Origin of the sequence: Arthrobacter sp. zg-Y1110 (assembly GCF_025244865.1) — a bacterium.
Taxonomy (GTDB): domain Bacteria; phylum Actinomycetota; class Actinomycetes; order Actinomycetales; family Micrococcaceae; genus Arthrobacter_B.
The window spans coordinates 2336715-2393864 of sequence record NZ_CP104272.1 but is presented as its reverse complement, the minus strand read 5'-3'; the positions used below and the strand labels follow the sequence as shown (position 1 = coordinate 2393864).

Here is a 57150-nt window from a genome sequence, read left to right as displayed (position 1 = left end):
CACTTATCGCTGTAGCTTTTCTGGCGGTATTGGTACTGGCCTGGAAGGCCCTGCTGCTGCGGGCGCTGGTCAGCCCGCCGCAGTCTGCAGCCGGCCGGAAGAGCGCGGGGCTCGGGCTCTTCTCGCGTTTCCCGGCCACTCCCACCGGAGCGGTGGCCGCGCGGGCATTGATCTATTGGCTGCGCGACCCCCGCTACAGCGCTTCACTGCTTATCGTCCCGCTGCTCGTTGTGGTCCTGCTGTTCGCGGGAAACAACGCCGGCGCAGAGGCGGGGCTGATGGTACCGCTGATGCTGGGGCCGCTGGTGGCTTTTATGCTGGGCTTCTCCATCAGCGCGGACGTCTCCTATGACAACACGGCGTTCGCCCTGCATCTGGCCACCGGTGTGTCCGGGCGGGCCGACCGCGCCGGCCGGGCACTGGCCTGCGCGGTGGTAAGCGTGCCGGCCGTGCTTGCCGCAGCCGTCCTGCCGGCGGCCCTGACCGGGCACGCGGACCTCATAGCCCCCGTACTGGGGGTTTCCCTGGCCGCGCTGATGATCGGGCTGGGAGTCTCCAGCGCGGTGTCCGCGCGCTACACCTACAACGTGCCGCTGCCCGGGGAAAACGCCTTCAAGACCCCGCCCGGTTCCACCGGCCGGGCCCTGCTGGTGCAGGGCGCCTTCAGCCTGGTGACCTTCGCGCTGCTGGTGCCTGTGCTCATTCCGGGAGTGGCCGCCGTCGTTCTGGAAAGCACTCTCTGGGGTGTTGTGACTCTGCTCGCGGGACTGCTGCTGGGTGCGGCGGTGCTGATCCTCGGGATCCGGCTGGGCGGGCGGTGGGTGGACGCGCGCGGGCCGGAACTGCTGCAGCAGGTCTCCATCAACAAATAGTCGGCGGGTACTAAGATGGAACGCATGAGCCTGCCTCCCGATCCTTTCGAAAACGATCCCCGCCGCCTGGATGACAACGGTACGTCCACGGCCACCATCGAGCGCGAAGAACTGCGCGAAGAGCTGGAACCCGGCGACAGCGAGCGCTTTGCCCACTATGTGCGCAAGGAAAAGATCATGGAATCGGCGCTTTCGGGCGAGCCGGTGATTGCTCTCTGCGGCAAGGTCTGGACGCCCGGCCGGGATCCCCAGAAGTTCCCCGTCTGCCCCACCTGCAAGGAAATCTACGAGGGCCTGCGTCCCGAAGGCGACAACCCCAAGGGCAAGAAGTAGTTCGTCCTCTCCGGCCGATTTTCTGCTCGCTCCGTTTCCCAGCCTTCCTCCGCGAAGGCAGTTAGTCCTGATGCCTGCATGACCTATGTGTTTACGCCTGCGCCCGTGCGCAGTCGCTCAGCGCTGCGCCCGTCCGGTGCCCGCACGGCAACAACCAATCGAGCAATGAGAAAGGTTGCGTTTCCCGCGTGAGTTCCGAAACCCTGTTCGGCGCCGGTGCGTCCCTGCCGCCCGCCTACCCCGAACGCGCCGCCTGGGGCACCGCCCCGAAGCTGCGTCAGTGGCAGGCAGAGGCCCTGGAGAAGTACTTCGCATCCAATGCCAGCGATTTCCTCGCCGTCGCAACCCCGGGCGCTGGTAAAACCACCTTCGCCCTGCGCGTAGCCAACGAGCTGGTGGAGCGTGGAATCGTCAACCGCATCACCGTTGTCGCCCCCACGGACCACCTGAAACGGCAGTGGGCCGACGCCGCCGCGAAGGTGGGCCTGGCCATCGACCCGAACTTCAAGAACGCCGACGGACGGCACGGGCACGGGTTCATCGGCGTGGCCGTCACCTACGCGCAGGTCGCGTCCAAGCCGATGCTGCACCGTGCCAAGACCGAGGCCGCCCGCACCCTGGTGATCCTGGACGAGATCCACCACGGCGGTGACGCCCTGTCCTGGGGTGACGGCATCCGCGAAGCGTTTGAGCCGGCCGTCAAGCGGCTTTCCCTCACGGGTACGCCGTTCCGCTCGGACACCGCCGCCATCCCGTTCGTGGAGTACGTCGAGGACCGGGACGGCATCCGCCGTTCCAAGGCGGACTACACCTACGGCTACGGCCAGGCGCTGAAGGACCACGTGGTCCGCCCGGTGATGTTTATGGCCTATTCCGGGCAGATGCGCTGGCGGACCAGTGCCGGCGACGAGATGGCCGCATCGCTTGGTGAAGCCGCGGTGACCAAGGACATCACGGCGCAGGCCTGGCGCACCGCCCTGAATCCCACCGGCGAGTGGATTCCTGCCGTGCTGGCCGCAGCGGACCGCCGCCTCACGGAGGTCCGCCGGTCCGTGCCCGACGCCGGCGGGCTGGTGATCGCCACGGACCACGACGACGCCCGTGCCTACGCAGGCTGGCTGAAGAAGATCATGGGCGAATCACCCACGGTCATCCTGTCCGACGATGCCAAGGCCTCGGAAAAGATCGAGGAATTCTCCGCCGGCACCCAGCGCTGGATGGTGGCCGTGCGGATGGTGTCCGAAGGCGTGGACGTGCCGCGCCTCGCCGTCGGCGTGTATGCCACCTCCACCGCCACCCCGCTGTTCTTCGCACAGGCCGTGGGACGTTTTGTGCGTGCCCGCAAGCGCGGCGAGACGGCGTCGGTGTTCCTGCCCTCCGTGCCGAACCTGATGGCGCTGGCCAACCAGATGGAAGTCGAACGCGACCACGCACTGGACCGCCCGGACAACCATCTGGAGGAGGAAGGCTTCGGCCTCGAGGACAGCCTGATGGAGGCGGCCAACCGTGAGGAAAAGGCCTCCGGCGAGCTGACCAAGCAGAAGTTCGAAGCCCTGGAATCCCAGGCGTCCTTCGACCGCGTACTGTTCGACGGCGGCGAGTTCGGCACCGGCGGTGCGTTGGGCAGCGAGGAGGAACAGGATTTCATCGGCATCCCCGGCCTCCTGGACGCGGACCAGATGAGCACGTTGCTGCGCCAGCGCCAGCACGAGCAGCTTTCCCGCAGGGGCCGCCGTGCCGGTGCCGCAGCTGAGGAAGCCCCGGCGGAAGCCCCCGAAGTGGTGGACCACCGCCGGCTGACCGAACTGCGGGGCGAGCTGGCAAAGAACGTTTCCGCCTGGTCCGCCCGCTCCGGCATGCCCCACGGCGTGGTGCACAGCGAGCTGCGCCGGATCTGCGGCGGACCGCCCGTGGCCCAGGCCAACGAGGAACAGCTCAACAAGCGGCTGAAGAAGCTGCAGGACTGGTTCATCGGCCGCAAGTAGCGGCGTCCGCCGGGAGCAGTCCAAAGGAGTAGTCCGAGTGAACAGCAGAGGGCCGGCCGCAGCAGCGGCCGGCCCTCTGTTTTGCGCCTCTGCTAAAGGTCGATGATCTCCACGCCGGCGTCTTCGAGTTCGGCCCAGGCCGCGAGCGTGGTCTCGCGTTTGATGCCGCGGCAAAGTTCCGGGATCACCGCGGTGGTGTAGCCGGCAGCGATGGCGTCCAGGGCAGTGGCGCGTACGCAGTAGTCAGCGGCCAGGCCCAGCACCACCACCTCGTCCACGTCGTTGTCCCGCAGCCAGTCGTCAAGGCTCAACGTCTCGGCGTCGGTCTCCGGCTCGGTTTCCGGCTCCCCGAGGGGAACCTCAACGTCCGGGGCCAGGACGCCCTCAAAACCGGAATACGCTGCTTCGTACTGGCCCTTGCGGAAGAAGGCATCCACCAGTTCGGTGTCCAGATCCGGATGCGGCTGGGCGCCCGGGGTGCCGGCGACGCAGTGCGGAGGCCAGGAGTCCACGAAGTCCGGGGTATCCGAGAAATGCGCACCGGGATCGATGTGCCAGTCCTGGGTGGCGGCGACCAGATCGTACCGGCCGGCGGAAGTTTCCACGTAGTCGGTGATTTCCCCCGCGAGGTCGGCCCCGCCGGCCACAGCCAGCGAGCCGCCTTCACAGAAGTCGTTCTGCACGTCAACGATTATCAGGGCGCGGGCCATTGCTTACTCCTCGTATTCGGTGGGGATGACCGGCTCGCCGCGCTGCAGGCGGTTCACCGAGGTTGGCAGTTCGGCAAGGGACGCCTCGTGCTGCTTGGCAGCACGCGTCACGGCCTCCGGTCCCGTCCAGCCGGGCAGGACAACGCCGTCGGCCACGAACTGGTGCAGCAGGCTACGGTCGTTGCCGTCGTCCGCCGGCGCGTGGCCGATGCCGATGACCTCGGCGGTTGCCGTGCCGTGTTCGTCCAGCCGGCGCAGTGCGTACTTGCGCCCGCCGAGCGAGACCTTGTTCTTCGCGGCCTTGGCAACGGAAACGAACTCGTGGTCGTCTCCCTCACGGCTGACCAGTTTGTAGACCATGCCGGCGGTCGGAGCCCCGGAGCCGGTGACCAGGGAGGTGCCGACGCCGTAGGCATCCACGGGAGCCGATGCCAGCGCTGCAATCGCAAACTCGTCCAGGTCGGACGTGACCATGATGCGCGTCTTGGTGTTGCCCAGCTCGTTGAGCAGGTCCCGGACCCAGCGCGCCTGCGCTACGAGGTCGCCGGAATCCAGCCGCACGCCGCCCAGTGACGGTCCGGCAACTTCCACGGCGGTGCGGACCCCCCGCTCGACGTCGTACGTGTCCACCAGGAGGGAGGTGCCCAAACCCAGCGATGCTGTCTGTGCGGTGAAGGCTTCTTTTTCGGAATCGTGCAGCAGGGTGAAGGAATGCGCGGCGGTGCCCACGGTTTTCAGGCCGTAGCGCAGGCCCGCCTCGAGGTTGGAAGTGCTGTCGAAACCGGCGATCACTGCCGCGCGGGCAGCGGCAACGGCTGCTTCCTCATGTGTGCGCCGTGAACCCATTTCGATGCACGGACGTCCGTCGGCTGCGGAGGTCATGCGGGAAGCCGCGGAGGCAATGGCACTGTCATGGTTGAGCATGGACAGGATCATGGTTTCGAGGATGCAGGCTTCGCCGAAGGTGGATTCAACGATCAGCAGGGGGGACTGCGGGAAGTATGCCTCGCCCTCGGCGTAGCCGTAGATGTTGCCGGAGAAACGGAAGTCCGCGAGCCACGCCAGCGTGCGTTCGTCCACCACGTTGGTCCTGGCCAGGAAGTCCAGCTGCGTTTGTTCGAAGCGGAAGTTTTCCAGGGCTTCGAGAATGCGGCCCGTTCCCGCCGCGATGCCGTAGCGGCGGCCTTCAGGCAGCCGCCGGGCAAAGACTTCGAACACGGACCGGCGGGAAGCCGTACCCGAGTGGAGGGCGGCCTGGAGCATGGTGAGCTCGTAGTGGTCCGTATAGAGGGCTGAATTCGGGGTGTGCCGGACGGCGGGACTGTTCACAGGCAAAACTCTAACCCGCGGATACCCATTGAGTAGAAGGCTGCACTGCGGAGGTTCGCAACCGATTCCTCACTACAATTGGACCTATGGCTACCAGCACCGCGACCGGAACGGACACTTTGACACGTAAGGAGACGGATACCCTCACGTCTTCGGACGTTCCCTGGGTCGTGATTGTCTGGAACGACCCGGTGAACCTGATGAGCTATGTCAGTTACGTCTTCCAGAGCTATTTCGGCTATTCGGAGGCCAAGTCCCACCGCCTCATGCTGGAGGTCCACCAGGCCGGGAAGTCCGTAGTGGCCACCGGATCCCGGGAATCCGCAGAACGCGATACCCTCGCCATGCATTCCTACGGGCTGTGGGCCACCTTCCAGAAGGCGGACGCGGCCTAGGCCGCCCCAGCCGCAGAACCCAGTACACCGCAGAACCAGTACGCAGAACAGAAACGGATATTCGTGGCCACCGGCTTCAAGCTCACCCGTAAGGGCATTACCGCAAACCTGGAACCGGGGGAGCGGGACCTGCTGCGCAAGCTCTTTTCCGATGTGCAGGCTTTGCTGGAACCTGACACTGCAGCGGACACCGATCCCCTCGCGGCCATGGTCGGCATCGACCCGTCGGCGGCCGTTCCGGACGACTCCGCCCTGCTGCGGCTACTCCCCGCCGGCACCACGGGGAACGACGACGACGCGCTGGAGTTCCGGCGGTTTACCGAACGGACGCTGCGCGAATCAAAACAAGGCGCCCTGCGCGCCGCCGCGCTGCAGCTGGAAGCGGCACCGCTGCGCCTGGACACCGAGCAGGCGCAGCTCTTTGCCCGCGCCTTGAACGATGTCCGGCTGGTGCTGGCCGACCGCCTGGGACTGGAAGATGACGAAGACGCCGAGCGGCTGCATGACATCACCGACCCGTCCAAGGCCGAGGACTTGGACGGCTACCTTGCGCTGGTGTACAACTTCGTCACATGGCTGCAGGAGACACTGATGCAGGCGCTGCTCGACTCCCTGCCCTGATAGGGAATCGACTGCGTCCGCAGCCGACTTTGTGAGCAACGGCACGGCCCGGTGAATGTGCCCGTGCGCGGGGGAGGACTATGGTCGTTACATTATGAGTTCGAACCCGGCCAGCTCCTCCACCCATCCACTGGGCACGTCCGTGCACGAAGCAGTCCGGGTCAAGGACCCGGACGCCCCGATCGGCATCTTTGACTCCGGTGTCGGCGGCCTGACAGTGGCACGCGCGGTCCTGGACCAGCTGCCCAACGAAGCCGTTATGTACGTGGGGGATACCGCCAACGGACCCTACGGGCCCCTGCCGATCGCCGAAGTCCGGGCCAAAGCCCTGGGCGTGATGGACGAACTGGTGGATTCCGGCGTCAAGCTCCTGGTGATTGCGTGCAACTCCGCGTCCGCCGCCGTCCTGCGTGATGCCCGCGAGCGTTACACGCACCGGTACGGCATCCCCGTCATCGAGGTCATCCAGCCGGCGGTCCGCCGCGCAGTGGCTGCTACCCGGACCGGACGGATCGGTGTCATCGGAACGGCTGCCACTGTTGGTTCGCGGGCCTACGACGACACCTTTGCCGCGGCCCCGCACCTGCAGGTGTCTTCGGTGGCCTGCCCGGCGTTCGTGGAGTTCGTCGAAGCCGGCATCACGTCCGGCCCCGATGTGCTGGCCACGGCCGAGGAATACCTGGCTCCGCTGAAGGCCCGGGACGTGGACACGCTGGTCCTTGGCTGCACCCACTACCCGCTGCTCACCGGCGTCATCTCCTATGTGATGGGCGACGGCGTCACGCTCGTTTCCAGTGCCGAGGAGACCGCGAAGGATGTCTACCGCGCCCTGATCTCGCACGGGATCGAACGGCGCTCGCAGACCCCGCCGCAGCACACCTTCGTTGCCACCGGAGACTCGGCCTCCTTCGAGCTGCTTGCCCGGCGTTTCCTTGGCCCCGAGGTGCTCAGCGTCCAGCAGGTGGAACATGTGGCCGCGCATTACCCCACGGGCAGCATGGCGCGGGTGACCCCGCAGATGATTGCCGCAGCCCGGGCTGACGCCCCTGAACGCACGGAGGCGCACATCGGCGCCTCTTGGAACGGCAAGGTATGAAACTGACCATTGTGGGCTGCAGCGGATCCTTCCCCGGCCCGGCCTCGCCGGCGTCGTGCTACCTCGTGACCGCCAACGACGGCGTCCGCGACTGGCGGATCCTGCTGGATCTCGGCAACGGTTCGCTGGGTGCGCTGCAGCGCTACATGGACCTGCGGGACATAGACGCAGTCCTGCTGACCCATCTGCATCCGGACCACTGCATGGATCTGTGCGGCCTCCACGTAGCCGTGCACTGGGACCCCTCCGGCTGGAACCGGGACCGGATCAAGGTCTGGGGGCCGGCGGCAACGGCGGACCGGATGGCAACGGCCTACGGGCTGGAGCTGGACCCGGGCATGCACGAGGATTTCGAGTTCTCCAACTGGACCGCCGGCAGCGCAGTGCAGATCGGGCCGTTCACCGTGACCCCCTACCCGGTGCGGCACCCGGCCGATGAGGCCTACGCGCTGCGCGTGGAGGCCCGCACCCTGGACGCCGCCGGCGAACCCGTGCTCCGGACCCTGGCGTATTCCGGGGATACCGATTCCTGCCCCGGGCTGGAAGATGCTGCCCGGGACACCGATGTCTTCCTCTGCGAAGCTGCGTTCCATGAGGGCCGGGATGACGCCATCGAAGGGGTGCATCTGACCGGGCGCCGCGCGGGAGCGGCGGCCACCGCAGCGCAGGCCCGGCGCCTGCTGCTCACGCACCTGCCGGTTTGGAACGACGCCAGCGTCAGCGTCTCGGAAGCACGCGAAACCTACAGCGGGGACCTCGCCGTCGCCGTCGCCGGTGTCTCCTACGACGTCGGCAGCCCCTTCAGCGCACCGCTCGCCGTGCAGGGCGGGGCGCATCCGGCGGGATAAGCCCGCCGTCAGCGGCCCTTCCCGTGTCCGTGTCCGTGCCCGTGGCCGTGACCGGAGCCCGGATCCTGCGGGTAGTCCCGGTCGTTGACGAACTCCTCGGGGCGGTACCTGATGAAGTCCGCTTCCCCCAGTCCCAGTGATTCGGCTGCCCGGTCAAGCTTCCGGGGCTCGGCCAGGTTCCCCCAGCGGCCGGTGTCAAGGCGCTCGTCCATTGCCAGCACCGCGCCGACCCGCTCCGCGTCGGTGAAGGTGCAGTGCCCGGTCCGTTCGACGTAGGACTGGCGCAGCAGCGCACCGGCGCCGGCTTCCCGAACCGTCTCCGCGTACTCCTCCATGTACTCCACCGGCGCCAGGATGTCGGCCAGGGTATGCATGGTCAGCACCGGCATGAGGAGCTCCCCGTGCGGGGTCGAGGTGCGGTCCATCCACTCCAGGGCTTCCGGATCCGGTGCGGTGTCCGCGGTGGAGGTGAGGGTATGCAGGTCCCGGCGCAGATCCAGGCAGGCACTGCGGTACAGCGCCTTAACCTGCTGCCGCTGCGCCGAGTCCCGCAGCAGGGAGCGGTAATCCACCCCTTGGTTCCAGCCGCTGTCACCGTCCGCGGCGTTGACTATCGAGGCACGCGAACCGACCACAAACGGGATCGTCTGCAGCAGCCAGTTGTACTGCGCCTCCTGCTGCGCGGCGTAATCCTTCCGGTCCGGTTCCGTGTCCCCGCTGAACCAGGTCGGTGTGTTCATCAGGGCCGCCGCCAAGGCCAGCCGGGCCCGGCCCTCCGGCGTCGCCTGAGCCTGCTGTACCGCACCCATCAGGGCATTGATGGTGACGCCGGCTTCCTCGGCGGTGCGGAATCCCGTCAACTGCAGGTCCGCTCCGGGCAGGAGCAGCTCTGCGAGAGCATGGATGCCGTCGAGCTGGTAATTGTTCAGGTTGATTCCGCCGCCGAGCAGCCCGCAGGTGCTCACCGCTCCGTCCACGCCGCTGTCCGGGGTTTCGGCGATGAGGCTGCTGACCAGGCCGCCCATCGAGGTGCCGAAGGCGATGGTCCGGACAGGCTCGCCCGCCGCAGCCGAGAAGGCGGCCAAGGTGCCCAGCTGGTCCTCGACCGCTGTTCCAAGGGCCCAGCCGGTGGCTGCATAGGACGAGGATGCCACCGCGAATCCCCGGGCGGTCAGTGCCTGGGCGGTGGATTCGAAACCCGGGTCCCTGGCCGGATTGTCGGGTCCGGGCCGGAAGCCGTGACTGTAGAGCACCAGCTTGCCGTTCCAGGCCTGCGGCAGTTGAGCTGCCCACGTTGCTCCGCCCGGAAGCGTCCCCCCGAGCTCCGTGACGGCGGGTTCTGCCGCTGTTGCCGTTGCCGGGGCGGTTGCCAGGGCCAGCGAAACGGCAATTCCCAAAGATGAAAGTCTGCGCATGTGCGTGCCGATCCTTTCTGCGTCATTGCAGGAGTTCCGGGTCCGACGGTACGGCGCCACCCTAGGAGCGGGGCAGCGGGAGAGAAAGGGTAGGGGCGCATTATGGTCCGGCCCGACCGCCGGGCATGCCGGCGCCCGGCCGATAGACTGGGCCTATGACAACCGCCGCAAACAGCCCTGTTTCCACCTCTTCTTCCACCGTCGTCCGCTCCGATGGCCGTACTCCCGACCAGCTGCGGAGCATCACCATTACGCGTGGCTGGTCGAAGCAGGCCGAAGGTTCGGCGCTGATCGAGTTCGGCAATACCCGGGTGCTGTGCACCGCGTCGCTGACCCCCGGCGTTCCGCGCTGGCTCAAGGGTGAAGGCAAGGGCTGGGTCACCGCCGAATACGCCATGCTCCCGCGGGCCACCAACACCCGCAACGACCGCGAATCGGTCAAGGGGAAACTGGGCGGGCGCACGCACGAGATCTCCCGGCTGATCGGCCGCTCGCTGCGCTCCATCATCGACACCAAGGCCCTGGGCGAGAACACGATTGTCCTGGACTGCGACGTCCTGCAGGCAGACGGCGGCACCCGCACGGCCGCCATCACGGGCGCCTATGTGGCCCTCGCCGACGCCGTGGCCTGGGCCAAGGAAAACAAGCTCATTGCCCGCAACGCTTCACCGCTGCTGGACACCGTGGCGGCCATCAGCGTGGGTATCATCGACGGGGTCCCGATGCTGGACCTGCCGTACGTCGAAGATGTCCGTGCCGAAACCGATATGAACGTGGTGGTCACCGGCTCGGGCAAGTTTGTCGAGGTGCAGGGCACCGCGGAGGGTGCCCCGTTCGACCGTGCAGAGCTTGACGCCCTCCTCGACCTGGCCCTGGCAGGTACCGCAGAACTGGCCGTCATCCAGCGCCAGACACTGGGCCTGGCCTAAATGCCGCAGCCAACAGCGCGTCTGGTCCTGGCCACCCGCAACCCGGGCAAGCTGCGCGAGCTGCGGGAACTGCTCCGCGGGCAGGTGCCCGGCCTCGACGTCGACACGCAGGTGATCGATGCCGCCGCGGCCGGCGTCCCCGATGTCGCCGAAACCGGCGTGACCTTTGAACAGAACGCGCTGCTCAAGGCCCATGCAGTAGCCGCAGCCACCGGCCTGCCCGCCGTCGCCGACGATTCCGGGCTCGCCGTAGACGTCCTCGGGGGAGCGCCCGGGATCTTTTCGGCGCGCTGGTCCGGCCGGCACGGCGATGACGCGGCGAACCTCGAACTGCTCCTGGCCCAGCTGGGTGACATTTCCGCCGAGCACCGCGGGGCGGCGTTCGTCTGCGCTGCTGCCCTGGCACTGCCCGACGGCGGCGAGACCGTGGAACGCGGCGAGCTGCGCGGAACACTGCAGGACTCACCGCGGGGAGCGGGCGGGTTCGGCTACGATCCGATCCTGCAGCCGGCCGGAATGGACCGCACCTGTGCCGAACTGAGCAGTGCGGAAAAGAATGCCATCAGCCACCGCGGCCAGGCCTTCCGCGCCCTGCTGCCCGCCCTCGTGGCCGCCCTGGACGACGGGGCACCGGCGATTTCCTGACCTGCCTCCCGGGTGTGTGATGTGTCCCAAACACGCCCGGGAATGCGACCCGGATTCTTCCCTGTCAGGGAGCCTAGGGCAGAATTGAGCGCGAGATGACTATTACACAAGCCGTTACCCCAGCCACCTCCGTCCTCGCCGAAGCCTCAGGCGACCCCTCAGCCCTCGGGGGTGTGGCGGACTGGGCGGTCGGCATGATGGAAACCATCGGCGCTCCCGGCGCCGGGCTGGCCATCGCCCTGGAAAACCTCTTCCCCCCGCTGCCGAGCGAAATCATCCTGCCGCTGGCCGGCTTCACCGCCAGCCAGGGCAACTTCTCCATTGCCGCCGCGCTGTTCTGGACCACGCTGGGGTCCGTCGTCGGGGCCCTGGCGCTCTACGGCCTCGGCGCGTGGCTGGGCCGGAACCGGATGCGCAGGCTGGTGGCGAAGGTGCCGCTGGTGGACCTGGAGGATGTGGACAAAGTCGAGGCCTGGTTCGGGCGGCACGGGAACAAGGCCGTGTTCTTCGGCCGGATGATTCCGCTGTTCCGCAGCCTCATTTCGATACCTGCCGGCATCGAACGGATGCACCTGCTGACCTTCACGGCCCTGACCACTGCAGGCAGCCTGATCTGGAACGCAATCTTCATCGCGGCCGGTTACTACTTGGGTGAAAGCTGGCACATCGTCGAAGAGTACGCCGGCGTTTTCCAGAAGATCGTCATCGTGGCGGTAATTGCCGCGGCGGTATGGTTCGTGGTTTCCAAGGTGCGTAGCTCCCGGCGGAAGCAGGCGGCCCGCGGCAATGCCTGAGGCAGGGCTCAGTTTTACCGCAATAGATTTTGAAACAGCCAACGGCTTCCGCGGCTCGCCGTGTTCGGTGGGCCTCGTCCGGGTCCGCGGGGGAGAGGTAGTCGAGGAAGCGTCCTGGCTGATGCGGCCTCCGGAGGGGCACGACTACTTTGATCCGCGTAACGTGCGGATCCACGGCATTGAACCCGGGATGGTGGCAGGAGCCCCCCGGTTCGGTGAACTCTTTCCGGAGATCGGCGCCTTCATCGGTGATGACCTGCTGGTGGCGCACAATGCCGCCTTTGACCTGGGCGTTATCCGTTCCGCGCTGGAGGTCTCCGAGCTGGCCGGACCGGCGTATGACTACACCTGCACAGTCGTCCATTCGCGGCGCACCTACCAGTTGCCTTCGCATTCACTGCCCTTTGCCGCCGAAGCGGCCGGAGTGCCCCTGCTGAACCACCACGACGCCACCGAGGACGCCCGCGCCTGCGCCGGGATCATGGTGGATATTGCCCGCCGCAGCGGCGCCCGGTCCATGCCGGAGTTTTTCCTGCGCGACGGCCGGCCTGCGTCCCACCTGCCGGCCTACGTGCCGGGGCAGCACCCGCTCTCCAAGGCCACGAGGGATGCCCTGGCCCGGGGAACCGGTACTCCGGCTGCGGCCGCGGCCGGCGGCGGGTGGCAGGGCTGGCCGTCGGAGGGCGAGAATCCGCCGCCTAATCCGCTGGCGGACCCGGCGCATCCGCTGTTCGGCCAGACTGTTGTGTTCACCGGCAACCTGGGCATGGCCCGGCAGGCCGCCAAGGACCGGGCGGCGGAGGTGGGTGCCCGTACGGCCAGCAACGTCACCCGCGCCACCAGTGTGCTGGTGGTCGGGGACGGCTTTGAGCCCGGGGACCTGCGCAGCGGGCGGCTGACCGGCAAGGCACGGCGGGTGCTGGACCTGCACGAGCGCGGCCAGCGCATCGAAGTCCTGTCGGAAGCCGAATTCCTGCAGACCCTCGGCGGCATTTGGCCGCGGACATCGCAGTAGCGGGACCAGGCGCAGGGAGAATTTCCTAGGGTGCGACCGTGGCCGCAATGAACCCCGCGGCCAGGTTCTCAATAACGCCGCGCTCCCGCAGCGCGTCGAGGCCGGTTTCCGGAAGGGTGCCGTACCGGGTCCCCAGCAGGCTTCCCGTTACGACGGCGGCCGGCGCGCCGCCTGCCGTCGCCGCGTCCCGGATGGCATCTGCTGTTGCGGCACCGGGGTCCCCGTCCCCCACGGCGGCGTCCGCTGCGTCTTCCACGGCCTGGGCGGCATGCAGTCCGATCGCCAGTGCTTCTTCCGATGTGGGCGTCCCGCCCGAGGTGCCGGCGCCTGCTGCGCCCGCACCGCCGTCGTCGGCCAGTACCGCCTGCAGCCGGTCCGCGAGCTCCGGAACTCCGTTGGCGCGGGCCTGCGCCAACGCCTCCTTTGCCGCGCTGCGGAGCGTTGCCCCCGGCGCCAGCAGGCCGTGCACCATCGACGCGAAGACTGCTGCGCTGTGCCGGGCCGAAGGATGTCCGTGCGTCAGCGAGGCAGCGTCAAGGGCCAGCTTGTAGACCGTTTCGGTCCCGACATAGGGGAGCAGCCCGAACGGAGCCGAGCGCACCAGCGCGGCAGGAGTGTCGACGCCGGTGTTGAGCGGGCGCTGCCGGGTACCCATTTCCCCGGTGGAGAGCGCCTGCAGGACGTTGGGATCCAGGTCTGCGGACTGCTCGGTTCCGGCCGGCGGCAGCAGCGGCTCCGCATCGATGGGGCGGGGCAGCGGCGACGGGCCGTTCTCGGGAAGCGGCAGGCCCCGGCCGCGCATCCAGCGGAGATAGGCCAGCCAGATGCACGCCGTCTCGTCCGCTCCCACTCCCTGATTTGCCCATTCGATCGCCTCAAGCAGCCCGTCGAGGGAATACAGGGCCAGCTCAGTATCCGCGGTGATCGAGGTGCCGGAGACGGCGGGCTCTCCGGAGGCATGGCCGGCGGCATCGCCCAATGCGCCGCCGAGCAGGCAGCCTCGGATCTTCGGCGACAGGGCAGCGGAGGAAAGGAAAACAGGAGCGGAAGCGGGTTCGGGGATCACTCTTCCAGCATAATGCCGGCTCCGGAGGGGGATGTCGGCGCCGGGTTGCGGGGGCAGGGGGTCTGTGTCGCTAAGGAGCCGGGCCGACCTGGCCCTGGCAGCACAGCGTCCAGCGTGTGGGGCTGGAGCGCCCTCCTGTAGTCCCACCGGCAGTGCGCGGATCAGCAGGGCGCATCGGTCGGGAAAAGCCCTTCGGTTTGTCGCGATCCCCGCGGTTTGTGACAATTCCTGCGCCGCGCGGTGCGGGGATCCGGACATACTGCGGGGATTCGGACACCTTGCGGGGACAATCGGCGGGAATCCGTACATACAGCAGCACCACCGGGTGGGATCCTGTGTTCGGGGCCGGGTTCGGGGCCGGGCCCGGGCTCTGCCGGGTCCTGGCAGCACAGCGTCCCAGCGTGTGGGGCGGGTGTGCGCTGGTGTGGTCCCACTGGCAACAGCAGCACCACCGGGTGGGATCCTGTGTCCGATAGGAGCGCAGGGCCGGGGTCCAGGAAGCACAGCGTCCCAGTGGCGTACAGGGCAAATTCAGGAAGTTAACAGGCTGCGCTGACACGGTGGGGTAGTTTGTAGTGAGTCCGCGCATGTCCCGCTTCCGTACCGTTTGGTGCAGGCCATGCCGAGTACCGCTTCTGTTTTATACCGGCAGCCGTGAATCCGGTGCCGCCACCCACACGTTAGGAATCCTTCTTCCATGTCATCTGAGTCCTTACCACTCAGCGGAGCCCGGGCCGCAGTGCCCGCCCGCGATGCAGCGCCTGCGAACGGTGGCTACAACTACGGGTTTGTCGGACGGACGGTAGCCGAGGCCATCGGTTCGTTCCTGCTTCTCTTCGTCGGCATCGGGATTGCCATCTTCGGCAACACCGCCGGTGGCGGCATCGGCTCGCCGCTGGCCTTCGGCCTGGCCCTTGCCGGTGCGATGGTGGCTTTGGGTTACATTTCCGGCGGCCACTTCAACCCCGCAATCACGCTCGGCAGCGCAGTGGCCGGACGCACGGCCTGGAAGTTCGTCCTGCCGTACATCCTGGCCCAGCTGGTCGGCGCCATCCTCGGTGTTGCGATCCTGTGGGTGGTTATCACCGGCCATGACCAGATCGGTGAGCAGGCCCGTCAGTTCCTGAGCGGTACGGCCAACGGTTACGGCGAGCACTCGACGAACCTCTTCCCGCTTCCCAGCGCGCTGCTGATGGAGGTTGTTGCCGGTGCCCTGCTGACCGCCGTCTTCCTCGGCGCAGCGTCCCGCAAGGCAGGCACGGGCTCCCGCAAGTCCCTCGCCGTGTCAGGCGCCTTCGCCGTCGGCGTGACCTATGCCGTCCTGCTCACCGTTCTTGTTCCCGTCACCAACGGCGGCATCAACCCCGCCCGTTCCACCGCCGTCGCCATCTTCTCCGAAGGCTGGGCGCTGGAACAGGTATGGCTCTTCTGGGTTGCACCCTTGCTCGGCGCAGTGATTGCCGGCCTGATTTTCCGCAGCGTGGACATGACCATCGACGCACACAGCAACAACGCCGCCGCCGCCGAGCTGGGCGAGGATACGGACGACGCCGATACCGTGAAGCCCGTTGTCACCAAGCCGGCAGTAACCAAGCCGGCAACCGGCAGCACGAAGCCGGTTGTTGACGAGGAAGCACGCGGCTTCTTTGACAAGCCTGCCGACGGCACCGCCCGTCCGGAGGACGGTACGCCGGGCAACCGCGCCTAGGACCTAAGGCACTTAACAGCAGGACACCCCCGGGGGCAGCGGCACACGCCGCTGCCCCCGATCCGTTAACTGTCGGAGCCGGGCTGTAGTTTTTAAGACATGCGTTTACTGCACACTTCAGACTGGCACCTGGGCCGATCCTTCCACGGCGTGGGCATGCTCGATGCCCAGGCGGACTTCATCGACCGCCTGGTGGACACTGTCCGGGAACAGCGGGTGGATGCCGTGCTGATCGCGGGAGACGTATATGACCGGGCGCTTCCGGCGGTGGACACTGTGCGCCTGCTGGATTCGGCACTGGAACGCATCACGGGTGCCGGCGCGGTGGTGGTGCTGTCCAGCGGCAACCACGATTCCGCCGCCCGGCTGGGTTTTGGCAGCGCACTCTTCGAGCGGGCCGGCGTGCACCTGCGCACCCGGTATGAGGACATTGCCCGGCCCGTGATCCTGCCCGCCGAGGGCCGTCCGGTGGCCGTCTACGGCATCCCGTACCTGGAGCCCCGCCTCGCCGCCGGGGAGCTGGGGGTTGAGGTCCCGAACCATTTCTCCGTCACCGCGGCAGCAGTACGGCGGATCCGCGAAGACGTTCTTGCCCGCGAAGAGGCCGGGGCGCCCGTCGCATCCGTAGTGATGGCCCATACGTTCGCCAGCGGCGGCATCAGCAGCGACAGCGAACGCGACCTCGCGGTGGGCGGTCTTGGTGCCGTCCCCCTGGACCTCTTCGAAGAGTTCTCCTACACAGCCCTGGGACACCTGCACGGCCGCCAGCAGTTGAGCCCCACGGTCCGTTACAGCGGCTCCCCGCTCCCGTATTCCTTCTCCGAGGCGCGGCAGGCCAAGGGCGGATGGCTGTTGGAGTTCGACGGCGGCGGCCTCGCTTCCGTAGAGGCGGTCACCTGGCCGGCCCGGCGCCGGCTGGCGGTGCTGCGCGGCAAGCTCGACGATCTCCTGGCGGACCCGGATCTTGCCGAGGCCCAGGATGCCTACTGCCAGGTCACCCTGACAGACAGCCAGCGGCCTGCCAGAGCCATGGAACTGCTCCGCAGCCGCTTCCCGGACACCCTCGTACTGGCTTTCGACCCGGAGGGCGGTGCCCGGGGACCGGACCAGACTTACAGCCAGCGGCTGGCGAAGGCGACTGACGATCTCGACATCTGCTGCGGCTTCCTTGAACACGTCCGCTCGCGCAGTGCAGCGGATGAGGAAAAGGACCTCTTCATCGAAATCCTGGGCAAGGTCCGCGAAGCAGAGGCAGCCCAGTGAGAATCCACCGCTTGGAAATGCAGGCCTTCGGCCCGTTCGCGGACCGGCAGGTTATCGACTTCGACGAGCTGGGCGCCCACGGGCTCTTCCTGTTGAACGGACCCACGGGTGCGGGGAAGACCAGCGTGCTCGACGCCATCTGCTTCGCCCTCTACGGCACCGTCCCCGGGGCCCGCCAGCAGGGACGCCGGCTGCGCAGCGACCACGCCGCCCAGGACACGGCACCCGAAGTGGTCTGCGAGTTCAGTTCCGGGGTCCGTCGCTTCGAAGTTGTCCGGAGCCCGCAGTGGGAGCGTCCGGCCAAGCGCGCGGGCGGGAAAAGCACCGTTACCGAGCAGGCCAAAACGCTGCTGAGTGAATTCGTTGACGGCGCGTGGGTCCAGAAGTCGTCCCGCAACGACGAAGCTTCAGCGGAAATCACCGAGCTGCTCGGGATGAACAGGGACCAGTTCACCCGCGTCGTGATGCTGCCCCAGGGGGATTTCGCGGCGTTCCTGCGCGCCGATGCTGCCTCGCGGGAGCAGCTGCTGCAGCAGCTCTTCGGCACCTCCCGGTTTGAAGACATTGAACGCCGCCTCAAGGCAGAGCTTGTCGAGGCCACCGACCGCTTCGACACGGCGCAGGAGCAGTCCGAGCACGTGCTGCGTCGTGCACGTGACGAAATCCGGCGCTACCGCGGCGAACTGGCAGACGGCGGCGTCGAGGCCGAGGGCGGGGAAACGGAGCTCGAACAGTTCCAGGCGGAGCTCGACTCCCGGACTGCTGCGGCCCGCAAGGAACTCGCGGAGCTGATGACGGCGCGGGAAAGCGCTGAGAAGCACCTGCAGGAATTCGAGCACCGGCGTGCCCGCGGCGTGGCCCTGCAGCAGCTGATCCGGGATGAAGCAGAACATGCCCGGTCCGAAGCGGAGATTGAGCCGCAGCGGACCGCGCTGGCGACCCACGCTGCCGCTTCCCTGCTGGCAGGCAGCGTACGGGCCGCGGAAGCCGCCGCCCGGCGTGCGGAAAACCGCCGCACCGAGGCTTCCGGCACCCTGGCGACGCTGGCCGACCATGTGCTGGCCCCTGTCTACGCTGTGGCGTCTTACACTGTGTCGTCGGCCGCCGGGACACCGCTGCCGGACGGTTTGGAGGCACGCGTCGGTGCGGACCTCGCAGCCGTACGCGCGGCGTTGGAAGACGAAGAACGCAACGTGGCCCTGCTCGCCCGCGCCGGAGCGGAGCAGGACGCTGCGGAAGCGTACCGGGTGCAGGCCGCCGACGCCGACGCATCGCTGGACTCCCTGCGGGCGGAAGAGGCGGAACTGGCCGCTGAAGCCGCGGCGCTGGGACGGCTGGCGGAAGGGGAACCGCGGGCAGAAACCGCCCTGGCTGCCGCCGAAGAACTGGTCGCGACCATCAGCGGCTATGCCGCTGCCAACGAGCGCGCGGCAGTGACCGCGACGGCGGCTGCCGATGCCCGGCAGGAGTATCAGGATCTGCGGCAGCACTGGCAGGATCTGCTGCAGGCACGCCTGGACCAGGCAGCTGCGGAGCTGGCACAGGAACTCGCAGACGGCGCGCCGTGCCCGGTTTGCGGGGGACTCGAGCACCCGCGTCCGGCGGCCCTGCCGGACGGCGAGGCCCCGGTCACCCGCGAAGCCGAGCAGGCAGCCAAGGCACGCGCGGGCAAGGCCGAAGCGGCCTACGAAGAAGCCCGGCGTTTGGCCGGTACCGCTGCCGAGGAAACCGCAGCCCTCCGCGCCCGCGGCGGTGCAGGGGATGCCGCCGCCGCACAGGAGCAGCTCGATGCGGCCCGCGCGGAGTTGGAGAACGCCCGCGGTGCCGTCCGGTCGCTGGCCGAGGCGGACCGCCGCCTTACGGCAATCGCTGCGGAACTGGCGACCGCCGAGGCCGCCCGTTCCGAGGCCCTCATCGCTGCTGCGCAGGCGGATTCGCGTGCCGCCGCCGCCCGCGAACAGGCGGCGGAACTGTCCGGGCGCATACGGGAGGCGCTCCAGGGCTTCCCGAGCATCAGCGACCGGGTCCAGTCCCTGACGCTGTTTGCGGAGCTTGCCGCCGCCGCCCGCGAGGCAGCAGGCGCGGCTGCCGCTGCCGAAGACGAGTCGGACCGCGCCAGCGCTGAACTGGAAGCAGCCCTGGCCGGAACAGCCTTCGCCTCGGCCGCGGAGGTTGAGGCTGCATTGCTCGACGCCGCCACCGCAGACGCCTATGCCTTGGCTGTTTCGAACTGGGAAGAGCAGGGCCGCAGGCTGCTGCTGCGGCGGGAATCCCAGGCAGCGGCCGGACCGGACGACGCCGCGGGGGAGCCACTGGCCGTGCCGGACGAGGAAGACGTGGCAGAGGCGGCAGAGGCGGCCGCGGCTGCACGGAAGGAACAGGAAGAGGCCGCCCTGCTCGTCCGCCTGCTGGAAGGCTCGGCCGTGCGGCTCGCGGAATACTCCGCCGAGCTGGAGGCGGCGCTTAAACGCACTGCGCCGCTTCGCGCCCGACGGGACCTGCTGCAGTCGGTGGCGGACACTGCCCGGGGCGGCGGCGAAAACCAATACAAGATGACGCTGAGTACCTACGTCCTGGCAGCCCGGCTGGAGCAGGTGGCAGCGGCCGCCACGGAACGGCTGGCGGCCATGACCGGCGGCCGGTACGCGCTGGTGCACAGCGACTCCAAGTCCGGGAACCGCAAGGCCGGCCTGGGCCTGCACGTCACCGACGAATGGACCGGCCAGCACCGGGATACTTCCACCCTTTCCGGCGGCGAAAGCTTCATGGCCTCCCTGGCCCTTGCCCTGGGGCTGGCTGACGTGGTCCAGCAGGAAGCAGGGGGCGTGAACATTGAAACCCTGTTCGTGGATGAAGGGTTCGGCAGCCTCGATGAGCAGTCCCTGGAGCAGGTCATGGACGCGCTGGAAGGGCTGCGCGACGGCGGTCGGGTGGTTGGGCTTGTCAGCCACGTGGCGGAAATGAAACAACGGATCCCGGCGCAGCTCCAGATTCTCAAGGGCCGCAACGGTTCCTCGGTCCGGTACAGCGCCGGTGAGGCCCTGATCCACTGATGTTCCCGTCGGTGGGGGTCTCCGGTTAGGTCCACCGGCTCGGGATGGGTAAAATTGACCCGTTACACGGGTCGTGCGCACCGGGAGGGGGGACGGTGCGCGGTTCGACGTATCTGGATACCGCACCATGACCCAAGACACCTCCACCCCCGTTCAGGCACCAAGTCCTGACTCCACCCCTGCCGACCCGGCGAAAACCCCGTCCGCAGGCGGCCGCTACCAGGCCATCTTTGCCCTGGCGGGAAAGTCGTTCTTCCCCATCGCCTTCCTCGCACGGCTTCCCTTGGCCATGCTCACTGTCGGTGCCCTGACCCTGATCACCGAGGTTTCCGACTCCTACGCGCTCGGCGGCCTCGCCGCGGGCGGCGTCGGCGTCGGATCCGCGGTGGGTGCACCGCTGCTGGGGTACCTGGCGGACAGGATCGGACAGCGTCCCGTCCTCCTGGGCACCGCGGTCCTGAACCCCGTGGCCATCGGCTTGTTCCTGCTGTCCGCTGCACTCCTGGACCCGGCCGACGCGCCGTACTGGATGCTTGCGGCCGCGTTGTTTATGGGTGCTTCCTGCCCCCAGGTCGGGCCCATGGCACGCGTCCGCTGGATGGCCATGACCGCCCGCCGTCCGCAGGGCCGCGAGATGGACACCGCCCTCGCCTACGAAGGAACCGCGGACGAACTGACCTTCGTGCTCGGCCCGGCCCTCGTGGGCCTGCTGGCCGCCGCCGTCGCTCCTTGGCTGCCGCTTGTGCTGGCGGCGGTGCTGACGGCCACCATGGTGACCGCCTTTGCCGTGCACCACACGGTGGAACACGTTGTCCCCACCTCGCGCCGCCCGAAGATTTCCCGCAAGGGAGCGACACAGGCAGGTGACGGACTGGATCCGGAAACCCCGGCGCCGCGGGAACGTCCGCAGTGGCTGCTCATCATGGTTCCGGTGCTCGGCATGGTCGCCATGGGCTCGTTCTTCGGTTCCACCCAGACCAGCCTCACGGCGTTTGCCGGCAGCTTCGACATGGCCACGTCCGCCGGCCTCATCTACGCGGCCATGGCGTTGAGTTCCGCCGTCGCCGCCCTGTCCGTGGCCTTCTGGCCCGAGCGCTTCGGCACCGCCGGCCGCTGGGTCCTGTGCGCCGCGGCGATGCTGGCGTTTACCCTGCTCCTGTTCCTGCCCTCGAGCATCGGCATGATGGTGGTTGTGCTGCTGATCCTGGGTCTTCCCGTGGGACCGACCATGGTCAGCATTTTCGGCATCGGTGCCATCGTGGCCCCGCGCGAACTGATGGGCACCGTGATGACCCTGCTGGCCAGCGGCATCGTCACCGGCACGGCGCTGGGTTCATCTGTGGCCGGAGGGCTGGCAGATTCCTTCGGTTACAGCCACGCCTTTATTGTTCCGACCGCTTCGGCGGCAGCGCTCCTGCTGCTGAGCCTGGTCGCTGTCCGCGCAGCCCGCAAACGCCCTGCAGCCTGAACAGGGCAGCTGCCGGATCCGTCCGCAGGTGTTGGCCGGGCCACGGTTGGCCTAGTATCGAATAAGTAGGCCAGCGAGCACCACAAAGGAGAAACACCATGGGAAATACCGAAAAGGAAGCCGGCCAGGGGGATCAGTCGAAGACGGGTTCGCAGGGCGGTCCCGAAGGCACCATCCCCCAGAGCGAGGACGGTATTTCGGCTGCGAGCACCGAGGAAGCCTCGAATTTCGAGCCCGAAGAGGATGAAGCGGCCGGCGACGGCAAATAGCCTCTTCCGCCCCTCGACGAAAAACGGATCGGTCCAGCAGGACCGATCCGTTTTTTATGTCTTCTCCGGCCCGTCCGGCCTAGCCCAGACTGGGGGCGTGCTGCGGCGGCGCCGGAATATAGATGTTCCCCGTGGTGACGCCGCCCGTTGCGGATTCCCCGGTGTCCGGATCGCTGAACGCGGAGTCCGGCGAAGGAACAGCCGAAGGTCCGTCCAGCACCATGGCTTCAGAAGCCAGGGAACGAAGCGCCACTGCCACTTCATGTGCCTCGGGGCGTGCGTCCACCAGGCGGGACGTCATGGCCCGCAGGATGCCCGTCCACTCCGGTCCCACCCACTCGGGGATCTCGGGGTCACGGAGCAGACGTGCCACGGCTGCTTCCACAATCGGACCGGGGAAGGCCTTTTCTCCGGTAAGGCATTCCAGGAGCACCAGGCCCAGCGAGTAGACGTCGGTCCGCGGATCCACGGCAGCCCCCTGCGCCTGTTCCGGGCTCAGGTAGTTCGCTGTTCCGATGGTTGCGCCGTTGGCGGTGGCAACGGTGGCTTCGACCATCCGGGCAATCCCGAAGTCAGTGAGCCTCGGGTAGAGGCGGGTGTCCATGTCTTCCTGGGGGAAAAGCAGGATGTTCGCAGGCTTTACGTCGCGGTGGATCACTCCGTTGCTATGCACGTAGTTCAGTGCATCGGCCAGATCAGCACCCAGCGCCGCCGTTGCGGAGGAGGAGAGGGGACCTTCCTTGAGCAGGCCGCGCAGGTCCGGTCCGTCCACCAGCTCCATCACGAGGAAGCTGGAGCTGCGGCCCTCGTCGTCAACGTTGACGCCGGCGTCCAGCAGGGTGACCAAGCCAGGGTGGTTCAGGGTCGCCAGCAGCTGCATCTCGATCTGCTGGCGGCGGGTTTCGTCATCCTCGCGGAACCCGGCGTTGAAAAGCTTGACGGCCACTTCCCGCCCAAGGTTCTCGTCGACCCCGCGGTAGACGGCGGCAGCACCGCCGGACCCGATGAGTTCGGTGGTGCGGTAACGATGCCCCAGGAGTACATCCACGGGTGTCCTCCCTTGAGGGTCAAAGATGAAAGCAGGGAATCTCCCCTGACATTAATCAGTAGGCTGATTAATGTCAGGGGAGTCCACTAGCCTTCTCATCTTAGCGTGCACCCGGAAATGTTGACGGGATAACCGGCCGTCGTGACCAAGCTGTTATTAGCCCGCCAGGAATTCCACCGCAGCGTTTTTGAATGCCCGCGAGGTCACGGCGTTGGTGTGGGTGCGGGCGGGAAGCGATAGCATCTCGGCCTGCCCGCTCAGGGCGGCCAGCTCGGGCGCCGTCACCGCAAGGTCATCCCGTTCCCCGGCGACAAGGAGCAGCGGCATGGACGGAACCGCCGCTGCGGGGGAGAAGGGCTCCTCCTTGATGGCCTCGATCATCCGGAACAGGGCGGCCAGGCGGTTCTGCGGAACCAGCTGGGCCATGCGCAGCAGTTCGGCGGTGCGGGGATCCGCCACCGGTGCCCCGCCCGCTGCTGCTTCACGGGCGGCATCGAGGTCGAAGTCCGCCAGCGGGTCACCGCTTCCCGGCCCTCCGAGCACCATGCGGTGCACGAGTTCGGGCTGGGTCGCGCCGAATTCCCAGGCGAGGCGGGAACCGAGGGAGTACCCCACCACGTCCAGGCCGCTGGCAGGGTCGCCGTCGGCCAGCGGAGAAACGCCGGCGTCCTGGAGTACCTGCAACAGGTCCGCGCGGATGCGGCTGGGGCGGTAGGAATCCAGGTCCTCCGGTGCTGCGCTGCCGCCGTGGCCGGGCAGGTCCACGGTGATGACCCGGCGTCCGGCGGCGGTCAGTGCGGTGATCCATCCAGAGTCATGCCAGTTCAGCTGCGCATTGGAGGCAAAGCCGTGCAGCAGGAGTACGGGACGCAGCGCCGTCGTGCCCGCAGCACCGCCTGCAGGGTCGATACTCTCCACCGAAAGGCGGGGGTCGGTGCCTTCCACCAGGGAGCCGTAATCCGCCACTGCCTAGTCCTCGTCCAGCGCGGCGGTCAGTCGGACCCGGCGGCGTGCCGGTGCTTCCTGCGGCACCGTGCCCACGATGCCGGCGGTGTTGTCCGGAACCTCGAAGACAATAAGCGGCTCGCCGACGTTGATCGTTTCACCCGGCTCGCCGTAGGTGCGGGCAACGCGTCCGGCCTGCGGGGAAGGCAGCTCCACCGCGGATTTGGTGGTTTCCACCTCGACCAGCGGCTGGTTGCGTTCCACCTGGTCGCCCACGGACACCAGCCACTCCAGCACGGTGGCCTCGATCAGGCCTTCGCCGAGGTCGGGAAGGGGGAAGGGGATTTCAGCCACGCCGGTACTCCAATACTCGCTGGATCCCGAACAGGATGCGGTCGATGTTCGGGATGTATTCATCTTCTAGGTCGCCTGAGGGATACGGTACGTCGAATCCCGTGACCCGCCCAACCGGAGCGCGCAGGGTATCGAAGCAGCGCTCGGTGATCAGGGCGGCCACTTCGGCGCCGAGGCCGGAGGTCAGCGGCGCTTCGTGAACGACGACGGCGCGCCGGGTCCGGGCGACGGAGGCGGCCAGCCCCTCGGCGTCGATCGGCTTCAGCCACCGCAGGTCCAGGACCTCCACCTCGATGCCGTCCTCGGCTGCCAGCTCGGCCACGGAGAGGCAGCGGGCCACCATGGCGCCCCACGCCACCAGCGTGACGTGCTTGCCCGGACGGACCACCTTGGCACCCTCGAGGGGTCCGGCGTCGTCCAGGAACACGTCGCCCTTCTGCCAGTAGCGGGACTTCGGTTCCATGAAGATCACCGGGTCCGGAACGGCTACGGCATGCTTCAGCAGGTGGTAGGCCTCGTGCGGGCTGGAAGGGGAAACCACCTTCAATCCCGGCACATGGGCGAAGAGCGCCTCCAGAGACTCGCCGTGGTGCTCGGGGGCGCGGATGCCGCCGAAACTGGGGACCCGCAGGGTCACCGGCATGGGCATCGTGCCCCGGCTGCGGTAGTTCATCCGGGCCAGCTGGGTGACGATCTGATTCACCGCCGGATACGCGAAGCCGTCGAACTGCACCTCGGGAATCGGGTGGAACCCGGCCATGGCCAGCCCCACCGACATGCCCAGGATGCCCGATTCCGCCAGCGGGGTATCGAAAACGCGGTCCTCCCCGAAGCGCTTCTGCAGGCCGTCGGTGATGCGGAAGACCCCGCCCAGCCGTCCCACGTCCTCGCCCAGGACCACGGCTTTGGGATCCTCCGCCAGGGTTTCGGCCAGTGCCCGGTTCAGCGCCGCCTGCATCGAGAGGTTTTCCACCCGGCCGTCGCCGTCCGCGGGGGACGGGGCGAGGGGAGACTGCTCCTGCGCGGCGGTCTGCTCCGTGTTCCGGGCAGCGGCTTCCAGGTCGGAGGACGCCACGGCGTCGCTGAGCTGCTCAGACATGTTCGGATTCCTCCCGCCAGGCGCGGGCCTGGGCTTTGAGTGCTTCGGTGGGCTCGGCAAAAACGAAGTCGAACATTTCCCGTCCGGGGCGGGGGCCGAGCGCCATGACTCCCTCGCGGACGGCGTCAGCATTGGTCTTGGCGTCCTGCAGCGCGGCGTCCAGGAAGTCGGCGTCCGCCAGTCCTTCCGACAGGAGCCGGTCCGCCAGCAGCTGGACCGGATCCACGCCTTCGTCGCGCCGTTCCTCCGCCAGGCTGCGGTACCTGCCGGGATCGTCGCTGGTGGAGTGAGGGCCGCGGCGGTAGGTCATGGCCTCGATCAGTACCGGTCCGTGTCCGGCCCTGGCATGAGCGACGGCCTCGCGCGTGGCGAGGACGACGGCGGCGGCGTCGTTGCCGTCCACGGCGATGGCCTTCATTCCGTACCCGGCGGCACGGGCGGCGACGGTTCCGCCGGCCACCTGGGCCTCGGTGGGCAGCGAAATGGCCCAGCCGTTGTTCTGGACGAAGAAAATGACCGGAGCCTTAAGGACCCCTGCGAAGTTCATTGCTTCATGGACGTCGCCCTGGGAGCTGGCGCCGTCGCCGAAGTAGGTCAGTGCCACGCCGGGGTCGCCGGCGAGGGTCTGGCCGTGCGCCCAGCCCACGGCGTGCAGCACGGATCCGCCCACCACTGCCTGGATCGGGGCGAGCCGGGTCTGCACCGGGTTGTAGAGGCCGCCGTGCCAGCTGGCCTTGTGGGTGGACATATAGGCGGTCATGTCCACGCCCATGGTGAGCGCCACGCCCATTTCCCGGTACGTGGGGAAAACGAAGTCATGCTTGGGATCCATGGCGAAGGCGCTGCCCACCTGGGCGGCTTCCTGGCCCAGTTCCGGGGCGTATCCGGGGATGATGCCCTGGCGCTGCCAGGCGATCGCGGCGAGGTCCAGCTGCCGGACGGCGGTGACCAGGCGGTACAGCTCCCGGAGTTCCTCCGCCGGCAGGGCCGCTGGTTGCAGATTATTGTCCATAGTCCGCAATTTAGTGGTTCACGCCACAGTGAGCAAACAGCGTGCGGAACATGACGCAGTCTGTACAAATGTGGCGTTCAGTCGCCGGATGTGCTTGGCAGTTTGCCTATCAGGCCTTGGCGGCTCGGTCCTCGGCTGCTGTGCGGGCCTTGGCGGCGCTGCGCCGCTCGAAGGACCAGGCGAGCAGTACCAGCACGGTGCTGAGGGCCGCCGTCGCCAGCAGCTGGATCCGTACATCGGGGTCGAAGAAGCCCAGGACCACGATTCCCGCGAGCAGGGCCAGCGCGAAGTAGGAGAGCCAGGGGAAGGCCCACATCTTGAAGCTGAGTTCGACGCCGGCCGCTTCCGCCCGACGCCGCAGGATGATCTGGGAAACAATGGAGATGCCCCAGACCACCAGGCAGGTGGAACCGACGGTGTTGAGCAGGATCATCAGCACCGTGTCGGGGTAGAGGTAGTTCAGCGCCACGGCAATGAAGCCGAAGACCACGGACGCCAGCACGGCCCGGCGGGGCACTCCGCCGGAGCCGAGGCGGCCCAGTGCTGCCGGAGCCCGGCCGCGCTCGCCCAGGGAGTAGATCATCCGGGACGCGCCGTACAGGTTCGCATTCATGGCGGACAGCAGCGCGATGACGATTACGACCGCCATGACCGTGTCCGCGCCGGGTACCTTCGCTGCATGCAGGACGGCCACGAACGGGCCGGTGCTCAGCGCTTCACTGTCCCAGGGCAGTACGGTGACCATCACCAGCACCGAGCCGATGTAGAAGACCAGGATCCGCCAGATCACCGAGTTGATCGCTCCGGCAATGTTCTTGGACGGTTCCTCCGTGTCGGCCGCGGCGATGGTGATGATCTCGGTGCCGCCGAACGCGAAGACCACCAGCAGCAGTCCCGAGGCCACCCCGGTCAGGCCGTTGGGCATGAAGCCGCCGTTGTCGAAGAGGTTGGAGGTGCCCGGCGACGGGACGCCGGGAAGCAGTCCGGCCACGAAGGCGACGCCGACCGCCAGGAAGATGATGATGGCCGCAACCTTCAGGATGGCAAACCAGTACTCGAATTCGCCCAGGCTGGCAGCCCCGGCCAGGTTGACTGCGGTAAACACGATGATGAAGGCCAGGGCCAGCATCCACTGCTCGACGCCGGGGACCAGGGAGGCGACGATGGCCGCAGCGGCCGTGGCCTCCGCGGCTATGACGATCACGATCTGGAACCACCACATCCACCCGACCGTGGTGCCCGCCGTGCGGCCCAGGGCTTTCTCGGCGTACACGGAGAACGCACCGCTGCTGGGGTCGGCCGCGGCCATCTCGCCCATCATGCGCATGATCAGAATCACCATGGTTCCGGCGATCAGGAAGGAGATCAGCACTGCCGGACCGGCCGCTGCGATGCCTTCGCCGGACCCTACGAAGAGGCCGGTGCCGATGGCACTGCCGAGGCTCATCAGGACAAGGTGCCTCGGCTGCATCTTCCGCGGTCCGGACGGTTCCCCGGCCGGAAGTGCAGTATCAGTGCTGGACGGGCGGGCAGAACTGGGCATAACGGGAGAGGCCTTAGAACGAACGGATTGGCTGCCGGTGCGCACCGCCCGCGGGCGCGAATGCCGCCGCAGGACTGTACACCGGATTCCATCTTAAGGCCGGTTTGTGTGTCCTCGGTTCCGGCGGTGGGCCGTGCTGCCTCTACAATTTGTACACTGCCTGTGCTTAGTCCCGGAAAGGACCCCATGCCCACCGACGCGCTGGACGCCCGTATCGTCACCCTGTTTACCGACAACCCGCGGATGTCGGTGCTTGAGGCCTCGCGCCGGCTCGCCGTTGCCCGGGCCACGGTCCAGGCCCGCCTGGACCGGATGCAGGAGACGGGTGTGATTGCCGGGTGGGGTCCGCGGATCGACGCCGAGGCCCTCGGGTACGACGTCGTGGCCTACTGCTCGCTCACCATCCGCCAGGACACCGGCCACGATGCTGTGGTTGCGGCGCTGTCCCGGATTCCGGAAATCCAGGAGGTGCATACCGTCTCGGGGGAGAGCGACCTGCTGGCACGGGTGGCCGCGCGGTCCAATTCTGATCTGCAGCGGGTGATCGACGCGATAGTCGCCACCAACACCGTGCTGCGGACTTCCTCGGTGATTGTGCTGAACACGCACTTCGAAGGGCGGATGCTGCCACTGCTGAATGCCGCAGCAACCCTGGAGGCCTAACCCGCCCACATATGGTTACCACTCGGTAACTTAATCTTGAGCCGCGGCGGACAGTGACGCACCGCACAGCCGCTACACTCGCTCCATGCCCAGCTCTCCCTCGGCGCTATCCGCCGCTGCACTCGGCCGCGCGGCCGCCCCGAAGCTCGCCCGGCTCCTCACGTACCGCACCGTTTCCTCACGGGTGCCCGAGGAAGTGGAGCCGGACCAGTTCGAGGCCTTTATCGCAGCGCTGCCGGAACTCTTTCCCCTCGTTTCCGCTGCCCTGAAGCTGGAACGGGTCAACGGGTTCGGGCTCCTCTACCGCTGGCCCGGGACGGCCTCGGCGGCCTCGGCGGACGCCGCGGCCGGCGATACGGCGACCGGCGATACGCCGGACGGCAAGGGTCCCGCGGTGCTGATGGCCCACTATGACGTGGTGCCTGTGGAGGACCCGTCGCGGTGGGACTACCCGCCGTTTGCCGGCACCATCACGGAAACCTCCATCGAAGGCCGCGGCGCCCTCGATGACAAGGGGGCGCTGGCTGCCGTGCTGGAAGCTGCTGAACAGCTTCTCGCCGAGGGGTTCGCGCCTGCAGGGGACATCTACTTTTCCTTCGGCAACAACGAGGAAACCGCCGGTGACACGGCTGCTGCCGCGGCGGCGCTGCTCGAGGAACGCGGTATCCGCCCCTGGCTGGTGCTGGATGAAGGGGGAGCGGTGGCCTCGGGCGCGTTCCCGTTCGTGTCTGTGCCGCTCGCCGTCGTCGGCGTCTCCGAAAAGGGGATCCTCGACGTCGAGCTGGCGGTGGACGACGCCGGCGGGCATGCGTCCACGCCGAACCGGATGGGTGCAACGGCGCGCCTGGCCCGCGCCGTCGTCCGCCTGGACCGCCGTCCTTTCCCGGCGTCGCTTCCGGATGTAAGCGTGGAAATGATCCAGCGGATCTCCGGCTCGGCGCCGCTGCCGCTGCGTCCGGTGCTGGGCAATGCCAAGCACCTGCGCGGGGCGCTGACCCGGGTGTTCGGCCTGCTCGGCGGGGAGCCCAACGCCATGACCCGCACCACCGTGGCCGTGACCCAGCTGCGGGGAAGCAAGGGATCCAATGTCCTGGCCACGCGCGCCACGGCCAATGCCAATATCCGGGTGGCCGTGGGCGAGACGGTGGCGTCCACGGTGTCGCGGCTGCGGTCGATCATCCGGGACCCCAAGGTGAGCCTGCGCGTGGTGGAGGGCAATGAGCCCTCGCCGGTCTCCGCGACGGACAACGCCCAGTTCGCCCTGCTGGAGGAAACCATCCGGACCTGCTTCCCGGATGCCGTCCCGGTGCCGTACATCATGCTTGGCGGAACCGATGCGCGGCGCTTCACCTCCATCTGCGATGCGGTGTACCGCTTTGCCCCCTTCCGGATGAGTGCCGCTGACCGGGCCAGCATCCACGCCGACAACGAACGGCTGGGCATCGAAACGTTCGGCGAGGGCATCGCGTTCTACAAGGCCCTGATGGGTGCGCTCTGATGTCCGCGCCGTCCCTGCCCGGGCTGCGCATGATCGGCCCCCTCGTGGGGTTCCTGGTGCTGGTGGAAATCACCAGCGGCATCCTGCAGGGCTACTACACGCCGCTGCTCACCGACATTGCCCGCCACCTGGGGATCGACGACGGCGACGTCAACTGGTTTGAATCCGCCCAGCTGATGCTCAGCGCCCTGGCCGTGCCGATCCTGGCCAAACTGGGGGACATCTACGGGCACAAACGCATCCTGCTAGTCTCCACCGTCCTGACGGCGGCGGCTTCCTGGGGAGTCGCCGTGGCACCGGATTTCTGGACGTTCCTGGCCGCGTGGTCGCTCCAGGGGTTCTACGTGGTCTGGCTGCCGATGGAGATCGCGCTGATCTTCAGCCGGGTGCGCCACACCCCCAACCGTGCCGTGCTTACCCGCAAGGCGGCAGGCCTGCTGGTCGGCGCACTCGAGCTGGGAGTGATCGGCGGAGCCCTGCTGGGCGGGGTCCTCGTGGAGCACCTCCCGCTCGGGCTCACGCTGTGCGTGCCCGCCGCCGCAGTGACGCTGTGTATCTTTGCCGTGCACTTCGGGGTACCGGAATCCAGCTCCCTGGACGGCGGCACCGTGGACCGCACCGGCTTCGTGCTGCTGGCGGTCGGGCTGCTGCTGCTTACCTCCGGGCTGACCTTCCTGCGGATCAACGGTCCGGATACCTGGTGGGTGTGGGCCGTCCTTGCCGCCGGTGCCGCCGCGTTCATTCCCTTTGTCCGGTACGAGCTCGGGCAGAAGGATCCGCTCGTGGACTTCCGGATGCTGCGCAGCCCGTCCATGTGGCCGGTCCAGCTGACCGCGGGGCTGTTCGGTATTTCGGTGCTCGGCGCCCAGGCGCCCATGTCCACCTTCGCCCGCACCGATCCCGCCCTGTACGGCTACGGCCTGGGGCTGGCGGCCTCGCAGGTGTCCATCATTATCGGCACCTACGTCTTCGCCCTGCTCGCCGGCGCCCTGCTCTTCCCCTTGGCCGCCCGGCGGACCACACCGAGGAACACCTTGGTGGGTGCCTCGCTTCTGGTCGGTGTCGGTTACGGGCTCTTCCTGCCTTTCCATGACACCCTGGCGCAGGCCCTGATGAACATGGTGATCGCCGGGCTGGGTTCCGGGGCGTTGGTGGCCGCGCTTCCCTCGGCTGCAGCCGCGGCGGCACCGCTGAACCGAACCGGCATGGCAACAGGACTGACCAACACCACCAAGACCATCGGCGGGTCCTTCGCCTCGGCTGTCTTCGGAATTGCATTGGCCGGCGCAGCTGCGGACGCCCTTTCAAGTGGAGCGGCCGACGCCGGGACGGTGGCACCGCTGCAGGGCTACCTGACGGTCTGGGCAGTGTGTTCGGTGACTGCGTTTATCGCAGCGGCCCTCCTGCTGCTGGTGCCCCGGCTGGCGTTTGCCGATCCGCCGTTGACTGAGGCGGCCGCCTAGTCCTCCAGGCTGGCCAGGACCTTGTCCGTCAGTTCCTTCAGCCGCGCCAGCTCGGTGTTGTCCAAGGCCGGCGTCAGGAGTTCGTGGATTCCACGTACGTGGATGCGGCCCAGACGCCGTTGGACTGCCCGCCCCTCTTCAGTAAGCGAGAGCTCGACGCCGCGCTGGTCCTGTTCGGCCGGCCGGCGCTGCACCAGGCCCCGGGCTTCAAGCCGGTCCACCATCCGGCTCAGGCTGGGCTGGCTGATGAGCAGGTGCTCGTTGAGCTCGTTCAGCCGTATCCAGCCGCCGGGGCAACGCGTCAGGTTGAACAGGACGTCGTACTCCCGCATGGTGAGCTCCCGGAATTCCGGATCCCGCTGCAGGCGCCGCATAACGCCGACCTGGACACGGAACAAGGATTCCCACGCTTCGGCGGCCTGTTTCGCCGTGACGTCGTTTGTTGAATGCATTGTCCCAGCCTACTGAACCGCAGGGGACGTCGATGCAGATGACGAGGCAGGCTTCGGGTCCGCCTTCCGGGCGGCAACCCGTGCGGCGTGGGTGGGTCCTTCGGGGACGTCGTCCGGACGGCGGGAATCGAATTCCCTGCGCAGTTCCGGCAGCACGTATTCGCCGAAGAGGTCCAGCTGCTCCAGCACGGTCTTGAGTGGCAGTCCTGCATGGTCGATCAGGAACAGCTGGCGCTGGTAATCGCCGAAGTACTCCTGGAAGCTCAATGTCTTCTCCAGCACCTCCTGCGGGCTGCCCACCGTAAGCGGGGTCTGTGCGGTGAAGTCCTCCATGGACGGCCCATGGCCGTATACCGGGGCGTTGTCGAAGTACGGGCGGAACTCGTTGACGGCGTCCTGGGAGTTCTTCCGCATGAAGAACTGTCCTCCGAGTCCCACAATGGCCTGGTCGGCGCGGCCGTGGCCGTAGTGTTCGTAGCGCTCGCGGTACAGGCCGATCAGCTGCATGTAGTGCTCCTTCGGCCAGAAGATGTTGTTGGCGAAGAATCCGTCTCCGAAGTAGGCGGCAATTTCTGCCACCTGCGGCGTACGGATGGAGCCGTGCCAGACGAAGGGGGCGACGTCGTCGAGCGGGCGTGGCGTGGCCGTGAAGTTGTGCAGCGGGGTGCGGAACTTACCCTGCCAGTTCACGGTTTCGTTGTCCCACAGCTGGCGCAGCAGGTTGTAGTTCTCTACGGTCAGTTCCACCGAGTCCTGCGGGTCCTTGCCGAACCACGGATAGACAGGCGCGGTGTTGCCGCGGCCAAGGACCAGGTCCACTCGGCCGTCCGCGAGGTGCTGGAGCATCGCGAAGTCTTCTGCGATCTTCACCGGGTCATTGGTGGTGATCAGCGTGGTGGTGGTGGAGAGGATGATCCGCTCAGTCTGTGCGGCAATGTAGCCCAGCAGAGTGGTGGGCGAGCTGGCATAGAACGGCGGATTGTGGTGCTCGCCGGTGGCGTAGACATCCATGCCGATTTCTTCGACCTTGCGGGCAATGGCCACTGCGGCTTTGATGCGCTCCGCCTCGGTGGGGATTCGTCCGGTGACGGGATCCCGGGTGATGTCGCTGACGCTGAAGACGCCGATCTGCATGGTTGCCTCCGGAAGTTCGTGTGTTCCTAAAGTATATGCATATGCATACATCTCTCCCCAACCGTTACCCGCTCCGGTTCATTCCCGGGTCCGGTTTCGGTGCGGGCGGAGGGGGTGCGGGCGGGAGGTGGTGCCGGGGGCTGGGCTGGTGCGGGGGTGTGCCGCGGCGTGTGCGGTTGGGGCGGGTGCCGGCGGCGAGTGCGGTTGGGGCGGGTGCCGGCGGCGAGTGCGGTTGGGGCGGGTGCCGCTGGCGTGTGCGGTTGGGGCGGGCGGGTGCCGCTGGGCGCAGTCGGCGAAGCCGGTCGTCACGTTGAGGAGGAGGGACGCGTTGTGGACGAGGGGTGCGTTGCGCGGAGGGCCATGCCGGTAGGAACGATGCCTGCGTGGCGGTTCGATTCGTGCCGTTTCGACTCGGAAATCGTGTTTGGCCAGCTCCTCGACGGACCCGGTTTTCGGGTAGGTAGTCGGGGTGAAAAGACGGGTATTCGGGTTTCCAGTAGGGGCTGTTTTAGGCCTGTTTTCGACCTCGGAATGTCAGTGCGGGATGAAATCCTGAGGTATGGATCAGCTCGGAAACACCGAACCGACAACTGAAGAACCAGGCATAGGCCAGCAGCCGCAAGAGCAGGCTGGCGACGCCGAGGCACCCTGCTCTCCGGTCAGTTTGTCTGTATACCGGGCGCAACTTGCGGCCCGAGCGTCTGCCGGGGTCGCTGGTGAGGATACCTTCGGCTCCGCGGGTTCCGGTGCCGATCCTGTTGAGGCCTACCCGGACGGTTTCACCGGAACCCTTGCCTTGCAGAACCTTGAAGCCTTCGACGAAGCCACGGTCGGTGAGGCCTTGGTCCGGATGGAACATCTGATTTCCTGGGGGCAGGCGCAACGGGCCCACCTATTGAACCGGATGGAGCAAATCTTCCGACACAACTTCTTCGACCCGTCGGAGCGCGATAAACCCGGGATCGCTTTCAGCCTCGCAGCGGCCGAATGCGCCGCCATCCTGAATGTTCCGCAGGTGACCGGCCAGCGGCTGCTGAGCGAGGCCGGGCAGCTGTGCGGCCCCCATACCGCCACCCTGGCCGGGCTGGAAGAGGGCCGCTTCTCGTACCAGCATGCGCAGGTGGTCCTGGAACAGTGCCAGAACGTTCCTGCGGAGAAACTCCCCGGGTTCGAAGCGGACCTGCTGAAGGCTGCGGAGGGTCAGACGCGGACGCAGTTCTCCGCCAAGGCCCGGCGGCTGCGCGAAAAGACGTTCCCGGAAACCATAAGCAAACGGCACCTGACTGCTTTCGAGCAGCGCAAAGTCACCCTGGACCGGGAAGAGGACGGTATGTCATGTCTGTCGGCCTATCTGCGTGCTGCGGAAGCGCAGCAGATCTATACCGCTCTCAGCACTGCGGCGCGGGGTGAGCAGTCGGGAGGGGATTCCCGGACCACGGACCAGCTGCGTGCGGATATTCTGGCGCAGCTGTTGATGGGTGGTAGTCGGGGACTTTTCGTGACGGCCGGAACCGGAGGCGAGGCCGGAACCCGAGACGCAACCGGGGTCCGGCCCGGAGCTGGAACCGGAGGCGAGGCCGAAAGTCGAGGCGCGACCGGCAACAACAGCAGGGCCGGAGCTGGAACCGGAGGCGAGGCCGGAACCCGAGACGCGACCGGAAACAACAGCAGAGCCGGGCATACCGGCGACGACACTGACGGAACCAGACAGAACGAGGGAAGCATCGGTGTTGACGGCGGCCCGGAGAACAACGGCGGCCTGGAAGACAGCCCCGATACGAAGGCCAGACCGGACGTGGGGTCCGGACCGGATGAGGGAATCGTCCCTCGTACGGAGATCATGGTCCTGATCAGCGCGGAAACCCTCTTCGGAGCCGACGACCAGCCCGCAGAGCTGCACGGCTACGGCCCCATCAGCGCCGAAGAAGCCCGGCGGTTGGCCAGGAATGCAGCTGGATGGACAGGGCTGGCTCAGGACCCAAAGACAGAGGAGATCCTGGGCGTCGGGAGACGCCGAAAGGTCCCGGCGGGGCTCCGCCGCTGGCTCCGGGCACGGGACGGAACCTGCAGGTTCCCCGGTTGCCGGGTCAACACCGCAAACGCGGACATCGACCACACCATCGACTGGGCGCGAGGCGGACCCACAGACCACGGAAACCTGGAACACCTCTGCCGACGGCACCACCGGTTCAAGACCCTCGGTTATTGGAAGGCCTGCCAGCCAACACCCGGGGTGATCGAATGGACTTCACCTACCGGCCGTGTCTACCGAACCGAGCCCTTCCTGGAACTAGGCCCACCGGGCACTGCACCTGATCCGCGGAAGGACCACAGGCGAACGAACCCTGAGCAGAAGGAACCGGAACAGGTGCCGCCGTTCTGAACCTGCGCCCGTTCTGAGCGTGCCCACCAGTACCGCCGGCGTGCCGACGTGCCTGCGCCGCTAGGCGTGAGCCCCGGCCTCGCTCACCGGCTTCTGTTCCTTCCGCTGCTGCCGCTTCTCCCGGGATCCTTCCACCAAGCGGTAGAGCACGGGGACCAGGATCAGCGTCAGGGCAGTGGAGGAAATCAGTCCACCGATCACCACAATGGCCAGCGGGCGGGAAATGAAGCCGCCTTCGCCTGTAACTCCCAGAGCCATCGGAGTGAGTGCAAAGACGGTGGCCAGAGCGGTCATAAGGATCGGGCGGAGGCGCTGGCGGGCACCGCGGAAGATGGCATCCTCCACGTTCATACCCGGTTCATTGCCCCGAGGCTGCCGGTACTGGTTAATCAGGTCCATCAGCACAATCGCGTTGGTGACCACAATGCCCACCAGCATCAACATGCCCACCAGAGACGGAAGTCCCAGCGGAACGCCGGTCAAGAGCAGCAGCAGAACGGCACCGGTGGCCGCGAAGGGAATGGAGACCAGCAGGATCAGCGGCTGCAGCAGGGATTTGAAGGTCGCCACCATGATCACGTAGACAATGGCAATGGCTGCAAGCAGGGCCAGGCCCAGCTGCGTAAACGATTCGTTCTGCTGGGTGGCAGCACCGCTGAGCTCGGCGGTGACGCTGGTCGGAAGGTCGACCTCGGCAAGCCGTGACTGGACTTCGGTGATGGTGGCACCAAGGTTGTCGCCGTCGGGAGAGACAGAGACAACGGCGGTGCGTTCGCCGCCGGAGGAGGAGACCGACGTCGGCACCTCCACCTCTTCCACCGTGGCCAGGGCGCTCAACGGCACGGAGCCGGAACCGGCCGGCACGGAAATGCCGTTCAACTGCTCCAACGAGGTGATGGGGGTGCCTTCACCGATGAGCACCGGCAGGTCATCGGTACCCAGCCGGACCGTACCGGCCGGCAGCGGGCTGATGGTGGAGGCAACCAGCCCGGCGATCTGCTGCTCATTCAGGCCGGCAGCAACAGCCTTGCCCCGGTCGATGCTGACCTGCACCACCGGCTGGGACGAAGAGAGGTTGCTGCTGGCCTCGGCGACGCCGGGCAGGTCGGACATCGCCTCAACAATGGCGTCGCTGGCCGGCTGCAGTTCCGACGGGTCACCGGCGGACAGGGAAATATCCACTGTGTTGGACGTGCCGAAACCGCCGCCGGTACTGCCCAGGGTGACCTCGCCGGCGTCGTCGGCGTCCTCAAGGGCGGACCGCACGGTATCCCGCAGGGCCACCTGGTCCACCCCTTCCTCGGTGATGACGGTGAAGTTCGCAACCGAGGAACCTCCGCCGGTAAACGCCGCCAGCCCGGAGGTGGAGGTGCCCATGGTGACCTGGACGTCCTTGATGCCCTCGATGTCACCCAGGATCTGTTCGACGTCCCCGGCAACCTCGGAAGTGCGTTCCAATGAGGTGCCCGCGGGCAGCTCCTGCCGCACGCTGAAGGTGTTCTGTCCCGTATCGCCCAGGAGGTTGGTGGGCAGCAGCGGGGTCAGGGCCGCCGTCGCGACCAGGATGATCAGCCCGGCGGTAACCGTGTAGACCGGATGGCGCTGGGTGGTACGCAGGATCGGCAGATAACCGCGCTGCAGGAAGGTCCGGGACTCCCGTTCCTCCGCTTCGGCACGGTAGGCGGCCGGATCGGCCACCGGAGGGGTGGACTTGAGGAACCAGTACGCCAGCACCGGCACAATCGTCAGGGAGACCAACAGGGAGGCCAGCAGCGCCAGGGACGTGGTGACCGCGAAGGGGCGGAACAGTTCGCCGGCGAGGCCGCCGACAAAGGCGATGGGCGCAAATACCGCCACCGTGGTGAGGGTCGACGCCGTGACGGCGCCGGCAACCTCGCGGACGGCAGTGAGGATGGCGGAACGTTTATCCTCGCCGTAGCCCAGATGGCGCTTGATGTTTTCGATCACCACGATGGAGTCATCCACCACCCGGCCGATCGCGATGGTCAGGGCGCCGAGAGTGAGGATGTTCAGGGAGTAGCCGAAGGCCAGCAGACCGATGAAGGTCACCAGCAGGGACAGCGGAATGGAAACCGCGGTGACCAGCGTGGAGCGGACCGAAAGCAGGAAGACCAGGATCACCAGCACGGCAAAGCCAAGGCCCAGCAGGCCCTCGGTGGTGAGGTCGGAGATGGATGTTTCGATGAACGGTGCCTGGTCGAAAATCACCGTAAAGACAGCACCGTTGCCCAGTTCGTCCTGAAGGGAAGGCAGCAGGTCCATGACCTCGTGGGAGATGCCCACGGTGTCCCCGGCCGGCGTCTTGGTGATGGATACGGCCAAGGTGGCCTCGCCGTTGGTGCGCGTGATCGAGCTGGCCTCGTCCTCGGTGATGTCCACCGAGGCCACGTCGCCAATGGTGACCGGCGTGCTGCCGGGTGACGATTCGGTGGACTCGACCGGCAATGCGGAAATCTTCTCGAGGCTGTCCAGCGGAGCGCCGACCTGGATGGACAGTGTCCGGCCGTCTTCCTGGACCGTTCCGGCCGGCAGGAGAGCACCGCTGTTTTCCAGTGCATCGACGATGGCTGCCGGGGTGACCCCGGAGGCGGCCAGCGCGGCGTTGTCCGGCAGGATGGCTACGTGGCGGGTGGCGCCGCCGGTGACCTCCGCGGTGCGCACGCCCTCGATCTTCTGCAGGCGGGGAACGGTCAGGCGCTGCAGGTCGGCGTTGAGCTCGGCGAGCGGCTCGTCGGAGGACACGGCAAGGTAGACAATCGGGAAGTCGCTGATGCTGCCGGCCAGCGACTGCGGATTCACGTCTTCGGGAAGCAGCTGCCGGGAGTTCGAAATGGCCCGGTCCACCTGCCCGCGTGCACGGTCCAGATCGGTGCCGTAGGCAAAGGTAAGGCTGATGGTGGAGATGCCGGAGCGGGAAGTGGCCGTGGACGACTCAAGCCCCTCCACAGCGGTGAGCGCACCTTCCAGCGGCTCGCTGACCTGGGCATCAACCACGTCGGGTGAGGCCCCCGGCAAAGCGGTGATCACGCTGATCTGCGGGAACTCCAGTGACGGGATCAGTTCCTGTTTCAGGGAGGTCATGGAGATGACTCCGAAAACAGCCACGAAAACCGTTATCAGGGCAATAAGCGCCCGGTTGGAGAGGGACAGCTTGGCCAAACGGTCCATGATCCTGCCTTAGGAAGGGCGAACTGGAGTTGGGCGACGCGGCCGTGCCGGCGTCGTAAATCGCTGTGCGGCGCAGGTCCGCCCGGAAGGGGACCTGCGCCGCGGATACGACAGGTGCTAGGAAAGTCCCAGGACCTTGTTGGTGTCGGCTTCAATCTCTGCCGCCAACTGCTCGTTCTCGTTGAGCTTGACGCCGTAGCCCGGGATCATTTCCTTGATCTTCGGCTCCCAGCCGTCGAACTGGCGGGGGAAGGCGCGCTTCAGCAGGTTGATCATGATGGGCGGTGCCGTGGAAGCGCCGGGGGAGGCACCCAGCAGGGCACCGATGGAGCCATCGGCGGCGGTGATGAGTTCGGTGCCGAACTGCAGCACACCGCCCTTCTTCGGATCCTTCTTGATCACCTGCACGCGCTGGCCTGCGGTGATGAGGTCCCAGCCCTCGGTCTTCGCCGAAGGCATGAATTCCTGCAGTGCCTGTGTCTTGCCTTCGCGGGTCTTCATCACCTCGGTGACGAGGTACTTGACCAGGCTCATGTTGTCCTTGGCCACGCCCAACATGGGCACCAGGTTGGACGGCCGGACCGAAAGGGGCAGGTCCAGGTAGGAGCCGGTCTTCAGGAACTTGGGGGAGAAGCCGCCGTACGGGCCGAACAGCAGCGAACGCTTCCCGTTCACGAAGCGGGTGTCCAGGTGGGGCACGGACATGGGCGGGGCGCCGACCGAAGCCTGGCCGTACACCTTGGCGTTGTGCCGGGAAATGATCGAATCGTCCGTGGAGCGCAGGAACTGGCCGGAGACCGGGAAGCCGCCAAAGCCCTTGCCCTCGGGGATGCCGGATGCCTGGAGCAGGTGCAGGGCTCCGCCGCCGCCGCCGATGAAGACGAAGCGGGCGGAGACGGTACGGGTGGTGCCGCTGGCACGGTCCTTGACCTTGACATCCCAGCCGCCGGTGGAAGAACGGGACACGTTGCCGACCTCGTGGCCGAAGTGCAGGTTCACGCCGTTGGCGCCCAGGTAGTTGGTCAGTTCGCGGGTCAGGGCACCGAAGTCGACGTCGGTGCCTCCGGCGACGCGCGAGGCGGCGACGCGCTGTGACGGGTCGCGGCCTTCCATGATCAGGGGTGCCCATTCAGCCAGCTTGGCCGGGTCCTCGGAGAACTCCATGGTCTTGAACAGGGGCTGTGCGCTCAGCGACTCGTAGCGGCGGCGCAGGTACTCGGAATGCGCGTCACCCCACACGAAGCTCATGTGCGGCAGCGGATTGATGAAGTTGTTGGAGATGTGGCCTGCAGACACCAGATGCGACCAGAACTGCCGGGAAACCTGGAACTGCTCGTTGATGCCCACCGCCTTCGCCGGATCAACGGAGCCGTCGGCCGCGGCCGGGCTGTAGTTCAGTTCGCAGAGCGCGGCATGGCCGGTTCCCGCGTTGTTCCAGGGATCGGAGCTTTCCAGCCCCGCCCGGTCAAGGCGCTCGTAGAGGGAAATGTCCCAATCGGGCTGGAGTTGCTTCAGGAACGCACCAAGGGTGGCGCTCATGATGCCGCCGCCGATCAGCAGTACATCAGTTTTCGTTGCGGAATTATCCGCCGGGCTATTAGCAGTCAACTTGTTCTCCAGTCGCGTGGGCGCTAGCCCTAGAAGCGTATCCCCGACCACATGTCTTCCTAAAATTATCGCTGCACGTAGCCCCTCCGCGGGAGGGGGCGGACTCAGCGTTCGGCCAGCGTTATCCGGTTGAACACTTCGTGCAGGACGGGGCTGGTGGGATAGCCGGCCACGCGGGGGGACAAAGCGAGGGCGGAAATGGGGAAGGCGAGGGGCACCGCCGGTACGCGTTCGGAAATCCGGTCGGTAATGGCCCGGTAGGCGTCGGTCTGTTCCTGGCCTTCCACGAGGCTGCGCGCTTTTTCGATGCCGCTGAAAACCTCGGGATCGTTATAGGAAAATTCGTCGGTATACCGGCCAAACAGGGTTCCGACAAAGTTGTCCCCGGCCTCGTAGGTCCCGGCAAGCCCCAGCAGATGGAAGGCCCGGTCCTCCTTGCCCTGGACCTTTTCGAGGTAGCCCTCGGACCAGTCCACGGGGACCGGACGGATGTTGAAGCCGGCTGCGGTGAGCTGGCTGCTAAGCCTGGCGTAGACCCGTTCCGGGGCGGGCAGGTAGCTGCGGGTGACGCGGCGGGGGTAGTAGAAGGGCAGCTCGCGCCCGTCATAGCCGGCTTCCGTGAGCAGCTCACGGGCCTTGTCCACGTCGTACCCGTAGCTGGCAACGGTGTCCGAGGTCAGGCCGAGTTTCTGCGGAAGGAACTGGTTGGCGGTCTTGGTGCCGTTGAGGAACAGGCCGTCCAATACGGCGGGCTTGTCGATGGCATGGGCCACTGCCCGGCGGATCAGTACATTGTCCATCCCGGGGAAATTGGAGTTGATGCCCAGATAGAGGATGGAATACGGATCCCGCTGCTGGATCTGCAGGCCGTTGCGGGCCAGGTCGCCGACGTCGTTGACGGTCACCAGGTCATAGCCGTCCACCTCGCCCTTCTTCAGCGCCCGCAGCCGGCCCTCCGGGCTGGAAAGAGTCTTGAACACAACCGTGCCGACCTGTCCGACTTCGCCCCAATAGTCCGGGTACGCTGCCAGCTCCACGGTGTCGTCGTTCCAGCTGACGAACTGGAACGGCCCGGTGCCCACCGGATGTGCACCGTAGGCCGAGATGTTCCGGCCATTGCGTTCCTGGGTGAGGGCATCGGCCGTGGCATCAGCCAGGGCCTTCGGAGATGACATGGCGAACGCCGGAGCGGCCAGGGCGGGAATGAAGCTGTCGAGCGGCTCGGTAAGCTCCACCCGCACCGTGTACTCGTCCTCCACTACGCATTCGCGGTAAACCGCGGTCTTCGGGGAGTCCGAGAATCCCCGGAAGACTGATCTGTACATGAGGGAATCGTTACGCACGGATTCCGGCAGGGTGTACCAGCGCTCGAAGTTCCGGCGCACGGCTTCTGCGTTGAAGGGCTCGCCGTCGTGGAACGTGACATCGCGCCGCAGGTCAAACGTGTACGTCCTGCGGTCCTCGGACTTGGTCCAGCTCTTCGCCAGCAGGGGTATCGGTGCCGAGGTCAGGGCGTCAACTCCAACCAGGCCTTCCAAAACCTGCCGGGTCACCCGGTAGGACTCGGTGTCCACAGCAAGCGCGGGGTCCAACGTGACCGGGCGGGCCGCCGTCGCAAAGGTGAACCGCTCCTTGGGGCCGGCCGGACCGGTTGCCGTGGGTGTGGGAGTGGGGGAGGGGGAGTCCGCTTCGGCGGTGCAGCCGGCGAGCATAAACGCCGCAGCCACCGCGCCTGCACGGATGACGGAGCGTCGGGAAAGGGCGGGAGCGCCGGATCCGGTGGCTGGATCTTTGGCAGGGCCGGATTTAACGGTGCCGGATTTGGCGGTGCCGGATTTGGTCACGGTGATACTCCTCCGGGACGCTCCATCCCTCATTTTCAGTGATTCTTCATTCTAAATGATTAAAAACCGGTAAACCGCTGTGAGACACGCGTCACTAGGGGTGCGGGTGGGGCAGGATGGGGAAATGACTGATTTGAGCACTGATTCGCCCCTGCTCGAGGTGAGCAACCTCGCGGTTAATTTCCGGACCATGGACGGAGAAGTCCCCGCCGTGCGCAACGCCGGTTTCTCCCTCCCGGCAGGCAAGACGCTGGCCATCGTGGGGGAGTCCGGATCCGGAAAGTCCACCACCGCAATGGCCGTCATCGGGCTGCTGCCCGGTAACGGCACCGTGGCTTCGGGCAGCATCCGCTTCGACGGACAGGAACTGGTGGGTCTGCCGGAATCCAAGATGCGGGCAATCCGCGGGCGTTCCATCGGCCTCGTGCCGCAGGATCCGATGTCCAACCTGAATCCGGTCACCAAGATCGGCACCCAGGTTGCCGAAACCCTGTTGGTGCACGGCATGGCCACATCCAAGGACGTGGACCGGAAGGTCGTGGAGGTCCTGACCGCGGCCGGACTGCCCAACGCCGCGGAGCGCGCCAAGCAGTACCCCCATGAATTCTCGGGAGGCATGCGCCAGCGTGCCCTGATTGCCATTGGCCTGGCCTGCCGTCCCCGGCTGCTGATTGCCGACGAGCCCACCAGCGCCCTGGACGTCACAGTCCAGCGGACCATCCTGGACCAGATCGATCGGATGACGGAGGAACTGGGTTCTTCCGTCCTGCTGATTACCCATGACCTGGGACTGGCAGCCGAGCGTGCCTCCGAACTGGTGGTTATGCACCGCGGCGAGGTAGTGGAAACGGGTCCCGCCCGCCAGCTCTTGGAGGACCCGCAGCACCCGTACACCCAGGCCCTGGTCCGTGCAGCCCCCAGTGTGGCAGCCGTGCGGCTGACCCCGGGTGCCTTCGCCGGACATACCGGTACCAAGAGCGGGGCGGCTGCCGCGACGTCGGCGGCCGGAGAACTGGCCGCCGCACCCGCCACGGAGACCGCACCGGACAACATCGTGGAATTCCGCGACCTGACCAAGGTATTCAAGATCCGCGGCCGCTCCGACGATTTCTATGCCGCCAAGAACGTCACCCTGGACATTCCGCGCGGCCGCACCGTAGCCATTGTGGGGGAGTCCGGTTCGGGCAAGACCACTACGGCGCGGATGCTCCTGAAACTGATCGAACCCACCAGCGGAACCATGACCTTCGACGGCATGGACGTTGCCACCCTCGACAAGGCCCAGCTGCGCGAATTCCGGCAGCGGGTGCAGCCGATCTTCCAGGACCCTTACTCCTCCCTGGATCCGATGTACACCATTGAACGGATCCTGGAAGAGCCGCTGAAAACCTACCGGCGCGGCGACAAGGCAGAGCGTCAGCGGCGCGTGCGGGAACTGATGGAGCAGGTGGCGCTGCCTCTTGAGATGCTGCACCGCTACCCTGCAGAACTCTCGGGCGGGCAGCGGCAGCGCGTGGCCATTGCGCGTGCGCTGGCCCTGAAGCCCGAGCTGATTGTCTGCGACGAGCCGGTCTCCGCACTGGACGTCCTGGTGCAGGCACAGATCCTCCAGCTGCTGGGGGACCTGCAGCGCGAGTTCGGCCTCAGCTACCTCTTCATTTCCCATGACCTGGCGGTTGTCCGGTTGATCTCCGACTATGTGTGCGTGATGAAGGACGGGGAGCTGGTGGAGGCCGCCACCTCCGAGGAGGTCTTCTCCAATCCCCGCCACCCCTACACGCGGAAACTCCTGGCCTCGATTCCCGGCAACGAGCTCAACATCGACGGCGAGCTGGCTTCCTGACCATGGCTGAAACGCCGGCGGGTTCCGCAGCGGACCTGGAAGCAGAACTGCGGCAGCTGCTCGCGGCCCGGAACCGGGAGGACATGGCCCCCACCATCGCGGCGCTGCTGGATGTCCTGGACCGCTATCCGGACAATGCCCGCGTCCTCTATGAAGTGGGCGGCGCCTATGACACGGCAGGTGAAGAGGCAACGGCTGCCGGATTCTACGAACAGGCGCTGGCATTGGGCCTCGAGGGCGACGTGCTGCGGCGCTGCTATCTGCAGTACGGCAGCACCCTGCGGCTGCTCGGGCGCCCGGAGGACTCGCTGGCGGTCTTTGCCCGCGCCCGGCAGAGCTTTCCCGGGTCAGTGTCGCTTGGGGTCTTCGAGGCCCTGACCCTGCATGCGGCGGGCAAGGCGAACGCGGCGCTCGCCGGTCTCCTAGTCCTGCTCGCGGAGAATGTTTCGTCGGAAGACCTGGAACGGTATCTTCCGGCGCTGCACGGCAATGCCGATTACCTCGCTTCGCTCGACGGCGGGGCCTGCCACCGCGCCTGAACCGTACGGGCAACGAAGCCGGACAACCAAGCCGGACAACCAAGCCGGCCAACCAAGAAGGGCCCTCCATTTGGAGGGCCCTTCTTCGTTGACGCAAGGCCTCGCCGTCCGCGCTGGCTACTTTCGCCGTGTCTTGGGATCCAGGGCCTCACGGAGGGACTCGCCCAGCAGGGTGAATCCAAGCGCGGTGATGGCAATGCAGATACCCGGGAGAAAGGCCAGCTGCGGTGCCACGGCCAGTTCGGCCTGCGCGTAGGTAAGCATCCGGCCCCACTCGGCGGTCTGCGGCAGGCCGCCGCCGAGGCCCAGGAAGGCCAGTGCGGCGGCGTCGATGACTGCTGTCGCCAGGGTGAGGGTGGCCTGCACGATCAGCGGACCCATGCTGTTGGGCAGCAGGTGGCTCATGGTGATTGTCCGCCGGCTTAGCCCCAGGGTCTGCGCAGACAGGATGTAGTCGGCGCTGCGCTGGGAAATCATTGACGAACGCAGGAGCCGGGCGAAGATAGGTACCTGCGAGACACCGATGGCAATCATGATTGCCAGGGAACTCTGGCCCAGGAGGGCGGCAATGCTCACGGCGAGCAGCAGGTTCGGTACGGAGAGCAGGATGTCGGCGAAGCGCATGATCACGCTGTCCACCCAGCCGCCCAGGCCGCCGGCGATCACGCCGAGCAGCACTCCGCCGGCCAGGCCCAGTGCCGTGGACACTACGCCGATGATCAGTGACGCCCGGGCGCCCCAGATCAGCTTGGAGAGGACATCGCCGCCGAAACGGTCCAGGCCCAGGGGGTAGCCGTCAATGTCTCCCGGTCCGGGGATGTTGGTGGGGGTGATCTCCGTACGGCCGGGGAGGTCGTCGCCGCCGAAGGGGGCAAGCAGCGGGGCGAGGATGGCCACCAATATGAACAGCCCCACGATGACGGCGCCGGCGACGGCGGCAGGGTTGCGGCGCAGGCGGCGGAAAGCGTCTTTCCACATCCCGCTTCCGGTGGCGGGCTTGGCGGTGGGAGCACCGTCGGGAAGGATGGACCCGCCGGCTGCGGGAGGCAGAGTAGTACTCACTGGACACGCACCCTTGGATCGATGAAGCCGTAGGACACGTCAACCAGCAGGTTGATCAGTGAGTACGCCACGGCAATGAAGACAATGAAGCCCTGCAGGACGGGATAGTCGAGGGCGAAGATCGCGTCCCTCAGGAACCTGCCGATACCGCTGAACGCGAAGACCGTCTCGGTCAGCACGGCACCGGAGATCAGCAGGCCGGTCTGCAGGCCGATGGTGGTGGTTACCGGGAGCATGGCGTTGCGCAGCACAAAACGGCCGCGGATGGTCTTCTCCATCAGTCCTTTGGCGCGGGCCGTGCGGACATAGTCGGCGCCCTGGACCTCCAGGACCGATGCCCTGGTAATGCGCACGATGATCGCCAGCGGAATGGTCCCGAGGGCGATGGCGGGAAGCACCAGGTGCATAACGGCGTCCCAGGATGCGTCCCATTCCCGGGTAAGCAGACCGTCCAAAACGTAGAAGTCGGTAACGTGCGTGGCATCGATGCGTGGATCCTGGCGTCCGTCGGTGGGGAACCAGCCCAGCTGGATGGCCAGCACCCACTTGAGGATGAAGGCCAGGAAGAACACCGGGACGGTAATGCCGATCAGGGACAGGACCACCGAGGAGTGGTCCCAGAAACGTCCGTAGTGGCGGGCGGCCAGATAACCCAGCGGGATGCCGATGCCGATCGCGAAGATAAGCGCCACGACCGCCAGCTCCACGGTGGCGGGAAAGCGGGTGGCGAATTCCTCGAGCACCGGGCGCCCGGTGACGATGGAGGTGCCGAAGTCGCCCTTTAGGAGCTTTCCGACATAGGTGAAGTACTGCTCGATCAGCGGTCGGTCAAAGCCGTAGGCCTTGTTGATGTTGGCGATGGCTTCGGGGGAGGCCTTGTCACCGAGCAGGGCGGTGGCCGGACCGCCGGGCAGGTTGCGGACCCACAGGAACAGCAGGATCGAAAGGCCGATCAGGGTGGGGATCAGCATAAGAAGGCGTTTGCCGATGACTCGTAGCACGAGTGTCCTTTCCCAGCCGTGGGGCTGGAGGATCTGGGGTGGAAAAGGCGAGGCGCGTAGGAGGCCGGGGACCCCGCGGGGTCCCCGGCCTCCGCTGAGGTGTTACTTGGAGAGCTTGATTTCGCTGAAGACTTCGTCGTTCACCGGGCTGGCCGGGTAGGACTCGACCCGCTCGGAGAAGGCGAGCGACGGCGCCGGGTGTGCCAGCGGGATGGCCGGCACGAACTGGGCAATGTCCTCATTGATCTGCTCGTAGAGCGGGGTCTGCTCCTCGAGGGTGGAGACCTGGCGTGCCTCTTCCAGCGCGCTGAAGATCTCCGGGTTGTTGAAGCCGAACTCGGGCTTCTCCTGGCCGAAGAACACGCCTACGAAGTTGTCCGTGTCGTTGTAGTCGCCGGTCCAGCCCAGCAGGTGCAGGCCGTGATCGGAGCCTGCCTGCACGCGGTCGAGGTAGTCCGGGGACCATTTGTCCGACTGCGGGGTGACCGTGATGCCGACTTCGGCCAGCTGTGCGCTCAGGTTGGTGAAGACCTGCTCAGGCGTGGGCATGTACGGCCGGGAGACGCCGGTGGGGTAGTTGAACTGCACGGTGAAACCGTCCGGGAAGCCGGCTTCGGCCAGCAGGGCCTTGGCCTTCGCCGGGTCGTATTCGTACGTGGTGACGTCTTCGTTGTAGCCGTTGACGACGTCGGGGATGAACTGGGTGGCCACCTTGGTGCCCTCGGGCAGGGTCTGGCTAACCAGTGCTTCCTTGTCGATGGCGTGCGCAATGGCCTGGCGGACCTTGGGGTCGGCCAGCTCGGGCACCTGCTGGTTGATGCCCAGGTACAGGATGGTGAACGGATCGCGCGGGATCACCTTGAAGCCGGCGTCGGCCAGTGCCTCGGTGTCGGCGGGGGCCACGAGGTCGTAGCCGTCAATGTCGCCGGACTCCAGCGACTGGCGGCGGGCCTGCGGATCGTCGATGACGCGGAAGATGATGTCGGTGACCTGGGCGTCGTCGCCGCCCCAGTAATCCTCGTTGAGGGACAGGGTCAGCTGGTTGCCCACGTCCCAGCCGTCGAACTTGTAGGGACCGGTGCCGGTGGGGTGTTCCTTGGCGTATTCGGTCAGCTCGGGGGCTTCGGCGGTGCCCGATGAGTTGTTGGCACCGAATTCCTCCAGGGCGGCCGGGCTCTGCATGCTGAAGGCCGGCAGCGAGAGTGCGGCAACAAAGCCGGCGAAGGGCTTGTTCAGCGTAATCACGGCTTCGGCGTCCGAGGACGCTTCGCAGGACTTGTAGGTTGCCTCTTCGGGTGTATCCGAGAAGCCCTTGAAAAGCATGCCGTAGTAGTAGGCCTGGCTTTCGGCCTGCTGGATGCCGGTGAAGTTGTACCAGCGGTCAAAGTTGGCGCAGACCGCTTCGGCATTGAAATCGGTGCCGTCGTGGAACTTGACGCCCTCTTCGAGGTCGAACGTGTAGGTCATGCCGTCTGCCGAAGCCTCCCATGACTTCGCCAGCAGCGGGGCCGGGTCCGCGGTGCCGGGTTCGACGCCGACCAGGCCTTCGAAGATCTGGCGGCTGACGCGGAAGGATTCGCCGTCGGACGCGAAGGCGGGGTCCAGGGATTTGGGATCGGATGAAGCGGCGAAAACGAAGGTGCCGTCCACGTCACTGGAGCCGCCGTCGGCCCCTTCCTCGCGGTTGCTTTGGGCACAGCCCGAAAGCACAAGCGCGCTCAGGGCGAGGCCGGCGGTAAGGGCGGACGCGCGCTTTTTCGCGGACCGGCCTTTCCGGACACTGTCTGCTGAAAACATGTTTTGGGTACTCCTCAAGGGCGGATGAACGCGATGCGAGTGCTGCCTGCGGCCGGAAAACCAGCCCGGATGCGTCCGTTGGACGCACACGTATGGACAGAGCCTAATGCGGAAGTGTTTCTGTTACGTGACATTCGTCACCCTCGGCGTGGTTACGATTCGGCAACGCCGGGCCGGAGGCGATGGGCCCGGGCACGAAAAAAGCCCCGGTCCGAAGACCGGGGCTTTGATATCTGGTGCGCGAGGAGGGACTTGAACCCACACGTCCGAAGACACTGGAACCTAAATCCAGCGCGTCTACCAATTCCGCCACTCGCGCCGATTTCCCCTGCCTGCTGTATTGCGCAGCCGGGAAACCGGTTTTAGTCTACCCGAGGTTAGTCGAGCCCCAGGTCACGCCGGAGCTTGGCAACATGCCCGGTCGCCTTCACGTTGTACTGGGCGAGGGCAACCTTGCCTTCGGGGTTCACCACAACGGTGGACCTGATCAGCCCTTCGTAGGTGCGGCCGTAGTTCTTCTTCTCGCCCCATGCTCCGTAGGCTTCGGCCACGGCGTGGTCGGCGTCGGAGAGCAGCGGGAAGTTCAGGTTTTCGGATGCCGCGAACTTCTCCAGCTTCTCCACCGGGTCGGGGGAGACACCAAGAACGGTGTAGCCGGCGCCTTTGAGGCTGTTCAGGTTATCGCGGAAGTCGCAGGCCTCCTTCGTGCAGCCGGGCGTGGCCGCGGCCGGATAGAAGTAGACGATGGTGCTGCTGCCATGAAGGTCCGCCAATGACACGGTTGTCCCATCGGCGGCGGGAAGCGCGAATTCGGGTGCGGTTTCATCCGGGCTCAGACGGGGCATTAGGTCTCTCCTTGGTGTCGATTTCGCCGTTGGTGCGTTAAAACGCGACATTTCCAACGTGCGGTGGCTATCCTAGACTGTGGATCGGGCCGTACTCAGCAAACTGACTGTTCGCGGACGGATCCGTCGCCGAGAGGAAGAGTTTTATTTTATGCCGGATATGGAGCGCTGGCCCACCGGGCGCCTGTTGTCTACTGCTGCCCGCCTTGTAGAGCATGCCTGGAATGAGCGGTTGGTCAGCATTGGACTGACCCACGCAGGTGTCATCGCGTTGGGAGTTCTTGACACCCAGGGGCCCATGACGCAGGCACGCCTGGCGCAGCTGGTGCGTGTTCAGGCCCAGACGATGGGCAAGACCCTCGCCCGCCTGGAGACCCACGGACACGTGAGCCGTGTGCGCAATGACCTCGACAAGCGCAGCCACATGGTGACTATCACCGAGCAGGGCAAGGAAGCACTCCTCGAAGCACAGAACATTGAGCGCACGCTCCTCGACGGCGGCGAACTGCTGTCCGAGGCACTGCGCAGCCAGCTGCGGAAGGTCATCAGCGAGTTGGGAAGCCCGCGGTGGCAGGTCGCCGTCGACGTCCCCGGACTTCCGGTCCCGCCCGAAAGCGGTTTGGTGATCCTGCCGGAAAGTGCGGAATCCACGGAGGCTGCGGAAGCCCCGGCGGACAGCCGCTGACCGCAGGAGCGGCACCGAAAAACCTCAGAAGAGGCACATCCACTGGATGTGCCTCTTCTTTCGTCTGGCCGCTAGCCTCAATGGTAAGCACACTGACGAAGGGATGGCCGTGGAGCATAAGGTCAACGAAAAATACATCAACTTCGCGAGCGTCATTGATGACGTCACCCTGGAGCAGAACGCCAAGACGTCCCGGATGCCGTTCATCTATCCGCACCTGGCTTCCATGCCCGACGCGCATCTGGGGAAGGGCGCAGCTGTCGGATCCGTGATCCCCACGCTGGGGGCAATCATCCCTGCGGCGGTGGGCGTCGACATCGGCTGCGGGATGATCGCCGTCCGCACCCGGCTCTTCGCCCCGGACATTGCCGGGCTGAACCGTCGGGTTCTCCGCGAAGCGATAGAACATGCCATTCCGCTTTCGGCCGGCAACAACAACCGCAGCCTCACGGATTCGGCGCGTCTCCGGGTCGAGGAACTGGCCGACGACGCCGCTGCCGCCGGCTTTGACCCCGCGTCCTACCTCAAAGGCTGGCGGCTCCAGCTGGGCACCCTGGGCTCGGGGAACCACTTCATCGAAGTGTCCCTGGATGAAGAGGACGCCGTCTGGCTGTTCCTGCATTCGGGCTCGCGCGGCGTCGGGAACAAGATCGCGCAGCAGCACATCCGGGCGGCACAGAACTACTGCGGCAGGCGCTCCATCGACCTGCCGGACCGGGACCTGGCGTACCTGGAGGAGGGGACCGAGGAGTTCGACCGGTACATTGCCGAACTGATGTGGGCCCAGAAGTTCGCCCTGCTCAACCGCGAGGAAATGATGGACCGGGTCGTCGGATGCTTCAGTGCATGGACGGGGGAGGCCGTGCAGGAGCGGGAGCGGATCAACTGCCACCACAACTACACCGAGGTTGAGCACCACTACGGCAGGGACGTCTGGCTCTCGCGGAAGGGCGCCATCGACGCTTCGCCGGGACGTCCGGGGCTGATCCCGGGATCCATGGGCACGGCGTCGTACGTGGTGGAAGGCAAGGGCTACGCGCCGTCGCTGAACTCCGCACCGCACGGCGCCGGCCGGGAGTATTCCCGGACCAAAGCGCGCAGGACCTTCAGCCAGGAGCAGCTGCGGAAGGCAATGAAGGGGATCGAGTTCCGCGACACCCCCGCTTTCATTGACGAGATCCCGGCGGCGTACAAGGACATCGACGCCGTGATGGCGGACGCGAAGGATCTGGTCACGGTGAAGCACGTGCTGCGGCAGATCGTGAACGTCAAGGGAAACTAACCCCCGAATCCAGTGCAACGGGCCCGCAACGGTAGGGTATGGACCCATGACCAGACCCGTAGAACTGCTTGCCGCCTATGACCGCCAGTTGCGCACCGATGCGGAAACTCCCAGCGCAGTCACCGTCGAGCGGCTGGGGCCCCTGCGCCTGGTGACGTTCGACGGCGGTCGGGGCTTCATCACCTACGCCGACCTGGACGGGGCGGATGCCGCGACCATTGCCGACTGGGTGGCCGGTGCCCTCGCGTACTACCGGAGCGACCCGCAGATCCGGAAGGTGGAGTGGAAGACCCGGGGCCATGACCGGGCACCCGGACTCCACGAGGCGCTGCTGCGCAACGGGTTCGAACCGGAGGAACCCGAATCCATCATGATCGGGCGCGCGGCGGACCTGGCGGTGGATGTCCCGGTTCCCGAAGGGGTTGCCCTCCGCCGCGTCACGGAAGAGAAAGATATCCGCGCCATGAGTGCCATGGCGGACGGTGTATTCGGGGATCCGGTTTCCATAGCGACGGCGGACTCCCTCCTGCGCCGGTTGTCCCGCGGCGACGGGATGGAACTCTGGGTGGCGGAAAGCGGCGGCACGATCGTCAGTGCCGGCCGCCTGGAACGGGTTGCCGGCACGGAGTTCGCAGGCATCTGGGGCGGTGCAACGGTGGCACCCTGGCGCGGCCGGGGTATCTACCGCGCACTCACCGCAGCCCGTGCCCGGTCCGCGCTGGCAGCGGGCAAGACCCTGATCCACAGCGATTCCACCGAGTACTCCCGCCCGATCCTGGAACGCTCCGGCTTCCTGAAGGTGTCCTCCACGACGCCGTATCTCTGGCGTGCGGAGGCCTAGCTGCAGGAGCCGGAGCGCTGCTTCCCGACGGCAAAACGAAAAAACCCCGCCTGCCAGGCGCAATGCCTGGTCAGACGGGGTTTTCGCTGGTGCACCCCCCGGGACTTGAACCCGGAACCCATTGATTAAGAGTCAATTGCTCTGCCAATTGAGCTAGAGGTGCGCACTTTGTTGGAAGGAAGACCGTCGCCGTGAGGCGCGGTTCGTTCTCCGCAACGACATGAAACATTACCACGTGCCGGCAGGCTCCACGAAATCCGGCCTGCATGCCCCGGCGTCGTTGCCCCGGAGGCAGGCATTTGTGGTGCGTCCATGCCCGCCCCGGGCAGCAAAAAACCCCGCCCGGCCAGGCGAAGAGCCTGATCGGACGGGGTAGTTGGTGCACCCCCCGGGACTTGAACCCGGAACCCATTGATTAAGAGTCAATTGCTCTGCCAATTGAGCTAGAGGTGCGTATTCGAGGTGATGGAAACCAGCGGATTTTTTCCGTGGTCGGCATCAGCAACGACATGAAACACTACCAGCAGTTCCGCCGGAGAGCGAAATTCCGGCGGTTTTTGTGTCCCGTCTCACGTTGCATTCCGTTCCGGTGTCCCGCCTGGATGGGGGAGGACCACCAATTCGCCCGGATTCCCTTCCCAGTCCCCGCTGCTGTCCACCACCCAGGTCCGGGCGGGCAGGTTCGACGCCGGGTCCCCGGTGGTCACTGTCGTAACGGCGTCTCCGGGCACCGGGGTAACCGGAAGGTCAGGGCCTGGCACGCCGGAAGTGTCGATCCGCACAGCGGCCCGCACGACACCGTGCGTCAGCATCCGCTCCGCCGTACGGACTGCCCAGACAGCCGCGACGGACCCAACCCCAAGGGCTGTAAAGAGAAAGGATTTCCGGGCCACGGCGGCCTCCTTCGATCGGCGGAAGGCACGTTTTTCACGTTACGGCCGGCACCTGCCGCTGTCCAGCCAAGGACCCGGTTACGCTGGCTGGCATGGCCGATACTGAATCCCGCGATGTCCCGGTACGCACCCTGACCGTGCCCACGCCCGAACTCCTGGAAGCCCTGCAGCCCCTGCCCGACGGCATCAAGGCAGCCGTCTGGGACCTGGCCGGTGAGCCCGAGGGCGTGGCGTATCCGGACATCGATGCAGTGGTGCTTCCCTACGCGAACGGATCCGACTACGGAGATGCGCTGGAGCGGGTGCCGAACCTGCTGCTCCTGCAGGCACAGTCGACGGGCTACGACGGACTGCCCGAGCTGGTCAGCGAGGGGACAGGCATTGCCAGCGCCGCCGGCGTCCATGCTGCCGCCACCGCCGAGATGGCCCTTGCCTTGATCCTGTCCGCGCAGCGGGGGATCGACCACGCGCTGAGCGCCCAGCATGAGGGCCGGTGGGAATCGGTCCGGTATCCGGGGCTGGCGGACCGCCGTGTGCTCCTTGTGGGAGTCGGCGGAATCGGCCGGGAGATTGCCGCACGGCTGCATCCGTTCGACGTCGAGCTGACCCGGGTGGGCAGCACGGCCCGGACAGATGAGGACGGTGCGGTGCACGGAACGGACGAGCTTGCGGACCTGGCGGCCAGGGCCGAGATCCTGGTGGTCATTACACCGCTGAACGCGCAGACCCGCCACCTCATCGACGCCCGCGTACTCGCTGCCCTGCCGGACGGAGCGCTGGTGGTCAATGTTGCCCGCGGTGCCGTGGTGGACAGCGAAGCCCTCACCAAGGAGGTGGTGTCCGGACGGCTGCGCGCGGCTCTCGACGTCTTCGACCCGGAACCGCTGCCGGCGGAGCATCCGCTGCGGCAGGCACCGGGGGCGATCATCACCCCGCACTGGGGCGGAAACACTGCAGCCTTCGAGCCCCGGATCAAAGCCCTGCTGCGCGAACAGGTGCAGCGGCTGGCAGCAGGAAAAGAACCGCTGAACCTCGTCCGCCCCGGGCCGTGGGGGTAGGCGAACCGCCGGCGCCCTAGGCCAGTTCCAGGTAGGAATCCACGAAGGAACGGAAATCTTCCCAGTCGGCGGACTGCTCCAGCAACCGCTCACCCGCTGAAGCCGTGGCCGGCAGGGTGGCCTGCGCTTCCACGGCAAACTGGAAGACGCGGCCGGTGCTCGTGCCCACCTCGTACGCGTCCGTGTCCAGCTCGTCGGTGTGGCTCAGGTTGGTGGTGTTCACCGAAGTGGGTACTTCCAGCCCGGCGAGGGTATCGACGTCGAACGGAGCAAACACAACCTCGGCCGGACGCCACCGGTAGCCCAGCACATAAAAACCGGTTTCACCGTCGAGGCCCGGCGTGGCCAGCACCAGGTTGTAGTCACCGTAATTGGGAATCTGGGATTCGAAGACGCGGCGCAGCACCCGCTTCAGCTGGTTGCTGGCGGGGTTTCCCAGGTCTGCAGGGTCCGTGTCCGCAGTGTGTACGCCCGGATCCGTGGATCCTGTATCCGATGTCATACCCCCAGTCTATGAACACCGTCCCCCTATTCGGGAAGCCCGTACCGTCCCTGCCTCTGATCTTCATCTGCTGTTCACAGGCCGTAACAACAGTTGCCAATGTCCGTCACAGAGACCACCCCGGCGGGCTTAAGTCCTACGATCTACCCATGAGCGTGGACAACACACCGGACATCAAACCCCGCAGCCGAGTCGTTACGGACGGCATACACGCCGCCCCTGCCCGAGGTATGTTCCGTGCCGTAGGCATGGGCGACGACGACTTCGCCAAGCCGCAGATCGGCGTCGCCAGTTCCTGGAACGAGATCACTCCCTGCAACCTATCCCTGAACCGCCTTGCCACGGGTGCCAAAGAAGGCATCCACGCAGGCGGCGGCTTCCCCATGCAGTTCGGCACCATTTCCGTCTCGGACGGTATTTCCATGGGCCACGAGGGCATGCACTTTTCCCTGGTTTCCCGCGAAGTCATAGCGGACTCGGTCGAAACGGTGATGATGGCCGAGCGCCTGGACGGCTCCGTGCTGCTTGCCGGCTGCGACAAGTCCCTGCCCGGCATGCTGATGGCGGCAGCGCGCCTGGACCTCTCCAGCGTCTTCCTCTATGCCGGCTCGATCATGCCCGGCTTCGCCAAGATGGAGGATGGCAGCGAACGGGAAGTCACCCTGATCGACGCCTTCGAAGCCGTGGGTGCCTGCGCCGCCGGCAAAATGAGCCTGAAGGACCTCGACTCGATTGAACGGGCCATCTGCCCGGGTGAAGGTGCCTGCGGCGGGATGTACACCGCCAACACGATGGCCTGCATCGGCGAGGCCCTGGGCATGTCCCTGCCCGGTTCGGCCGCGCCGCCCTCCGCGGACCGGCGCCGCGACGAGTTCGCCCGCAAATCCGGCGAGGCAGTGGTCAACCTGCTGCGCAAGGGCATCACCGCCCGCGACATCATGACCAAGAAGGCCTTCGAGAACGCCATCGCCGTCACCATGGCCTTCGGCGGCTCCACGAACGCCGTGCTGCACCTGCTGGCAATCGCCCGTGAGGCCGAAGTGGACCTCACCCTCGAGGATTTCAACCGCATCGGCGACACCATCCCGCACCTCGGCGACCTGAAGCCGTTCGGCCGGTACGTAATGTTCGACGTCGACAAGATCGGCGGCGTGCCCGTGATCATGAAGGCACTGCTCGACGCCGGCCTGATCCACGGCGACTGCCTCACCGTCACCGGCAAGACCGTCGCGGAGAACCTCGCGGCCATCAACCCGCCGGATCCGGACGGGAAGGTCCTGCGTGCCATGGACAACCCCATCCACAAGACCGGCGGCATCACCGTCCTGAAGGGGTCCATGGCTCCGGAAGGCGCAGTGGTCAAGAGCGCAGGGTTCGACGCCGACGTATTCGAAGGCACCGCACGCGTCTTCGAACGGGAACAGGGCGCCCTGGATGCACTGGACGCCGGAGAAATCCATGCCGGCGACGTCGTGGTCATCCGCTACGAGGGCCCCAAGGGTGGACCGGGCATGCGGGAAATGCTCGCCATTACCGGCGCCATCAAGGGTGCAGGCCTGGGCAAGGATGTCCTGCTGCTGACCGACGGCCGCTTCTCCGGCGGCACCACGGGCCTGTGCATCGGCCACGTTGCACCCGAAGCGGTCGACGGCGGTCCCATCGCCTTCGTGAAGGACGGCGACCGGATCCGGGTGGACATTGCCGCCCGCAGCTTTGACCTGCTGGTGGACCCGGACGAGCTCGAAGCCCGCAAGGTCGGCTGGCAGCCGCTGCCGCACAAGTTCACCAAGGGTGTGCTGGCCAAGTACGCCAAGATGGTGAACTCCGCGTCCACGGGTGCTTACTGCGGTTGAAACCCGGCCCCAGGCGTAAGGCGCTGGAGCGCCTTACGCCTGGGGCCCCTCAGGCCTTTGCTGCCTTATTAAGCCCTCCCGCCTGGGGCGGGCAGGTTCCAGAAGACGAGACTTTACGTCCACATAATGAGACGGACGTCTCATAAGATTGACACCCCCGTAGGGGAACGCAAGACTGAACGGTATGCAGATCGTACCCGTCGTCCTTATCAAGCGCGTGGCGTAACAGCCCGACTTGTCTAAGACGTCACGCGCGAACCCCTACGGAGCCAACAGGCACGAGGGGTTTTTTTATTGGCATCGTCAGTTTTGGCTTCGCTGAACACAGAAGCCGTACCGGGCACAACCCGGGACGGCCGTCGCATGACCGCATTGACCATGGATTAGCATCCGCAAAGGAAGTTCCGATGAGTAAGGGATCGCCAATCAGCCCTTCGCTGATGGCCTCGAAGGCAAATGCCGCTGCACGCGCCGCGGCAGCCAAGACCAAAGACGTAGCCGCTTCCGTGTCTGCGCATCCGGAAGCCGCGGATGAGCGCATCCAGGGGCCCAACAACACTGTTCCGCCCACCGAGATGACCGGCTCGCAGGCCATCGTCCGTTCGCTCGAGGAACTCGGCGTCGACGAAGTCTTCGGACTGCCCGGCGGCGCCATCCTGCCCACCTATGACCCGCTCATGGATTCCACCAAGATCCGGCACATCCTGGTCCGGCACGAGCAGGGTGCAGGCCACGCGGCCGAGGGCTACGCCATGGTGACCGGGCGGGCCGGCGTCTGCATCGTGACGTCCGGACCCGGGGCCACCAACCTCGTCACCGCCATTGCCGACGCCCATATGGACTCCGTGCCGATGGTCGCCATCACCGGCCAGGTTTCCAGCGCATTCATCGGCTCCGACG

50 protein-coding genes and 3 tRNA genes (2 of these 53 running past the window's edge) are annotated in these 57150 nt (G+C 66.5%); 28 read left to right on the top strand and 25 right to left on the bottom strand.

Annotated elements, in window-relative coordinates; all coding sequences use genetic code 11:
* The 3 genes from N2K99_RS11175 to N2K99_RS11165 form a co-directional block, all read left to right on the top strand.
* On the top strand, nucleotides 1-872 hold the 3' portion of the coding sequence (locus N2K99_RS11175; protein WP_227933190.1) for a transporter. The gene continues 703 nt to the left of window position 1, outside the view; only the last 872 of its 1575 coding nucleotides appear in the window; the start codon falls outside the window, past its left edge; it ends in the stop codon at nucleotides 870-872.
* Nucleotides 873-896: 24 nt separating this feature from the next.
* A complete protein-coding gene (locus N2K99_RS11170) occupies nucleotides 897-1205 on the top strand; it encodes a DUF3039 domain-containing protein (protein WP_227918249.1) in 309 nt (102 codons plus the stop codon).
* A gap of 188 nt (nucleotides 1206-1393) precedes the next feature.
* Nucleotides 1394-3190, top strand: coding sequence for a DEAD/DEAH box helicase (locus N2K99_RS11165; protein ID WP_227933191.1), 1797 nt, complete (start codon nucleotides 1394-1396; stop codon nucleotides 3188-3190).
* Between the two features lie 92 nt (nucleotides 3191-3282).
* Here N2K99_RS11165 and N2K99_RS11160 read toward each other — a convergent pair whose 3' ends face one another.
* Nucleotides 3283-3900, bottom strand: coding sequence for an isochorismatase family protein (locus N2K99_RS11160; RefSeq protein WP_260554635.1), 618 nt, complete (start codon nucleotides 3898-3900; stop codon nucleotides 3283-3285).
* Nucleotides 3901-3903: 3 nt separating this feature from the next.
* On the bottom strand, nucleotides 3904-5163 hold the full coding sequence (locus N2K99_RS11155) for a nicotinate phosphoribosyltransferase (RefSeq protein ID WP_312847337.1): 1260 nt from the start codon (nucleotides 5161-5163) through the stop codon (nucleotides 3904-3906).
* Nucleotides 5164-5315: 152 nt separating this feature from the next.
* On the opposite strand from N2K99_RS11155, the gene clpS reads away from it, so the two are divergent.
* The 4 genes from clpS (at nucleotide 5316) to N2K99_RS11135 (ending at nucleotide 8189) form a co-directional block, all read left to right on the top strand.
* Nucleotides 5316-5624 carry an ATP-dependent Clp protease adapter ClpS gene (gene clpS / locus N2K99_RS11150; RefSeq protein WP_227933192.1) on the top strand — a complete coding sequence of 103 codons (309 nt, stop codon included), beginning with the start codon at nucleotides 5316-5318 and terminating at the stop codon, nucleotides 5622-5624.
* A 63-nt stretch (nucleotides 5625-5687) separates the two neighbouring features.
* Entirely contained in the window at nucleotides 5688-6245 is a 558-nt protein-coding gene (locus N2K99_RS11145; protein WP_227918244.1) for a DUF2017 domain-containing protein, read from the top strand.
* 94 nt (nucleotides 6246-6339) lie between these two features.
* Nucleotides 6340-7341: a glutamate racemase gene (gene murI / locus N2K99_RS11140; protein WP_227918243.1), complete on the top strand. Its 1002-nt coding sequence runs from the start codon at nucleotides 6340-6342 to the stop codon at nucleotides 7339-7341.
* Entirely contained in the window at nucleotides 7338-8189 is an 852-nt protein-coding gene (locus tag N2K99_RS11135) for an MBL fold metallo-hydrolase (RefSeq protein WP_227918242.1), read from the top strand. Before murI ends, N2K99_RS11135 begins: the two co-directional genes overlap by 4 nt.
* A gap of 8 nt (nucleotides 8190-8197) precedes the next feature.
* Here the strand turns inward: N2K99_RS11135 and N2K99_RS11130 are convergent, their stop codons facing one another.
* Complete coding sequence (locus N2K99_RS11130; protein ID WP_227933193.1) at nucleotides 8198-9604, bottom strand: S9 family peptidase; 1407 nt, start codon at nucleotides 9602-9604, stop codon at nucleotides 8198-8200.
* Between the two features lie 155 nt (nucleotides 9605-9759).
* On the opposite strand from N2K99_RS11130, the gene rph reads away from it, so the two are divergent.
* The 4 genes from rph to N2K99_RS11110 all read left to right on the top strand — a co-directional run bounded on the left by rph (nucleotide 9760) and on the right by N2K99_RS11110 (nucleotide 12987).
* Complete coding sequence (gene rph, locus N2K99_RS11125; RefSeq protein ID WP_227933194.1) at nucleotides 9760-10533, top strand: ribonuclease PH; 774 nt, start codon at nucleotides 9760-9762, stop codon at nucleotides 10531-10533.
* Nucleotides 10534-11178, top strand: coding sequence for an RdgB/HAM1 family non-canonical purine NTP pyrophosphatase (gene rdgB, locus N2K99_RS11120; RefSeq protein WP_227918239.1), 645 nt, complete (start codon nucleotides 10534-10536; stop codon nucleotides 11176-11178). It begins immediately after the preceding gene.
* 95 nt (nucleotides 11179-11273) lie between these two features.
* Nucleotides 11274-11972: a DedA family protein gene (locus tag N2K99_RS11115; RefSeq protein WP_227918238.1), complete on the top strand. Its 699-nt coding sequence runs from the start codon at nucleotides 11274-11276 to the stop codon at nucleotides 11970-11972.
* Nucleotides 11965-12987 carry an exonuclease domain-containing protein gene (locus tag N2K99_RS11110; protein ID WP_227933195.1) on the top strand — a complete coding sequence of 341 codons (1023 nt, stop codon included), beginning with the start codon at nucleotides 11965-11967 and terminating at the stop codon, nucleotides 12985-12987. Before N2K99_RS11115 ends, N2K99_RS11110 begins: the two co-directional genes overlap by 8 nt.
* A 25-nt stretch (nucleotides 12988-13012) precedes the next feature.
* Here the strand turns inward: N2K99_RS11110 and N2K99_RS11105 are convergent, their stop codons facing one another.
* Nucleotides 13013-14053, bottom strand: a complete 1041-nt coding sequence (locus tag N2K99_RS11105; protein ID WP_227933196.1) for an ADP-ribosylglycohydrolase family protein — start codon at nucleotides 14051-14053, stop codon at nucleotides 13013-13015.
* A gap of 697 nt (nucleotides 14054-14750) precedes the next feature.
* Between N2K99_RS11105 and N2K99_RS11100 the strand changes: the two genes are divergently transcribed.
* The 5 genes from N2K99_RS11100 to N2K99_RS11080 all read left to right on the top strand — a co-directional run bounded on the left by N2K99_RS11100 (nucleotide 14751) and on the right by N2K99_RS11080 (nucleotide 21814).
* Complete coding sequence (locus tag N2K99_RS11100; RefSeq protein WP_227933197.1) at nucleotides 14751-15761, top strand: aquaporin; 1011 nt, start codon at nucleotides 14751-14753, stop codon at nucleotides 15759-15761.
* A 99-nt stretch (nucleotides 15762-15860) separates the two neighbouring features.
* Nucleotides 15861-17024, top strand: a complete 1164-nt coding sequence (locus N2K99_RS11095; RefSeq protein ID WP_227933198.1) for an exonuclease SbcCD subunit D — start codon at nucleotides 15861-15863, stop codon at nucleotides 17022-17024.
* Nucleotides 17021-20077: an AAA family ATPase gene (locus N2K99_RS11090; protein WP_227933199.1), complete on the top strand. Its 3057-nt coding sequence runs from the start codon at nucleotides 17021-17023 to the stop codon at nucleotides 20075-20077. The genes N2K99_RS11095 and N2K99_RS11090 overlap by 4 nt, the downstream gene beginning before the upstream one ends.
* Nucleotides 20078-20204: 127 nt before the next feature.
* A complete protein-coding gene (locus N2K99_RS11085) occupies nucleotides 20205-21545 on the top strand; it encodes an MFS transporter (protein WP_227933200.1) in 1341 nt (446 codons plus the stop codon).
* A 98-nt stretch (nucleotides 21546-21643) separates the two neighbouring features.
* The gene (locus N2K99_RS11080) at nucleotides 21644-21814 is read left to right on the top strand and encodes a hypothetical protein (protein ID WP_227918232.1); all 171 of its coding nucleotides are present in this window, start codon (nucleotides 21644-21646) and stop codon (nucleotides 21812-21814) included.
* A gap of 79 nt (nucleotides 21815-21893) precedes the next feature.
* Here N2K99_RS11080 and N2K99_RS11075 read toward each other — a convergent pair whose 3' ends face one another.
* The 6 genes from N2K99_RS11075 to N2K99_RS11050 all read right to left on the bottom strand — a co-directional run bounded on the left by N2K99_RS11075 (nucleotide 21894) and on the right by N2K99_RS11050 (nucleotide 27719).
* On the bottom strand, nucleotides 21894-22862 hold the full coding sequence (locus N2K99_RS11075; RefSeq protein WP_227918231.1) for a serine/threonine-protein kinase: 969 nt from the start codon (nucleotides 22860-22862) through the stop codon (nucleotides 21894-21896).
* A gap of 156 nt (nucleotides 22863-23018) precedes the next feature.
* Complete coding sequence (locus tag N2K99_RS11070) at nucleotides 23019-23828, bottom strand: alpha/beta fold hydrolase (protein WP_227933201.1); 810 nt, start codon at nucleotides 23826-23828, stop codon at nucleotides 23019-23021.
* A 3-nt stretch (nucleotides 23829-23831) separates the two neighbouring features.
* Nucleotides 23832-24161 (bottom strand): biotin/lipoyl-containing protein, encoded by a 330-nt coding sequence (locus tag N2K99_RS11065; protein ID WP_227918229.1) that lies wholly within the window; start codon nucleotides 24159-24161, stop codon nucleotides 23832-23834.
* Nucleotides 24154-25119 carry an alpha-ketoacid dehydrogenase subunit beta gene (locus N2K99_RS11060; protein WP_227918530.1) on the bottom strand — a complete coding sequence of 322 codons (966 nt, stop codon included), beginning with the start codon at nucleotides 25117-25119 and terminating at the stop codon, nucleotides 24154-24156. Before N2K99_RS11060 ends, N2K99_RS11065 begins: the two co-directional genes overlap by 8 nt.
* Nucleotides 25120-25252: 133 nt before the next feature.
* Nucleotides 25253-26272: a thiamine pyrophosphate-dependent enzyme gene (locus N2K99_RS11055; protein ID WP_227933202.1), complete on the bottom strand. Its 1020-nt coding sequence runs from the start codon at nucleotides 26270-26272 to the stop codon at nucleotides 25253-25255.
* Between the two features lie 109 nt (nucleotides 26273-26381).
* Nucleotides 26382-27719, bottom strand: a complete 1338-nt coding sequence (locus tag N2K99_RS11050; RefSeq protein ID WP_231709109.1) for an amino acid permease — start codon at nucleotides 27717-27719, stop codon at nucleotides 26382-26384.
* Between the two features lie 282 nt (nucleotides 27720-28001).
* On the opposite strand from N2K99_RS11050, the gene N2K99_RS11045 reads away from it, so the two are divergent.
* The 3 genes from N2K99_RS11045 to N2K99_RS11035 all read left to right on the top strand — a co-directional run bounded on the left by N2K99_RS11045 (nucleotide 28002) and on the right by N2K99_RS11035 (nucleotide 31439).
* On the top strand, nucleotides 28002-28478 hold the full coding sequence (locus tag N2K99_RS11045; RefSeq protein ID WP_227933203.1) for an Lrp/AsnC family transcriptional regulator: 477 nt from the start codon (nucleotides 28002-28004) through the stop codon (nucleotides 28476-28478).
* 85 nt (nucleotides 28479-28563) lie between these two features.
* Nucleotides 28564-29976 (top strand): M20/M25/M40 family metallo-hydrolase, encoded by a 1413-nt coding sequence (locus N2K99_RS11040; protein ID WP_227933204.1) that lies wholly within the window; start codon nucleotides 28564-28566, stop codon nucleotides 29974-29976.
* Nucleotides 29976-31439 carry an MFS transporter gene (locus tag N2K99_RS11035; protein ID WP_227933205.1) on the top strand — a complete coding sequence of 488 codons (1464 nt, stop codon included), beginning with the start codon at nucleotides 29976-29978 and terminating at the stop codon, nucleotides 31437-31439. The genes N2K99_RS11040 and N2K99_RS11035 overlap by 1 nt, the downstream gene beginning before the upstream one ends.
* Here the strand turns inward: N2K99_RS11035 and N2K99_RS11030 are convergent.
* From N2K99_RS11030 to N2K99_RS11020, 3 genes are all read right to left on the bottom strand, one after another.
* On the bottom strand, nucleotides 31436-31891 hold the full coding sequence (locus N2K99_RS11030) for a MarR family winged helix-turn-helix transcriptional regulator (protein ID WP_227918224.1): 456 nt from the start codon (nucleotides 31889-31891) through the stop codon (nucleotides 31436-31438). The two genes, N2K99_RS11035 and N2K99_RS11030, sit on opposite strands and share 4 nt — an antisense overlap.
* Before the next feature lie 9 nt (nucleotides 31892-31900).
* The gene (locus N2K99_RS11025) at nucleotides 31901-33025 is read right to left on the bottom strand and encodes an LLM class flavin-dependent oxidoreductase (protein ID WP_227933206.1); all 1125 of its coding nucleotides are present in this window, start codon (nucleotides 33023-33025) and stop codon (nucleotides 31901-31903) included.
* Between the two features lie 508 nt (nucleotides 33026-33533).
* Nucleotides 33534-33884, bottom strand: a complete 351-nt coding sequence (locus N2K99_RS11020) for a hypothetical protein (protein WP_227933207.1) — start codon at nucleotides 33882-33884, stop codon at nucleotides 33534-33536.
* 45 nt (nucleotides 33885-33929) lie between these two features.
* On the opposite strand from N2K99_RS11020, the gene N2K99_RS11015 reads away from it, so the two are divergent.
* Nucleotides 33930-35408 (top strand): HNH endonuclease signature motif containing protein, encoded by a 1479-nt coding sequence (locus tag N2K99_RS11015; RefSeq protein ID WP_227933208.1) that lies wholly within the window; start codon nucleotides 33930-33932, stop codon nucleotides 35406-35408.
* A gap of 60 nt (nucleotides 35409-35468) precedes the next feature.
* Here N2K99_RS11015 and N2K99_RS11010 read toward each other — a convergent pair whose 3' ends face one another.
* The 3 genes from N2K99_RS11010 to N2K99_RS11000 all read right to left on the bottom strand — a co-directional run bounded on the left by N2K99_RS11010 (nucleotide 35469) and on the right by N2K99_RS11000 (nucleotide 42049).
* A complete protein-coding gene (locus N2K99_RS11010) occupies nucleotides 35469-38597 on the bottom strand; it encodes an efflux RND transporter permease subunit (RefSeq protein WP_227933209.1) in 3129 nt (1042 codons plus the stop codon).
* A gap of 117 nt (nucleotides 38598-38714) precedes the next feature.
* Nucleotides 38715-40205, bottom strand: a complete 1491-nt coding sequence (locus N2K99_RS11005) for a malate:quinone oxidoreductase (RefSeq protein WP_227918220.1) — start codon at nucleotides 40203-40205, stop codon at nucleotides 38715-38717.
* Nucleotides 40206-40309: 104 nt separating this feature from the next.
* Entirely contained in the window at nucleotides 40310-42049 is a 1740-nt protein-coding gene (locus N2K99_RS11000; protein ID WP_227933210.1) for an ABC transporter substrate-binding protein, read from the bottom strand.
* 124 nt (nucleotides 42050-42173) lie between these two features.
* On the opposite strand from N2K99_RS11000, the gene N2K99_RS10995 reads away from it, so the two are divergent.
* Together N2K99_RS10995 and N2K99_RS10990 are read left to right on the top strand one after the other, a co-directional pair.
* Nucleotides 42174-43892, top strand: coding sequence for an ABC transporter ATP-binding protein (locus N2K99_RS10995; RefSeq protein WP_227918218.1), 1719 nt, complete (start codon nucleotides 42174-42176; stop codon nucleotides 43890-43892).
* A 2-nt stretch (nucleotides 43893-43894) separates the two neighbouring features.
* Nucleotides 43895-44431, top strand: coding sequence for a tetratricopeptide repeat protein (locus N2K99_RS10990; protein WP_227933211.1), 537 nt, complete (start codon nucleotides 43895-43897; stop codon nucleotides 44429-44431).
* Nucleotides 44432-44548: 117 nt separating this feature from the next.
* Here the strand turns inward: N2K99_RS10990 and N2K99_RS10985 are convergent, their stop codons facing one another.
* The 5 genes from N2K99_RS10985 to bcp form a co-directional block, all read right to left on the bottom strand.
* Nucleotides 44549-45493, bottom strand: coding sequence for an ABC transporter permease (locus tag N2K99_RS10985; RefSeq protein WP_374200035.1), 945 nt, complete (start codon nucleotides 45491-45493; stop codon nucleotides 44549-44551).
* Nucleotides 45490-46494 carry an ABC transporter permease gene (locus tag N2K99_RS10980; RefSeq protein WP_227918216.1) on the bottom strand — a complete coding sequence of 335 codons (1005 nt, stop codon included), beginning with the start codon at nucleotides 46492-46494 and terminating at the stop codon, nucleotides 45490-45492. Before N2K99_RS10980 ends, N2K99_RS10985 begins: the two co-directional genes overlap by 4 nt.
* A 102-nt stretch (nucleotides 46495-46596) precedes the next feature.
* Nucleotides 46597-48291 carry an ABC transporter substrate-binding protein gene (locus tag N2K99_RS10975; protein WP_227933212.1) on the bottom strand — a complete coding sequence of 565 codons (1695 nt, stop codon included), beginning with the start codon at nucleotides 48289-48291 and terminating at the stop codon, nucleotides 46597-46599.
* 234 nt (nucleotides 48292-48525) lie between these two features.
* Nucleotides 48526-48610, bottom strand: a tRNA-Leu gene (locus tag N2K99_RS10970).
* A 58-nt stretch (nucleotides 48611-48668) separates the two neighbouring features.
* A complete protein-coding gene (bcp, locus tag N2K99_RS10965; RefSeq protein WP_227918214.1) occupies nucleotides 48669-49136 on the bottom strand; it encodes a thioredoxin-dependent thiol peroxidase in 468 nt (155 codons plus the stop codon).
* A 151-nt stretch (nucleotides 49137-49287) separates the two neighbouring features.
* Between bcp and N2K99_RS10960 the strand changes: the two genes are divergently transcribed.
* From N2K99_RS10960 to N2K99_RS10950, 3 genes are all read left to right on the top strand, one after another.
* On the top strand, nucleotides 49288-49821 hold the full coding sequence (locus N2K99_RS10960) for a MarR family winged helix-turn-helix transcriptional regulator (protein WP_227918213.1): 534 nt from the start codon (nucleotides 49288-49290) through the stop codon (nucleotides 49819-49821).
* Between the two features lie 109 nt (nucleotides 49822-49930).
* A complete protein-coding gene (locus tag N2K99_RS10955) occupies nucleotides 49931-51103 on the top strand; it encodes an RtcB family protein (RefSeq protein WP_260554634.1) in 1173 nt (390 codons plus the stop codon).
* A 46-nt stretch (nucleotides 51104-51149) separates the two neighbouring features.
* The gene (locus tag N2K99_RS10950; RefSeq protein ID WP_227933214.1) at nucleotides 51150-51944 is read left to right on the top strand and encodes a GNAT family N-acetyltransferase; all 795 of its coding nucleotides are present in this window, start codon (nucleotides 51150-51152) and stop codon (nucleotides 51942-51944) included.
* An 87-nt stretch (nucleotides 51945-52031) separates the two neighbouring features.
* On the opposite strand, the gene N2K99_RS10945 is transcribed toward N2K99_RS10950, so the two are convergent.
* The 3 genes from N2K99_RS10945 to N2K99_RS10935 form a co-directional block, all read right to left on the bottom strand.
* Nucleotides 52032-52107 (bottom strand) — tRNA-Lys (locus N2K99_RS10945).
* Between the two features lie 214 nt (nucleotides 52108-52321).
* Nucleotides 52322-52397, bottom strand: a tRNA-Lys gene (locus N2K99_RS10940).
* Between the two features lie 116 nt (nucleotides 52398-52513).
* Complete coding sequence (locus tag N2K99_RS10935) at nucleotides 52514-52837, bottom strand: hypothetical protein (RefSeq protein WP_227918210.1); 324 nt, start codon at nucleotides 52835-52837, stop codon at nucleotides 52514-52516.
* 92 nt (nucleotides 52838-52929) lie between these two features.
* On the opposite strand from N2K99_RS10935, the gene N2K99_RS10930 reads away from it, so the two are divergent.
* Nucleotides 52930-53895: a 2-hydroxyacid dehydrogenase gene (locus tag N2K99_RS10930; RefSeq protein WP_227933215.1), complete on the top strand. Its 966-nt coding sequence runs from the start codon at nucleotides 52930-52932 to the stop codon at nucleotides 53893-53895.
* Nucleotides 53896-53911: 16 nt separating this feature from the next.
* Here N2K99_RS10930 and N2K99_RS10925 read toward each other — a convergent pair whose 3' ends face one another.
* The gene (locus N2K99_RS10925; protein WP_227918208.1) at nucleotides 53912-54397 is read right to left on the bottom strand and encodes a hypothetical protein; all 486 of its coding nucleotides are present in this window, start codon (nucleotides 54395-54397) and stop codon (nucleotides 53912-53914) included.
* Between the two features lie 149 nt (nucleotides 54398-54546).
* On the opposite strand from N2K99_RS10925, the gene ilvD reads away from it, so the two are divergent.
* Nucleotides 54547-56250 (top strand): dihydroxy-acid dehydratase, encoded by a 1704-nt coding sequence (gene ilvD / locus N2K99_RS10920; protein ID WP_227918207.1) that lies wholly within the window; start codon nucleotides 54547-54549, stop codon nucleotides 56248-56250.
* 407 nt (nucleotides 56251-56657) lie between these two features.
* Nucleotides 56658-57150, top strand: the start of a protein-coding gene (locus N2K99_RS10915) for an acetolactate synthase large subunit (protein WP_227933216.1). It continues 1415 nt past the right edge of the window; the window shows 493 of its 1908 coding nt (coding positions 1-493); the start codon lies at nucleotides 56658-56660; the stop codon falls past the right edge of the window.

Coding starts and splice junctions, on each gene's coding strand:
- N2K99_RS11170 (WP_227918249.1), top strand. CDS start 897: ATGAGCCTGCCTCCCGATCCTTTCGAAAACGATCCCCGCCGCCTGGAT.
- N2K99_RS11160 (WP_260554635.1), bottom strand. CDS start 3,900: ATGGCCCGCGCCCTGATAATCGTTGACGTGCAGAACGACTTCTGTGAA.
- N2K99_RS11155 (WP_312847337.1), bottom strand. CDS start 5,163: ATGCTCCAGGCCGCCCTCCACTCGGGTACGGCTTCCCGCCGGTCCGTG.
- clpS (WP_227933192.1), top strand. CDS start 5,316: ATGGCTACCAGCACCGCGACCGGAACGGACACTTTGACACGTAAGGAG.
- murI (WP_227918243.1), top strand. CDS start 6,340: ATGAGTTCGAACCCGGCCAGCTCCTCCACCCATCCACTGGGCACGTCC.
- N2K99_RS11135 (WP_227918242.1), top strand. CDS start 7,338: ATGAAACTGACCATTGTGGGCTGCAGCGGATCCTTCCCCGGCCCGGCC.
- N2K99_RS11130 (WP_227933193.1), bottom strand. CDS start 9,604: ATGCGCAGACTTTCATCTTTGGGAATTGCCGTTTCGCTGGCCCTGGCA.
- rph (WP_227933194.1), top strand. CDS start 9,760: ATGACAACCGCCGCAAACAGCCCTGTTTCCACCTCTTCTTCCACCGTC.
- rdgB (WP_227918239.1), top strand. CDS start 10,534: ATGCCGCAGCCAACAGCGCGTCTGGTCCTGGCCACCCGCAACCCGGGC.
- N2K99_RS11115 (WP_227918238.1), top strand. CDS start 11,274: ATGACTATTACACAAGCCGTTACCCCAGCCACCTCCGTCCTCGCCGAA.
- N2K99_RS11110 (WP_227933195.1), top strand. CDS start 11,965: ATGCCTGAGGCAGGGCTCAGTTTTACCGCAATAGATTTTGAAACAGCC.
- N2K99_RS11100 (WP_227933197.1), top strand. CDS start 14,751: ATGTCATCTGAGTCCTTACCACTCAGCGGAGCCCGGGCCGCAGTGCCC.
- N2K99_RS11095 (WP_227933198.1), top strand. CDS start 15,861: ATGCGTTTACTGCACACTTCAGACTGGCACCTGGGCCGATCCTTCCAC.
- N2K99_RS11085 (WP_227933200.1), top strand. CDS start 20,205: ATGACCCAAGACACCTCCACCCCCGTTCAGGCACCAAGTCCTGACTCC.
- N2K99_RS11080 (WP_227918232.1), top strand. CDS start 21,644: ATGGGAAATACCGAAAAGGAAGCCGGCCAGGGGGATCAGTCGAAGACG.
- N2K99_RS11060 (WP_227918530.1), bottom strand. CDS start 25,119: ATGCAGGCGGCGCTGAACCGGGCACTGGCCGAAACCCTGGCGGAGGAT.
- N2K99_RS11055 (WP_227933202.1), bottom strand. CDS start 26,272: ATGGACAATAATCTGCAACCAGCGGCCCTGCCGGCGGAGGAACTCCGG.
- N2K99_RS11050 (WP_231709109.1), bottom strand. CDS start 27,719: ATGAGCCTCGGCAGTGCCATCGGCACCGGCCTCTTCGTAGGGTCCGGC.
- N2K99_RS11045 (WP_227933203.1), top strand. CDS start 28,002: ATGCCCACCGACGCGCTGGACGCCCGTATCGTCACCCTGTTTACCGAC.
- N2K99_RS11040 (WP_227933204.1), top strand. CDS start 28,564: ATGCCCAGCTCTCCCTCGGCGCTATCCGCCGCTGCACTCGGCCGCGCG.
- N2K99_RS11035 (WP_227933205.1), top strand. CDS start 29,976: ATGTCCGCGCCGTCCCTGCCCGGGCTGCGCATGATCGGCCCCCTCGTG.
- N2K99_RS11030 (WP_227918224.1), bottom strand. CDS start 31,891: ATGCATTCAACAAACGACGTCACGGCGAAACAGGCCGCCGAAGCGTGG.
- N2K99_RS11025 (WP_227933206.1), bottom strand. CDS start 33,025: ATGCAGATCGGCGTCTTCAGCGTCAGCGACATCACCCGGGATCCCGTC.
- N2K99_RS11020 (WP_227933207.1), bottom strand. CDS start 33,884: ATGTTCCATCCGGACCAAGGCCTCACCGACCGTGGCTTCGTCGAAGGC.
- N2K99_RS11015 (WP_227933208.1), top strand. CDS start 33,930: ATGGAGCAAATCTTCCGACACAACTTCTTCGACCCGTCGGAGCGCGAT.
- N2K99_RS11010 (WP_227933209.1), bottom strand. CDS start 38,597: ATGGACCGTTTGGCCAAGCTGTCCCTCTCCAACCGGGCGCTTATTGCC.
- N2K99_RS10995 (WP_227918218.1), top strand. CDS start 42,174: ATGACTGATTTGAGCACTGATTCGCCCCTGCTCGAGGTGAGCAACCTC.
- N2K99_RS10990 (WP_227933211.1), top strand. CDS start 43,895: ATGGCTGAAACGCCGGCGGGTTCCGCAGCGGACCTGGAAGCAGAACTG.
- N2K99_RS10975 (WP_227933212.1), bottom strand. CDS start 48,291: ATGTTTTCAGCAGACAGTGTCCGGAAAGGCCGGTCCGCGAAAAAGCGC.
- bcp (WP_227918214.1), bottom strand. CDS start 49,136: ATGCCCCGTCTGAGCCCGGATGAAACCGCACCCGAATTCGCGCTTCCC.
- N2K99_RS10960 (WP_227918213.1), top strand. CDS start 49,288: ATGCCGGATATGGAGCGCTGGCCCACCGGGCGCCTGTTGTCTACTGCT.
- N2K99_RS10950 (WP_227933214.1), top strand. CDS start 51,150: ATGACCAGACCCGTAGAACTGCTTGCCGCCTATGACCGCCAGTTGCGC.
- N2K99_RS10930 (WP_227933215.1), top strand. CDS start 52,930: ATGGCCGATACTGAATCCCGCGATGTCCCGGTACGCACCCTGACCGTG.
- N2K99_RS10925 (WP_227918208.1), bottom strand. CDS start 54,397: ATGACATCGGATACAGGATCCACGGATCCGGGCGTACACACTGCGGAC.
- ilvD (WP_227918207.1), top strand. CDS start 54,547: ATGAGCGTGGACAACACACCGGACATCAAACCCCGCAGCCGAGTCGTT.